Raw genomic sequence first — 43303 nt, 5'->3', positions numbered from 1 at the left:
GGCGCCACCTTCGCCTGGTCGTCGCAGGAAAGCCTCCGCTCCGAGGTGCTGAGCTGGTACGTGGACTACTTCCAGCCGCACGCGATCCAGCGGCTGACCCGGCTGGCCGCCGAGGCGGCCCGCCGCCCGACCACCACGACCCTCTGCGCAGACGCGTTCAGCTACCGGCTGACCGTTGGCACGATCGAGACCGGGTACGTCGACTGCCCGACCGACACCGCCCCGCCGCCGGCCACCCAGGCGCTGGTGGAGCTGCTGCTGCGCGCCACCGGCTGACCGCCCGGCGCTCAGACCAGGTAGTCCGGTGGCAGGCCCGTACCACGCAACTCCGGCGGCAGGTGTGCCACGTCGTTGAAGGCGACCAGGTTCGGCGGTGCGGCCGGGCCGTACCGGAGAACGGTCAGTCCCGCGTTGTGGTGATTCAAACCCAGCCACCGTCGCTCCGGCGCGTCCAGAGCGTGCCGGACCAGCCAGGCGATCAGGAAACTGTGCGTCACGACCAGCTCACGGACCGGCCCGGCGCCACCCGCACCCTCGGCGCCATCGACCACCGGGCCGGTGAACCGCCGTACCGCCGCCGCCGTCACCCGCGGCCCGTCGACCCGTTCGGCCGCCGAGGCCCCGGCCAGGAAGCTGGCGTACGCCGGCGGCAGGTCCGCAGGATCCGTGTCGTGTGGGAGGTGGTCGCCGGCCAGCTCGGTCTCGTACACCGGAACCCCGGGCAGCGACGCGACGACCAGCTCGGCGGTCTCCGCGGCCCGGCGCAGCGGCCCGTGGTGCACGGCGGCGAACGGCCGGCCCCGCAGCCGCTCACCGAGCAGCCGGGCCTGCCGCCGGCCCCGCTCCGACAGGCCGGCCTCCGGCGACTCGGTCGTCGCGTCCTCCTGCTCGCCGTGCCGGGCGAGGTACAGCAGCCGGGTGATCATGTCCTTAACCTCAACACAGCGGGAGGCGCGGGATCCACCCCGCGCCTCCCGCTTTGCCGGCAACCGGCCGTCGCCACCAGGCCGAGGTACGGCCTCAGGCCCGGGGGAACATCTGGCCGATGCGGATCCGGTTGCCGAACGGATCCCGGATGCCGAAGTCGATCCCGTACGGGCGCTCGGTCGGCTCGTCGGTGATGTCGACCCCCTTGGCCACCAGTTCCTCGTGCGTCTTGTGGGCGTCGTCGGTGGTCATGAAGAGCGCGCCGCCCAGCGCCCCCTTGGTGAGCAGTTCCCGGACCTGCGCGGCGGTGGCCGGGTCCATCGCCGGCGGGCCCGGCTTCTCCAGCAGGATTTCGCGCTCCGGGTCGCCCGGCAGGTTCACCGTCAGCCAACGCATGAAGCCGAGGTCCTGGTCGGTGTTGAGCTCCATGCCGAGCTTGCCCACGTAGAAGTCGAGCGCCTCGTCCTGGTCGAGGACGTAGATCTGGGAGCGGCTGATCGCGTTCATCGTCATGGGAACCACGCTAGACGCAGGCCCTGACCTGCTGCTTATCCAAAACTGCTGGGTCGGGTCCAGGCCTTGGCGAAGCAGGACGGCACGTCGACCGGCGCCGTGCGGCGGCGGCGGAAATCCGAGGGTGACGCCCCGACGATCTGCCGGAAGGTCCGGCTGAACGTGCCGAGGCTGCCGAAGCCGACGGCGTAGCAGATGTCGGTCACGTCGCGGTCGGTCTCCACCAGCAGCGCCATCGCCCGCTCGACCCGCCGCCGTTGCAGGTAGCGGTGCGGGGTCTCACCGAAGGTCGCCCGGAAGGTCCGGATGAAGTGCGCCTCGGAGACGTGCGCGATCCGGGCCAGCGCGGGGATGTCCAGCGGTTGGGCGTACGACCGGTCCATCGCGTCCCGGGCACGCAGCATCGCCCGGTTCGACTCCTCCACCGCGCGACTCATCGGCTCTCGTGCACACCCTCTGGTTGGACGACATCGTCGCGGGCTGACCGCCCGCTTCATGCTGAAGCCCAGCATACGGCCGGTGCCGGCGGCCGCTTCGGCACGCTGGACGCCACCGCCGTAACCGCACCTGCGGGATGCCGGTGGTGGACGACGCGAATCCGCCGTCGGCTGGCCTACGCTGAGGGCCGCGACTATCCACAGAGAGAGGTGGCTCCGTTGGCCGAGTCGGTCCATCTCACGCGGTGGTCCGGGCAGGGCAGGACCCGTTCGCGATGATCGTCGAGACCGACTGCCCGTTCTGTGAAATCGTTCGGCGCGACACCTCGGGCACCCGGGAGGTCTATCGTGACGGGCGCGTGGTCGCATTCTTTCCCCTGAATCCGGCAACCCTGGGCCACATCCTCGTGGTGCCGCTCGACCATATCCCTGACATCTGGTCATTGGACGAAGAAACCGCCGCCCACCTGGCGCGAGTCACGTTGCGGCTCTCGCGTGCGGTGAAGTGCGCGACCGACCCGGAGGGATTGAACATAATCCAGTCGAACGGTGCGGTCGCCACTCAGACCGTGCCCCATCTGCACACCCACATCGTCCCCCGCTGGTCCGGCGACGAGATGGGCCGCATCTGGCCTGCAGAAACCAGTTATTCGGAGTCGCAGAAGGATGACGTCTGGAAGCGGCTCCGGCACGAGTGTCGGAAGGTTGGTGGGGAGTGATGCAGCCGGCGGACGTGCTGGTCGTTGATCCCGAGGATCGCCGAAAGCACCTGGACTACATCCAGGCCGTGGTCACGCGAATGTCCTCCGCCTCCTCCGCCGCCAAAGGCTGGCTGCTCCCCGTGGTGACCGCCACGTACGGGTACGCGTTGACGCAGGACGCCAACCTGGTCGCCGCGCTGGGGGTCGCAGCCGCGCTCCTGTTCGGTTTCCTCGACGCGAACTATCTGCGACAGGAGAAGGCTTACCGGCGACTCTACGATGCGGTGGCGCGCGGGACCCGGAAGGTGCCGCTGTTCTCGCTCGACCCCTCGGACGCCGACGACCCCATTCCTTTCGCAGCCACCCGCAGACAAAAGATTCGACGGCGCCTCGGCCGCTGGTTTCCGGACGCCACCGTCTGGCTCTCGTGGTCGGTCGCACCGTTCTACGGCGCCCTCGTCGCCATCGGTTGCTCCATCGCCTTGTTCGCTTGACGACGATGCGGGCGGGCGGCACCGGCCCGACTGCCGCAGGGGCTGTCGCGGCCGGGCCGCAACTGGACCCGCAGGGGCGACCAGCGGGTTAGGGCCGCAGCTCGACCCCCGGGCAGCCATCGTGCCGGCACCGGGCCGCCGGTGGTCACGTCGGTTCGACGGGTAGCCACAGCTCGCAGGTGGCGGTGCTGAAGTCCTCCGCGCGTTCGAGGATCGCAACCATCGAGGGACCCGGCCGCAGACGCCACGGGTTGGAGGGGAACCACTCGGTCGCGGTCGCGGCCCAGGTGCTCTGCAGGGCCTGCGGATGAGGTCCGGCGGTACGGAAGATCGCCCACATGCCGGCCGGCACCTCGATGGCGTCGAGGTCGTCGGGGACCGGCGTGTCCCGGGACACCGCGACCCCGTGCAGGTAGGTCAGTTCACTGCCCTCGGTGCTGTCGGGGTCGAGGTCGTCGGAGACCTGGAGCAGCCCCCCGGGGTCGGTGTCGCTGAGGGCCTTCAGCCGGAGATGCTCCTGCGGCGGCAGCGCGGTGATGTGCTGCTGGATGTGCGGGTTGATGCCCTGGTGAATGAGCGGAACCCGGGCTGCGTGTCCGACGAGTCGGAACGCGGGACGGTCCACGATGCGGGTGTCCATGGGGATGCTCCCTTCGACGGTCAGGCGGAACTTGAGTTGTGGTTGTGTGCGAAGGGGCCCTCCGTCGCGGCGAACGTCAGCGGGGTTGGCACCGTGGACCGCCCGGAACGCGCGTCCGAACGCCTCGGTCGAGCCGTATCCGTGCCGGACGGCGATGCTCAGAAGATCGTCCTCGCCCCGAACAACGTCGGCAGCGGCGACGGTCATGCGGCGTCGGCGGACGTACTCCGACAACGGCATGCCCGCCAACGACGAGAACATCCGGCGCAGGTGGTACTCGGTCGTGCCGAGCGCCCTCGCCAGTCCGTTGACGTCGAACTCCTCGGTGAGGTGCTTCTCGACCAGGTCGACAAGCCGGTTGAGTGCCGCGATCACTGGGCCTCCCTTCGACGTCAAGCCTGGCCGAAGGACCCCCGACCGCGCCCGACCGTAGAGGCCCGATCCGATCATGTGCCGGTGACCCTGCCGGCACACTCTGTCGTGCAAACAACCGCCAGCCCTGACCCGTGCGGCCGGGCGACGTCCACGGCCTTGATCGACAAGAGATCGCGGAAGTCGGGGCATCCCCGCTAGGCGGATGCCCCGACATCCCGGAACCCGAGTCCGTCAGGCGGTGGGTACCTCGTCGTCGGGGGTCGTCAGGACGACCCGCCGCCGGCGGCTGACGAGGAAGAGTGCGGCGCCGAGCACCATGACGCCCGCACCGACGCCACCGAGGAGACCGGCCTGGACGCCGGTCACCGGCAGCCCGCCGCCCGTGCCGCCGGGCTGGTCGCCACCCGGCGCCTCGCCGCCTGCCGACCCCTCGCTGCCTGTCGCCGCGGCACCGACGTGGACCTTGAACTGGTCGGTGTTGTCGGTGACGTTCGCGTCCTTGACGTCCTTGACGTCCTTGACGGACAGGGTCTTCAGGCCCTTCGGCAGCTCGGCGGTCGCGCTGCGGGCCAAAACGGCCTGGCTGACCTCGTCCTCGGCCTTGAGGGCGTACCCAGAGAGCACCCCGCCATCGAGTACGACCGGGCCGGGAGCGTCCTTCGCCACCGTCACCGGGAAGACGATGCCGACGACCGAGATGATGTCATCGCTCTCACTGGTGTCCCGGTCGATCGGCACCAGGGTGATGTCCTCGTAGGCGCAGGTGGCCGTCCGGTTGTCCGCGCCGTAGGTGCATCCCCGCTCCGCCTCCCCGAAGGTGACGTACCGCGGTAGCGCGACCGAGACCTTGAGGCCCTCGGCGATGGTGTCCCCGATGTTCCCGACGGCACCCAGGACGAAGCTGCTGCCGCCCGGCGCCACCGGCTCGTCGGTCGGCTCTCCGTCGTCGGCCACCTGGAACACGTCCTCGGCCAGGGTGACCAGATCGACGCCCTTGGCGGGTACGTCGACCTTGACGGTCGCCGTGTTGTTGCCCGGGTTGGGGTCGGTGTCCGAGACGGCGGCAACGGTGAACGAGCCCGCCTCGCCCTTCGCGCCGGGCACGGGTACCAGCTCGAAGGAGTTGTGCTGCCAGTAGCTGTGACCGACAGAGAGTCCGCCCTCCTGGCACGTCAGCTTGTCGTCGGTCCGCGTGCAGCCGAGCAAGGTCGGCGACTCGACCTTGACCATGCTGTCGTCCAGGCCGCTGAAGTCGTACTCCAGGCTCCAGATTGCGCCGTCCGGCCCCTTGTTGACCACCGTCATGGTGAAGTCCTTGGGCGAACTTCCGGCAACGAAGGTGGTGGCCGAGACGCTGACCTCCAGGTCGCCGCCGCCGTCCGCCGCGTAGGCCTGGCCGCCCGTGGCGAGCAGGGCGGCGGATGCGACCAGTCCGAGTGCGCCCGCGCCGACCAGCCCCAGTGCACGCCGCGCGTACACGTTCATGTTTCCCCCGAAAGAATGACGCGAAATGTGGCACCACACGTTAGCGATCATGAGCAGGCGTTCGCCAGGCATGCGGCATGAACAGTAGGAGGCGCGGCCCTGCCACTCTCGTGGCGCAATGTAGCGCCGCACTTTTCAGTACGCCGACCGCGCCGACGTTGTCCGCGGTCGTCTCTGCCACCACGGCCCGCATGCCGGCCTGGGCCGCGGCGTTCAGCAACTCGCGCAGAGCACTCGCGCCGATCCCCTGCCCGCGCGCCGAGCCACATCCCGGCACCCCGACGTCAAGATCATGCTCAAGGTCTACGCTCACGCCAACCTCGACGCGATGCGTCAGGCGCTCGGCAAGCTCGACGGGAAGCTCTCGTGAGTCCCGTTGCTGTCAACCGGTCGACCCACGGCGGTGCCGGTCGGGAAAAGCCTGGTGGAATTGGAGCCCCCGGCCGGGATCGAACCGGCGACATCTCGCTTACAAGGCGAGTGCTCTGGCCAGCTGAGCTACAGGGGCGCGTGCGTCGAGGTCAGCATAGCGACTGACATCTGGATATCCCGCTGGCGAGGGCTCCCGAGCACGGGAAACGTCAGCAACCCGACCTTCGTACGCCCCCGCACGGGCACCCACCGCGTCAATTGATGTCTGCCCGTGCCCGAGTGACCGGAATGCGTAGGCCGTGGGCCACTTCCCGTGCACCCTCGCCTTGGCAGCGCGGGGAAACCCGTTTACGGTGCAGTGACACGGACGACAGGCCCGGCCGCCCCGCGACCGGCCCGCCGTCCGTTGACCGGCACGGACACCGTGCCGGTCGCTCCTTCACTCGGATCGTCCGGCACGTTCCTGCCGGTGAAAGGAAGCGCTTCACCATGGCTACGGTCACCTATTCCAAGGCGTCCCGGATCTACCCGGGCACCGAGCGTCCCGCCGTCAACGAGCTGGACCTCGAAATCGGCGACGGCGAGTTCCTCGTCCTGGTCGGCCCCTCCGGTTGCGGCAAGTCCACCAGCCTGCGGATGCTCGCCGGGCTGGAGGACGTCGACGCCGGCTCGATCTACATCGACCAGCGTGACGTGACCCACCTGCCCCCCAAGGCCCGCGACATCGCGATGGTCTTCCAGAACTACGCGCTCTACCCGCACATGACGGTGTACGAGAACATGGCGTTCGCCCTCAAGCTGCGTAAGACCTCCAAGTCGGAGATCGACCGGCGGGTCAAGGAGGCGGCCGGTCTGCTGCAGCTGGAGGAGTACCTCAGCCGCAAGCCGAAGGCGCTCTCCGGTGGTCAGCGTCAGCGTGTCGCGATGGGCCGGGCGATCGTCCGCGAACCGCAGGTCTTCCTCATGGACGAGCCGCTGTCGAACCTCGACGCCAAGCTCCGCGTGCAGACCCGTACCCAGATCGCGTCGCTCCAGGCCAAGCTGGGCGTCACCACGGTCTACGTCACGCACGACCAGGTCGAGGCCATGACCATGGGTCACCGGGTCGCGGTACTGCTCGACGGCGTCCTCCAGCAGGTGGACACCCCGCGGGCGCTCTACGACACCCCGGCCAACGTCTTCGTCGCCGGCTTCATGGGCTCCCCCGCCATGAACATCAAGACCGTGCCGCTGAACGAGAAGGGCGCCGAGTTCGCCGAGCTGCAGATCCCGCTCACCCGCGAGCAGGTTGAGGCCGCCCGCGCCGAGGGCGGCGACGGCAAGGTGACCGTGGGCTTCCGCCCGGAGGACTGCGACCTGGTCAGCCCGACCGAGGGCGGCATGCCCGTCGTCGTCGAGCTGGTCGAGGACCTCGGCTCGGACGCCAACGTCTACGGCCACGCCGCGCTGGGTGGCAACTCGGAGCGCTTCGTCGTCCGCACCGACCGGCGCACGATGCCGAACATGGGTGACACCGTGTTCGTCAAGCCGCGCACCGGCCGCAGCCACGTCTTCCACGCCACCACCGGCAGCCGGATCTGACGTAACGCCCGTACCGACAGGGGCGGTCCGCTTCGGCGGGCCGCCCCTGTCGCATGTCCGGACGCGGCCGGACACGTCGAGGCCCCATCCCCCGCGGTGGCGGGGAACGGGGCCTCGACGATGCCTGTCTACTGCTCGGCGGAGCGCCGGCGGGCGACCTCGGCCAGGGTGACCGCTGCGGCCACGCTGGCGTTGAGCGACTCGACCTCGGAGATCATCGGGATGCTGACGGTCAGGTCACAGGTCTCCCCGACCAGCCGGGACAACCCGCGCCCCTCGGAGCCGACCACGACCACCAGCGGACCGACGGCGGCCTCCAGGTCGTAGAGGTCGGTGTCACCGTCGGCGTCCAGACCGACGACCGTGAAGCCGGCGTCGCGGCACGCCTTCAGCGATCGGGTCAGGTTGGTGACCTGCGCCACCGGCACCCGCGCGGCCGCGCCGGCACTGGTCCGCCAGGCGGTCGCCGTGATGCCGGCGGCCCGCCGCTCGGGTACGAAGACGCCCTGCGCGCCGAACGCGGCAGCCGAGCGGATCACCGCGCCCAGGTTGCGCGGGTCGGTGACGCCGTCCAGCGCGACCAGCAGCGGGGCCTGCTGCTCCAGGGCCGCGGCCACCAGGTCCTCGAACGGCTGGTACGCGAATGGCGGCACCTGCAGCCCGACGCCCTGGTGCAGGACCCCACCGGTCATCCGGTCCAGCTCCGCCCGGCTGATCTCCAGGTTGGCGATGCCCCGGTCGGCGGCGGTCCGGATGATCTCGTTGATCCGGTCGTCCATGTCGATGCCCTGCGCGGTGTAGAGCGCCGTCGCCGGCACCTGGGCGCGCAGCGCCTCCAGCACCGGGTTGCGCCCGACCAGCAGCTCCGGGCTGTCCTTGGCCGGGTTGGACTTGCGCCCCGGGGTGACCCGCGGGCCGGACCGACCGGCGGGCTTGCCGCCTCGGCCGCCGGCGCCGCCCCGATTGGCCGGAACTCCCCGGCCGCCGCCTTTGCCCCAGGTGGTGTCCTTGCTGCCGGGCTGGCCGATCTTCGGGGCGCGCCCCTCCTCGGCCGCCGCCCGGCGCTCCTTGTCCTGCTTCCAGGCGGTGCGCTGAGGCAGCTTCTCGGTGCCCGAGTAGCCCTTGTGCCACGGCCGCTCGTCGGCGGGCAGGGTGCGCCCGCGCCCGGCCAGGGAATCCTTGTTCTTGCCGCCGGAGCCCTTCGGGGCACCCGCCTTCGGCGTCAGTCGCCGGCCACGGCGCTGTGAGTTGCCGGCCATCAGTCCTGCTCTCCAATAGTCCAACGGGGCCCCTGGGGGGTGTCCTCGACCACCACGCCGGCCAGCTTGAGCTGGTCGCGTACCGCGTCGGCGGCAGTCCAGTCCTTGCGGCCCCGGGCCTGTGCGCGCTGCTCCAGGGCCAGCGCGATCAGGGAGTCCACCACGGCACGCAGATCATCCGAGCGGCCGTCACCGGTCCAGGCCGGGTCGAGGGGGTCGATCCCGAGGATATCCAGCATCGCCCGCACCGCGGCCAGGGTGGTGCGGACGGTCACATCGTCGCCGGTGCTCAGCGCGGTGTTTCCGTCCCGGATCTGTTGTTGCAGCACCGCCAGCGCGGCGGAGGTGTTGAGGTCGTCGTCCATGGCCGCGACGAAGCCGCTCGGCAGCTCGCCGAGCTGCCCGACGCCAACGCGCTCGGCGGCCCGCTGCACGAAACCCTCGATCCGGCGGTACGCGGTGGCCGCGTCGCGCAGCGAGTCCTCCGAGTAGTCGATCACGGAGCGGTAGTGCGCGGCGGCGTAGTAGTAGCGCAGCTCGACGGGTCGCACCCCGAGCGAGTCCACGTACGCGAGGCCCAGCGCGTTTCCGGCGGACTTGCCCATCTTGGCCCCGCCGATGCTGAGCAGCCCGTGGTGCACCCAGTAGCGGGCGAACGGCAGCCCGGCCGCGTTGGACTGGGCGATCTCGTTCTCGTGGTGCGGGAAGGTCAGGTCGAGCCCGCCGCCGTGGATGTCGAACTCCGGGCCCAGGTATCGCCAGCACATCGCCGAGCACTCGATGTGCCAGCCCGGGCGGCCCAGCCCCCACGGCGACGGCCAGTAGGCGTCCGCCGGCTCCTCGGGCTTGGCGCCCTTCCAGAGCGCGAAGTCGCGCGGGTCCCGCTTGCCCCGGTCGGGGGCGTCCCCGGCCGACTGCATCGCGTCCGGGGACTGACCCGACAGCGATCCGTACGCCGGCCAGGAGGTCACGTCGAAGTAGACGTCGCCGGAGCCGTCGGTGGCCGGGTAGGCGTGCCCGTCGGCGATCAACTTGGTGATCAGCTCGTGCATCTCGGGGATGTGCCCGGTGGCGCGCGGCTCGTAGGTGGGTGCCAGCACGTTCAACGCCCGGTACGACTCGGCGAGGATCAGCTCGTTGGCGTACGCGATGGACCAGAACGGCCGGCCCTGCTCCCCCGCCTTGACCAGGATCTTGTCGTCGATGTCGGTCACGTTGCGGATGAAGGTGACCTCGTAACCCGCGGCCAGCAGCCAGCGGCGCAACACGTCGTAGTTGACGCCGGAGCGAAGGTGACCGATGTGCGGCGGGGCCTGCAGGGTGAGACCACACAGGTAGACCCCCACCTTGCCGGCTTCCCGCGGGACGAAGTCCCGCACCGATCGGGTGGCGGTGTCATACAGGCGTAGCGTCACCGCACAAGGGTAGCCGTCCGTGCCTGTCCGGGTCCGCCGGTGCCGGGTCGTACGCTGCCAGGCGTGGATGCGACCGCACGCCCCGGTGAGCCGCCGACCGGCCCCGGCGCCCGCGCCGGCCGCGCCGACGCGGTCGGCGGGCGGGCCGGGGAGACGGCACAGACCCTGGACCGGGGGTTACGACTGCTGCACCTGGTCGCCGAAGCGCCGGGTGGGCTGACCGTCACCGAGGTGGCGAACCAGCTCGGCATCGGGCGAGCGGCCGTCTACCGGCTGGTCGGCCCGTTGACCGGGCACGGGATGCTGCGCCGCGACGGCGACGGCCGGCTCCGCCTCGGCGCGGGAGTGCTGCACCTGGCCCGGCGCGCCCAGCCGCTGCTCGCCGAGGGAGCGCTGCCCGCCCTGCGCCGGCTCGCCGAGCAGGCCGGCGCCACCGCGCACCTGACCGTGGTCGAGGGTGGCGAGGGCGTCGCCCTGGCCGTGGTCGAGCCGAGCTGGACGTCGTTCCACGTCGCGTATCGGACCGGGGCGCGGCATCCGCTGGACCGGGGCGCGGCGGGCCGGGCCATCCTGGCCGGCCGAGCCGGGACCGCGGGACCGGTGAGCAGCAGCGGGGAGTTGCAGTCCGGGGCGTACGGGGTGGCGGCGCCGGTGCTCGGCGTACCCGGACTGGAGGCGAGTGTCGGCGTGGTCGCGCTGGCCCCCCTGGACGTCGACACGGTCGGCACCCAGGTCCTGGCCGCCGCCACGGCCGTCGCCACCGCCCTCCGCTGACCGCCGCCACGACTTGATCGACTCGGGTTCACGGACATCGTGGTGTCCGGGTGGCTGCGACAGCCCGACTTCAAGGAACACAAGTCGATCACCACCGGCGCCATAGCAAGATCGGTGAGTCGATCCGCAGTTGTCCACAGGGACCGATCGGGCGTCCGGTCGGGGTTGTCCACAGGGGTTTCGGGGTCCACTCGGCGGTCGGCACGCTGCCTGGCATGCCGCCACGTCCGCACCGCCCCGACACCCTGGCCTGGCAGGTCTTCCGCGGCTCCGACGCGATCCGGGACGGCCTGCTCACCGAGCACCAACTGCGCAGCAGCGCCTGGGTGCGGCTGCGCCACGACGTCTACGCCGACGCACGCCTCGACCGGGACCACGCCCTCGCGTGCCGCGCGGCCCTCCTCCGGCTACCACCCGGGGTCGCGGTCGGAGGCCCGTCCGCCGCATACCTGCACGGCGTCGAACACGCCGCCACCTTCACCGACGACGTGCACGTCCTCGTACCCAGACCGCTGCGGATCGGCCCCCAGCGGGGCCTGCGCGTGCATGCGAACGCCATCACCCCGCCCCTCGACGTCCGCCCGCGAGAGCAGGCCGCGGCGCCCGCGCAGACAGGACGTCCGCGGGGACCAGGAGACCCACCGTCGGCAGGGCTCTCACCGGCGGCAGGGCTTTCACCGGCGGCAGGCCGTCCACCGGGAGCAGGACGTCCACCGGGCGTCGGGCTGTCGCCACGCCCGACACGGCAACGTCCGGTGGCGGTCAGACCTGGCAGCACCACAGCGGCCCGACTGGTTAGCACCACAGCGGCCGGACACGGCAGCACCGCGGCGGCCGGGCACAGCAGCACCGCGGCGGCCAGACCCGGCAGCACCGCCGCGGCCAGACCCGGCAGCACCGCCGCGGCCAGACCCGGCACCACCGCGGCGGCCAGACCCGGCACCACCGCGGCGGCCAGACCCGGCACCACCGCGGCGGCCAGACCCGGCGACAGACGGGGGGCGGGCGACCTGCTGGGACCGGCCTGGGACCCGGGCGGCCCGATCCCGCGTTCCGACCCCGGGCGGGCTGCCTGGGAGACGGCTGTCTGGCTCGATCCGATCCGCGCGGTCACCATCGTCGACGCGCTGCTCGGGCTGGGGCTGACCAACCGCGACACGCTGGTCGACGTGGCCGCTCGCAACGGGAACCTGCCCGGTGGGCGACGGGCACTGTGGCTCTTCGAGCTGGCGGACGGCGGGGCACAATCTCCGCCGGAGTCACAGCTGCGCGTCCGGCTGGTGCTCGGCGGGCTGCCGCGACCGGTCGTTCAGCACCCGGTCCAGCTGCCCAACGGTGTCGTCCTGCATCCCGACCTGGCGTGGCCGGAGTACCGGGTGGCGGTCGAGTACGACGGGCAGTGGCACGCCGACGCTGACCAACTGCACCGCGACCGCCGTCGGCTGAACCTGCTCGTCGGCACCGGGTGGTTGGTGCTGCACGTGACCAGCCGACGCCTGCATGCCGAGTTCCCAGCGGTGCTCCGGGAGGTGCGCGGCGCGCTGACCGATCGCGGATGGCGCAGGTGACGCTCCTACCTGAACGCGGCCGAGGGTCGGTACGGGCGTGGCGGCCGCCGCGACCCGAGGCGACAAGGTCCACTCGGGTTCCTGGAAATCGTGCGGTCCGCCCGCCGATGACACCCCGCCTTCAAGGAACGCGAGTCGATCAATCGGCGCCGCCGCGCCCTGCGCCGCCGGACCCTGGAAACGTCGGCGGGGCCCGGCCGACCAGAGTCGACCGGGCCCCACCTGATCACGTTACGGTCGGGCGTTCGGCTTGAGCGGGGTCTTCACCGCCGCGTAGGCGTCGACGATCCCGTAGCCGTAGAAGCCGTTGAAGTTGACCCCACCGGCGCAGTAGGCGTCGTAGGTCTCGTCCCGGCCCTCATTGCGATACTGCTGCAGCCGCGGCTGCGGGCAGGCGTGCTCGGCCGCCGTGCGGTAGAGGTGCTGCTCGACCAGGTCCGGCGACATGCCGAAGCCACCCCGGCGCTCCGCCTTGCCGTACCGGCTGACGATCAGCGCGGCGACGCCGGCGGCGTGCGGGGACGCCATCGAGGTGCCCTGGAGGTAGGTGTAGTAGCCACACTCACCGTTGGCCTTGCACTGCTTGAAGACCAGCGTGGCGACCCGCGGGTCGATGTTGCCGTTCTCGTCCACCCGCGGATCCGGGATGGTGGGGGAGATCGGCTCCTCCTGGAGGACCTTCAGCGGGTAGGTGGAGAGGATCCGGTTCCCCGGGCTGTTGTACGTCGGGGTTCCGAAACCGTCCCGGGCGAAGCCACCCGGCGCGGCGACCGAAGTCTGCTCGGTGCCGTAGTTGGAGAAGTCCGCCTTCTTGCCGGACGGGCCGACCGCCGACACGCCGATCACGTGCGGGCCTTCGGTGGGCAGGTCCCAGCAGCTCTCGTTGTCGATCGGGCGCGGGTACGGGGCGGCGCCGTAGTCCGGGCTGGAGATGTCGGTGCGCGGCGCGCCGAGGTCCTCGTTGTTGTTGCCGAGCGCGCCGACCAGGGTGACGCCCTTGTTGTGGGCGAAGACCAGTGCCCGCTTCATCGCCTTGATGATGGCCCGCTGCTCGGCCTGGCTCGCGGGGGAGTCGGCCGGGTTGGCGGTGCAGTTGTAGAGCCACGGGTCGACGTAGAACGACATGTTGACCACGTCGATCCCGGACCGGCCGGCGTAGATCAGGGCGTTGACCACCGGGTTCAGGAAGAAGTAGCCGGAGTCCTGGCCACCCTTCAGCTCCACCAGCGAGACCTTCGGGGCGACGCCGGAGAGGCCGAAGCCGTTGGCGGCGGCGCCGATCGTGCCCGCCACGTGGGTGCCGTGCCCGCCGTCGTCGGTGCCCACCGCGTCGAGGCAGCTCGGCACCTCGCAGGGACCGTCCACGTCGGTCAGGTCCGGCGCGAAGTTGCGCGACAGCGCCCAGTTGAAGTTCGGCGCGATGTCGGGGTTGCTGGCGTCGACGCCGGTGTCCAGCACGCCGACGGTCACCCGACGGTCACCCGGCTCGACCTTGCGGGCCTCGTCGGCCCGGATCATCTCCAGGCCCCAGAGCTTCTCGTCGAGCGGGTCCATCTTGGCGCCCTTTTTGGCGGCGCCGGCGGCGGCCGCCGTGGGCGGCACCTGCTCCTGCTCGACCCGGTCCAGCTTCGGCTTGCGGCCGATGGCCTTTTGCTGGGCGGCGCCGATCAGCGTCGGGGCGGCCGTCGCCCTGGCCGCGAAGTCGGCCCGGTCGCTGGTCACCTGGAACATGCCGACCTCGTCGGACCGGGACACCACCGTGCCGCCGGCCGCGCGGATCGCCGCGACCGCCGTGTCGGCGGCGACGCCGTCCTCGGCGACGACCGTGAAGGTCTGCGAACTGGTCGGCGCGGCGTTGGCGGGTACACCCAACCCCGTCGCCGTGAGTGCCAGCACTGTCGCGGTCGCGACGGCACCGGCGGTGAAGCGCTTGCTCACCACATCGGATCCTCTCGTTGAGGGACGTGGCAGCCATCACACAACACCTGCCAGGTTTATGCCAGACGAACGTCCGTTATAGCGGTGAATCTCTCGTTCATCCATCCAGGTCGACGTGCGAAGCACCCAGGTCGGGGCGCACCCTGGGTAGATCGGCCCGCACCGGCGTCCGGTCGGACGACGCCACGGGGTCTCATCGGCCGTCGACCGCCAGCACGGCCTCCGGCGAGACGGGCGTCGGTTCCGCTGCCGGCCCGCGCAGTTCGTCGAGGCGTACCAGGGCCACCCCGGCGACGATCAGCCCGCCACCGAACAGCTGCCAGGCGGTGGGCAGCTCGTTCAGGAGAAGCCAGGCGATCAGCACCGCGAAGAGCACCTCGGTCAGCCCGACGAACGACGAGAGCCGGGGGCCGAGGATGCGGGTGCCGGCGATCCCGGCCAGGTACGCGATCACGGCGGCCACCAGGGAGAGCCCGGCGATGGGCAGCAGCCAGCTGGTGCGCTGCCCGGCGAAGGTGACCTCGCCGAAGGTGGCACGCAGCGGCAGCAGGCCGGTCAGCCCGATGAGGAGCAGCACGGCGGCGCCGACGGCCATTCCACCGCTGGCCATGGCGACCGAGGGCAGCCGGGGGTCGACCCGACCGGCGAGCACGAAGTAGCCGGCCAGGCCGAACGCGGCGCCCAGCCCCCAGAGCACGCCCACCGGGTGGAAGCCGGCGGTGCCGGTGAGGTCCAGTACGAACGCCAGACCGGCCAGGGCGGCCGCCGAACCGGCCACGGTGAGCGGGCGCGGCTGCTGCCCGTGCCGCAGCCACATCCAGAGCACGACGAGGATGATGCCCAGGTATTCCAGCAGCAGCGCGACGCCGACGGGCAGGTAGCGCACGGCGTTGAAGAAGCAGACCTGGGCCAGCGCCACGCCGAGCAGCCCGAACATCCCGATCGCCGTGACGTTCCGCCGCAGCACGTCCCACCTGCCCCGCAGCGACAGCAGCGCGGGGAGGGCCAGCACCAGGGCGGCCACGCCGACGCGGGCGATCACGGCCGACTCGGCGGACCAGCCGGCCTCGATGAGCGACCGCGCGAAGGTGCCCGAGGTCGCGAAGGTGACCGCGGAGAGCAGCGCCAACGCGGCGCCGGCGGCGGGTCGTGACTGCATCGTGCACTCCTCGGAACGGGCGATGGTGTCATGGGCAAACTATCCTTGTGCCCATGACGCTAGGCGGCCCCTGTGACAGGAGTCAAGTTGCTGTTCGCTCATGACACCGAATGTTCCCTGATCGCCGCTGCCGCGCTGGTCAACACCGCGGGCCGGGACGGCGAGCTGCTGCCCGACATCGCCGCGCTGGACGCGTTCTTCACCCGGCACTCGTACAGCGGGCGGCACGAGCACACCGACGCCGAGCTGCGCGCTGTCCGGGAACTGCGGCCCCGGCTGCGCCGCATCTGGCACGCCGAGCCGGCCGAGATCGTCGCCGTGGTCAACGGTCTGCTGCTGGAGCACCGGGCACTGCCGCAGTTGATCGAGCACGACGACGAGCCGTACCACCTGCATGCCGTGCCCCGCGACGCGCCGCTGGCCACCCGCATCGCCGTGGAGGCGGCGATGGCGATCGCCGACCTGGTTCGCGCCGGTGAGCTGAGCCGGCTGCGGATCTGCGAGTACCCCGACTGCGACAACGTGGTCGTGGACCTGTCCCGCAACCGGTCGCGTCGGTTCTGCGAGGCCGGCTGCGGCAACCGCGCCGCGGTGACCGCCTACCGCGCCCGCAGGGCCGCCGGCCGCTCCTGAGCGGTCTCCGCCCACTCCTCGGCCCGCAGCTCGTACTCCACCTCACCGTGCTCGGTGCCCGGAATCGGGTCGTCCCACTGGAGGTGGAAGGTGCGCACGTAGCGCAACCCGGCCTTCGTCATCACCCGTCGGGAGCGGTCATTGACCGTCATCGTCTCGGCCCAGACCCGGCGTACGCCGACGACGTCGAAGGCGTACCGGACCAGCGCCCGGGACCCCTCGGTGGCCAGGCCGCGCCCCCAGGCCGAGCGGCGCAGCCGGTAGCCCAGCTCGGCCTCGGTGCCGTCCTCGGACGGATCGAGCGCGAACCAGCCCAGGAACGCGCCGCTCTCCCGGTCCAGCGCCGCCCAGCGCCCCAGCCCGGGATGCCGGTCGTACCGGGCCAGCTGCTTCGGCAGGTGCACGTCACGGACCGCGGCCAGCGGGGTGGCGACGCCGCCGGTGAGGAAGCGCATCACCTCGGGGTCGCTGTCCAGCTCGACCAGCGCGTCCACATCACCCATGGTCAGCCGCCGCAACCGAAGTCGGTCGGTCGCCGGAGGCAGGCCCGCGTCGTCTCCACCCATGGCTGGATCATCCCGTCCGCCCCGCGACACCGTCGAGCTGTTTTGTCGCGGCGGCCGGGAGTCAGGGGTGGGTCATCCGAAGCAGGTCGAGCACCTCGTCGAGCTGCGTCTCGCTGAGCTTGCCGGAGTCCACGTGCCCCCGGGAGATCACCACCTCGCGGATCGAGGTCTGCTTGGCCAGCGCCTCCTTGGCGATGGACGCGGCCTCGTCGTACCCGAGGTAACGGTTGAGCGGGGTGACGATCGACGGCGAGCCCTCGGCGTACGCCAGGCAGACCTCGGCGTCCGCGACCAGGCCGACCACCAGGCGGTCGGCGAACAGTCGGCTCGCCGCGGACAGCAACCGGATCGACTCCAGCAGGTTGCGGCCCATCACCGGGAGCATCACGTTCAGCTCGAAGTCGCCCTGCGAGCCGGCGAAGCCGACCGTCGCGTCGTTGCCGATCACCTGGGCGCAGACCTGCCGCATCGCCTCGGCGACCACCGGGTTGACCTTGCCCGGCATGATCGACGAGCCGGGCTGGAGATCAGGGATGCGCAGCTCGCGCAGGCCCGCCCGGGGGCCGGAGCCCATCCACCGGATGTCGTTGGCAATCTTGTAGAGGCCCACCGCGACGGTGCGCAGCTGGCCCGAGGTCTCCACGAGCGCGTCCCGGGCGCCCTGCGCCTCGAAGTGGTTGCGCGCCTCGGCCAGCGGCAACCCGGTCGACTCGCGCAGTTTGCGAATGACGGCGGCGGCGAAGCCGAGCGGGGTGTTGATGCCGGTGCCCACGGCGGTGCCGCCCAGCGGCAGCTCGGCCAGCCGGGGCAGCGCCGACTCCAGCCGGTCGATGCCGTAGCGGACCTGGGCGGCGTACCCGCCGAACTCCTGCCCGAGGGTGACCGGCGTGGCGTCCATCAGGTGGGTCCGGCCGGCCTTGACCACCGTCTCGAACTCCGCCGACTTGGCCTCCAACGCCTCCGCGAGCTGAGCCAGCGACGGCAGCAGGTCCTCCACGATGAACTGCGTGGCGGCCAGGTGGATCGAGGATGGAAAGACGTCGTTGCTCGACTGGGAGGCGTTGACGTGGTCGTTCGGGTGCACGTCCTGACCCAGCTCCCGGCTGGCCAGGGTGGCGATGACCTCGTTGGCGTTCATGTTGGACGACGTGCCGGAGCCGGTCTGGAACACGTCGACCGGGAACTGGTCGTCGTACCCGCCGGCGGCCACGTGCGCGGCGGCGGCGCCGATCGCCGCGGCCACGTTCACGTCGATCACCCCCAGCTCGCCGTTGACCTCGGCCGCCGCACCCTTGATCTGGGCGAGCGCCTTGATCTGGGCCGGCTCGATGCCCCGGCCGGAGATAGGGAAGTTCTGCACCGCACGCTGCGTCTGCGCCCGCCACAACGCCTCGGCGGGCACCTCCACCTCGCCCATCGAGTCGCGTTCGATCCGGTAACCCGTCGCCTCTGGAGTCGTCACGCGTACCATCCTGCCGCGCCCGTCGCCGACTCGCAGATGAACCCTCAGCCCAACTCGGTCAGCAGCCGCTCCACCCCGTGCTGGTCCGGCGACTCGATCTGTCGGAACAGGGGCAGGGCCCGGATCAGATGCGCGCGGGCCGCCGCCGGGTCGGTGTCCCGCAGGCAGCGGGCGATGCCCTCCAGCGCGCGGGCCTGCTCGTAGCGGACACTCAACCGGGTCGCGTCGGCGAGCACCCGGCGATGCAGGTCGAGCGCGCTGGCGACGTCCCCCTGGTCGCGGATCGCCCGGGCCAGCAGGTTGCGCGAGGCGCACTGCCCCACCCGGTCGCCCACCTCCATCATCGCCACCAGGGCGTCCCGGTGCAGGGCGGCGGCGCGCTCCGGCCGCCCGGCGGCGCGCTCCATCACACCGATCTCGTTGAGCACCTCCCCCTCGCCGAATCGGTTGCCCCACTGGCGCTTGAGGTGCAACGCGACCCGCAGGATGCGGCGGGCCGGGCCCAGGTCACCCATCCGGTGCCGGAGCATCCCGAGATGCCCGATCGCGTTCGTGGTCTGCCGCATGTCCTTCGTCTGGCGGGCCAGCATGAGGTGCTGCCGGGCGGTACGCAGCGCCTCGTCGTACCGGCCCCAGCCGATCAGCGCGAAGCACAGGTTGTTCTGCAGGTTGGTCAGTTCGTGTGCGTCACCCAGCCCGGTGACCATGCTCAACGCCTCGTCGAACCTCGCCTTGCCCTGCCGGAAGTCACCGTTCGCGGCGTACGAGATTCCGAGGTTCCACAGCGTGCTGAGCACGTCACCCCGCAGGCCGAGCCGGCGGCGCAGGTCGAGCGCCACCTCCATCGAGCTGATCGCCTCGGGGAAGCGGGCCAGCCGGAAGTACGCCGAGGAGAGGTAGTTCAGCATCACGGCGATCGCGGCCTGGTCGCCGAGCCGCTCGGCGACCCGAAGCCCGATCGTGTGGGTTTCGATCAGCTCGTCGAGGTGCCCGCTGTCGAAGTTGAACCGCCAGCAGGCCCGCGCCAACTGCCAGCACTGGGTCGGAAAGCCCTCCTCCTCGGCCAGCCGGACCAGGGCGGTGAGCGCGGGCAGGTTCTCCTCGAACCACGCCGGCCCCTCGGATGCCGGGCCGGCCACGAGATCGGGCCGGGTGGGCGTGCTGACCGGAATGGTGCGGCGACTGCCCGCGGCCTCGATCGCCCGGGCGATCACCACCGCGACGGACAGGTGATGGTCCAGCAACCGCTCAAGGGCGGCACGACGTTCGTTTCGCCGCTCCCGAGCGTCCAGCAGCAGCCGGGCGTACTCCCGGAGCAGATCGTGCAACCGGTACCGACCCGGCTGCACCTCTTCCGCCAGGTGGGCGTCGACCAGCTCGTCCAGCAGGTCCTGAGTGTCGGCCCGGGGCAGCTCCGCCAGGGCGGCGGCCACTTCGCTGTCCAGCCGCCCGCCGGGGTACAGGCCGAGCAGCCGGAACAGCCGTTGCGCCGGCGGAGAGACCTGCGCGTACGACAGTGCGAACGCCTGCCCCACCGAGCGCTGCCCGGCGGCCAGCTCGGCCAGCGGACCCGCCCCGGTGACCAGCCGCTCGGCGAGGTCGGCCACCCGCCAGTGCGGTCGGTGCGCCAGCCGGGCGCCGGCCAACCGGATGGCGAGCGGCAGGTGGCCGCAGCGACGCGCCACCTCAGCGGCCGCCTCCGGTTCGGCGGCGACTCGTTCCGCGCCGGCCACCCGCCCGAGCAGCTCGACCGCCTCGTCCGCGTCGAGCACGGGTAGCGACGACGGTCGTCCCTCGTCCACCCCAACCAGCCGGCGGCGGCTGGTGATCAGGACCAGGCAGTGTGAGCCGTTGGGCAGCAGCGGCGCCACCTGGTCGGCGGTGGCGGCATTGTCCAACACCACCAGAGCCCGCCGGCCGGCCAACTCGGTCCGCCAGAGCGCCAGCCGGTCGTCCGCGTCCACCGGCATCCGCTCCGCCGGCACGCCGAGCTGGCGCAGCAGGGCGGCCACGGCGGTGGCCGGCGTCAACGGGCTGCGCTCACTGTGCCCGTGCAGGTCGACGAAGAGCTGGGCGTCCGGGTAGCGGTCGGCGAGCGCGGTGGCGACGTGCACGGCGAGGGTGGTCTTGCCGCTGCCGGCCATTCCGTCGATCAGCTGGATCCGGGTGCCGTCCTCCTCGATCTCCTTGACCAGGCGGGCCACCGTCTGCTGTCGGCCGGTGAAATCACCGATGGCCCGGGGTAGCGACCGGACCGGGGAGACCGGACGGAGTTCCCGGCCGGCCAGGGCCAGGTCGCCGGCGAGCACCCGCTGGTGCAGTTCCTGCAACTCGGCGCCCGGTTCGATGCCCAGCTCGTCGGCGTAGATCCGCCGGCCCTCCCGGTAGACCGCGAGCGCGTCGGCCTGCCGGCCGACCGAGGACAGGGCGAGCATCAGTTGGCCGCGCAGGCGCTCCCGCAGCGGGTGCTGGTCGACACTGTCGGTCAACTCCTCAAGCAGCTCCGTGGCCTGCCCGAGGCGCAGCTGGACGTCGACGCACTCCTCCAGGGCGGTGAGGCGCTGCTCGTCGAGCGCCTGGGCGCGGCGGCGGACGCTGCGGCTCGGGATGCCACCGAGGGCCGGCCCACGCCAGAGCGCCAGAGCGGCCCGGAACCGGTCACGCGCGTCGGCCAACCGGCCGGAGGCCACTGCGGCCCGGGCCGCCTCCACACCTCGGGCGAAGACCTCCGCGTCCAGTTCGGTCGGCCCGGTGCGGACGCCGTACCCCACGGGGTCGGTGACGATGGTCTCCGGTGCCAGCCCGAGTTCGGCGAACCGTCGCCGCAACCGCGACACGCACGTCTGCAACTGCGCGCGGGCGGTGGCCGGCGGGCGCTCCTCCCAGATCGCGTCGACCAACTCCTCGACCGGCACCAGCCGGCCGGACCGCAGCAGCAGCATGGCGAGCACGATCCGGTCGCGACCGGCGGTGACGGTGGACTCGCCACCGCCGACCCGCAGAGGCCCCAGAACCCCGAACCGCATCCGCTCTCCCGCATCCATGGTGCAACTTCCAGCAGAGTAGCCCGGCGGTCACGGATCGCCGCGATCCGTCGATAGTGATCTGAGAGCGGATCGACAGCGGCACGCCGAAGACTCGCCCCGGGTTGTCGGTGACGGCATCCGACGGGGGCGGTGCGCCCGTTCCCACCCCAGCGGGGGCGGGCGCACCGATGTCGGTGGAGCACGGACGACAGAAGGGGGCGCCGGGCTGATCAGCCCGGCGCCCCTTTCGCCTGCCCGCGGGTCAGCGCCGGCCGACGGTGAGCACCGGCTTGGTGACCTCGGCGAAGAAGTCGTTGCCCTTGTCGTCGACCACGATGAAGGCGGGGAAGTCCTCCACCTCGATCTTCCAGACCGCCTCCATGCCCAGCTCCGGATACTCCAGGACCTCGACGTGCTTGATGCAGTCCTGGGCCAGGCGGGCCGCGGGGCCGCCGATCGAGCCGAGGTAGAAGCCGCCGTGCTGCTGGCAGGAGCGGGTCACCTGACCCGACCGGTTGCCCTTGGCCAGCATCACCTGCGAGCCGCCGGCGGCCTGGAACTTCTCCACATAGGCGTCCATCCGGCCGGCGGTGGTCGGCCCGAACGAGCCGGAGGCGTAACCCTCGGGCGTCTTGGCCGGGCCGGCGTAGTAGACCGCGTGGTCGCGGAGGTACTGCGGCATCGGCTCGCCGGCGTCCAACCGCTCGGCGATCTTGGCGTGCGCGATGTCACGGGCCACCACCAGCGGGCCGGACAGCGACAGCCGGGTCTTCACCGGGTACTTGGACAGCTCGGCGCGGATCTCGTCCATCGGCCGGTTCAGGTCGACTCGGACGACCGTCTCGGTGTCGAGCGCGTCGTCGGTGACGTCCGGCAGGAAGCGCGCCGGGTCGGTCTCCAGCCGCTCCAGCCAGACACCCGACGGGGTGATCTTGGCGACCGCCTGCCGGTCCGCCGAGCAGGAGACCGCGATCGCCACCGGGCAGGAGGCGCCGTGCCGGGGCAGCCGGACCACCCGCACGTCGTGGCAGAAGTACCGGCCGCCGAACTGCGCGCCGATGCCGAAGTTGCGGGTCAGCTCCAGCACCTCCGCCTCCAGCTCCAGGTCGCGGAAGCCGTGGGCGCTCATCGAGCCGGCGGTGGGCAGCGCGTCCAGGTACTTGGCGCTGGCGTACTTCGCCGTCTTCAGGGCGTACTCGGCGGAGGTGCCGCCGATGACGATGGCCAGGTGGTACGGCGGGCAGGCGGCGGTGCCGATCAGCCGCAGCTTCTCCTCCAGGAACTGCATCATCCGCGTCGGGTTGAGCAGCGCCTTCGTCTCCTGGTAGAGGTACGACTTGTTGGCCGAGCCACCGCCCTTGGCCATGAACAGGAACTTGTACGCGTCGGGGTGCCCGTCCGGGTCCTCGGCGTACAGCTCGACCTGGGCCGGCAGGTTGCTGCCGGTGTTCCGCTCGTCCCACATGGTCAGCGGGGCGAGCTGGGAGTAGCGGAGGTTGAGCTTCGTGTACGCCTGGTAGACACCCCGGGAGATGGCCTCGGCGTCGGCCCCGTCGGTCAGGACGTGCCGACCCCGCTTGCCCATCACGATGGCGGTGCCGGTGTCCTGGCACATCGGCAGGACCCCACCGGCGGCGATGTTGGCGTTGCGCAGCAGGTCCAGCGCCACGAACCGGTCGTTCGGCGAGGCGGCCGGGTCGTCGATGATCGCCCGGAGCTGAGCCAGGTGCGCCGGGCGCAGGAAGTGCGCGATGTCGTGCATCGCCTCGGCGGTCAGCGCGGTGAGCGCGGCCGGCTCCACGGTGAGGAACCGGCGGCCCCCCGGGCCGTGTACGACGTCCACGCCCTCGTCGGTGACCAGGCGGTAGTCGGTCTGGTCGGGGCCGGTCGGCAGCAGGGGGGCGTACGAGAATGCGGCGGCACTGCTCATGAGCGGCAAGCCTAGGGCAGACCGGTCGATCATTCGCACCCGCCGGGCTGCTCCTGGGACGCCGCTCTCATTCACCGGGCCCGCCGCGCTCCCGCCTCGCCCCGGTCACCGTCACGGAAGGCCCAGGCAGGCCGTGCCGGCGCGCGCTCAGCCGTCCTTGCCACCGGCCGGGTCGGGGCAGAGTTCCCGCTTGGGCCCGCAGTTGTCGTCGTCTCCGGAGTTGGGGTCGTCGCCACCCGGGCCGGGGTTGCCGCCGTTGCCGGGCGGTGGGGCGGGGCCGCCGCCGGTCGCGCCGAAGCGGACGTACCCGATCTCCCGCCCCTCGCCGACGATCATGCCCTGGGGCCCGACCGCGAGGGCGTTCGCAGGGGTTCGCAGGACGGCCAGCTCCCGGCCGCTCCGCGGGTCCACCGCGACCAACCGGGACGGCTTCTCGTCTCCGATCACCGCCGCGTACGGGGTGAGGGCGGCGCCGGCCTTGCCGCTGGCGGGTCGGGTCCACAGGACCCGGTCGGTGCCGAGTTCGCGGGCCACCACCGAGCGCTTGTCGGCGGCCCGGAACAGGGCGTACCGGTCGTCGACCGCGATCAGCTTGGTACCCGGTTCGCCGACCCAGAGCAGCCGCCCGTCGTACCCGTCGATGACCGCCTCGCGGCCGTCCGGGCCGACCCCGATCAGGACGTTCCGCGCGCCCTGCGGGTCCTCGCGCTGGGCGCAGCCGGCACTGTCGGCGGTCCGCAGGTTGACGCCGGCCCGCTGCCACGCCTCCTGCCCGGTCGCCGGGTCCCGAGCGGAGATGGCGAAGTAGCAGCTGCCGTCCTGGGAGCGGGCGGCGATCCGCAGCATCCGTCCGCCCACCACGGAGATCCGCTCGTCCCGACCGGGCTCGACGTTCTGCAGGACCCGGCCGGTCGCGGTGTCGACCACGTGCACGCGACCGTCGACGGGGAAACCGAGCAGCGGTGGCACCGACTCCGACCCGGCCACCCGGTCGTCGATCCGGGTTGCGGTGAGCCGGCGGGTGCCACGCAGACCCGGGTTGTCGGCGAGCAGCCCACTGCTCACCCCGGGCAGGAAGGCCGTCCACAGTGGTGCGGTACCGCGCGGATCCCAGGCGCTCAGGGTGCAGTCGGTGGCATCCGTGCAGTGGGCGTCCAGCAGCAGGTTGCGGTACGTCCAGACGGCCACCGCGTCGTCGTCGCGCCGCCGGGTCACTCCGGTGGCGGGGTCGAGCAGCTCGTACCCCTTGACCAGGAGCTTGCCGACGGCGACCACCGGGTCCCGGTCGCCGCCGGCGACCGCGGACCAGTCCGCCTTGCGCTCCCAGAGCTGCGTGCCGGTGGCGAGGCTGCGGGCCTCGACCCGGGTGCGCTGCTCGACCACCACCGTGTCCCCGGCGATGGTCACGCTGCGCGGGGTGCCGCCGACCCGCACCTGCCAGACCACGTCCGGCTCGGAGATGGGTTCACTGCGGTCCACCCAGTCCCACAGGCCCGGAAAGGGGTTCCACACGCCGGTGGCGGCGAGGGCGACGACCACGGCGAGGCCGAGCAGCAGCCCGCCGCGCACGCTCCCCTTCGCCACACCGCACACGGTAGCCACGATCACGGATCTTCCGTACGCCCGCGCCGCCGTGTCGCCGCGCTTTCTGGGGCCGGAGGTGTTAACAGGGCAGCCCGTCCTCCACCGGAGGCGTCAGGAAGGCGGCCTTCCTTCGGTCCGGACGGCGCTGCGTACCAGCGGAAGCGTGCGATAGGGAATCTGCTCGGCCAAGGCGATGATCGTCGACGCCCGCGTGATACCGGCGGAGGAGACGATCTGGTCGATGACCCGCTGGAGGTCCGTGTTGGAGCGGGCCACGATCCGGCAGAGCAGGTCGCTGGAGCCGGTGATGGTGTGCGCCTCCAGCACCTCGGGGATGGCGGCCAGGTGGGCGGTCACCGGATCGTGGCCGTGCCGCTGACTGATCTCCAGGGTGACGAAGCTGGTCACGCCGAACCCGATCGCGGCCGGTGCGATCTCCGGGCCGAATCCGCGGATGACACCCCGGTCGACCAGCTTGTCCAGCCGGGCCTGCACGGTGCCCCGGGCCACCCCGAGCCGCCGGGAGCACTCCAGCACGCCGATCCGCGGCTCCTCGGCGAGCAGTTCGATCAAGCGCACGTCGAGCGCATCGAGCTGTACAGCCTGCTCACCCTTCATGGGTTCAGACCATACCGAATGTGCAACCTGACCAGCGTTTACTCCGACAGTTGCCCAGCCGGGGCCGACACAGCGATCCTCGCCACAGGAACCAACCACGGCGGCCCACGAGGCCGGCCGGTACGCGAGGGAGGCCACCATGACCCAGGCGATCGACCGACCCCAGTCGACCGAGGACGTCGACGTCGACCGGCTCGTCGGCGCCGTCGACCACGACATCAGCCACGACCCCTTCCCGGTGAAGGGTCTCGACCACGTGCACTTCCTGGTCGGCAACGCCAAGCAGGCCGCGCACTACTACTCCACCGCGTTCGGCATGACCTGCGTGGCGTACCGCGGCCCCGAGCAGGGCTACCGCGACCACGCCCAGTACGTGCTGACCAGCGGCTCGGCCCGGTTCGTGCTGACCGGCGCGGTGCGCCCGGACGCGGACGGCGCCGAGCACGTGGCCCGGCACAGCGACGGGGTGAGCGACATCGCCCTGGAGGTGCCGGACGTGGACAGCGCGTACGCGCACGCCATCGCCCAGGGCGCCACCAGCGTGGTGGAGCCGCACGAGGTGACCGACGAGCACGGCACGGTCCGGATGGCAGCCATCGCCGCGTACGGCGACACCCGGCACACCCTGGTCGACCGGTCCCGCTACACCGGCCCGTTCCTGCCCGGCTTCGTGGCCCGCGGCCCGATCGTGGACCGGCAGCCGATGATCGACGCCGGCATCCAGCCGAAGCGCTTCTTCCAGGCCGTCGACCACGTGGTCGGCAACGTGGAGCTGGGCCGGATGGACGAGTGGGTCGAGTTCTACAAGCGGGTGATGGGCTTCTCCAACATGGCGGAGTTCATCGGCGACGACATCGCCACCGACTACTCGGCGCTGATGAGCAAGGTCGTGGCGAACGGCACCCGCAAGGTGAAGTTCCCGCTCAACGAGCCGGCGGTCGCCCGCAAGAAGTCGCAGATCGACGAGTACCTGGAGTTCTACCAGGGCCCGGGCGCCCAGCACATCGCGGTCGCCACCAACGACATCCTGGCCAGCGTCGACGCGATGCGGGCCGCCGGGGTGGAGTTCCTGGACACCCCGGACTCGTACTACGAGGACCCGGAGCTGCGCGCCCGGATCGGCAACGTGCGGGTCCCGATCGAGGAGCTGAAGGCCCGGCGGATCCTGGTCGACCGGGACGAGGACGGCTACCTGCTGCAGATCTTCACGAAGCCGGTGCAGGACCGCCCGACCGTCTTCTTCGAGCTGATCGAGCGGCACGGCTCGCTCGGCTTCGGCAAGGGCAACTTCAAGGCGCTCTTCCAGGCCATCGAGCGGGAGCAGGAAGCCCGCGGCAACCTGTAACACTTGCGAGCGTGACGCAGCCTCCGTCGTACCCCACGCCGCCGGTCGGTGGGCCTCCGCCCGCCGCCGGCGGCGTCGCGCCGCCGCCCGGACCACACCCGCAGGGGTACGCGGTGCCGCCGCAGTACGCCCCACCAGGCTGGACGCCGCCGGGGTACGCCGGACCACCCCGTCCGCTGCCCCCGACGCTGAGCCCGGGTGGTCAGCCGCTGGCCAGCTTCAGCGACCGGGTGCTGGCCTGGCTGATCGACACCGCGCTGGCCAGCGCCGTCTCGCTGGCGCTCTTCATGCCGGTCTTCCTCGTCCTCTGGGCGCGGATGCTCACCGAGATGACCCGGACCAACCCGGACGGGACCCTCGTCGAACCCGACCCGGGCGCCCTCTTCCTCTCCTTCTTCCTGCCGATCCTGCTGCTCCAGCTCGGGCTGCTCGTCCTCATGCTCGGCCTCTACTGGCTCTACCACGTGGAGTACCTCAAGCGCGGCGGTCAGACGCTCGGCAAGAAGGCGATGAAGCTGCGCGTGGTGCCGCTCGACCCGACTCGCACGCTGGACCGGCGGATGGCCGGCCGGCGGTGGCTGGTGCAGTACCTGGCGGCCTCGCTGGTCCCCGGGGTCAGCTACCTCGACGGGTTCTGGCAGCTCTGGGACAAGCCCTGGCAGCAGTGCCTCCACGACAAGTTCGCCGACACGGTCGTCGTTAAGGTGTCCTCGTGACCGAGCACAGCGAGCGAACCAGCAGGCCCGACAGCGTGGCACCGCGCGCCGGCGCGCCGCGGAGCGGAGCGGCGGCGTGAGCGTTCAGCCTGGCTGGTACGTCGACCCCGCCGACCCGGAGACCCGGCGCTACTGGGACGGCGAGGGCTGGCTCGGCGCGCCCATCCCCGTCGACGAGACTCCGCCGGACGGCCCACCACCGGTCGAGCCGCCGCCCGTCCCGGTCACCCCGGCCGCGCCCGCAACGCCGGCCGCCGTCGGCCCGGTGACCGCCGCGCCAGGCTGGCCGCCGCACCCCGGTCCGGGCGCCCAGCCGGGGCACGGCCCACAGCAGGGGTACGGCCCCCAACCTGGGCAGGGCCCACAGCAGGGTCACGCCCCGGGCTGGGGACCGCAGGCGACACCCCCCGGCTTGGGACCGCAGGCGGGTCCACCCGGCTGGGCACCGCAGGGCGCACCGCCCGGCTGGGCTCCGCAGGGTGTGCCGCCCGGCTGGCCAGGAGGGCCGCCCGAGCCGCGCCCGCACGGCCTGGCGTTGGCGGGCTTCGGTCAGCGGTTCACCGCCCGACTGATCGACTTCGGCCTCGTCTTCGCGCTGAACGCTCTGGTCAACGGCTGGTTCGTCTGGCGGTGGATCCAGGAGTGGACGCCGTACTGGCGGGAGTTCTTCCAGCGGGCGGCGCGGGGCGACACCTCCGCCGAGGGGCTGCCGGTTCCCGGCGAGCAGGCTGGGCTTCTCCTGGTGGTGATCCTGGTGATCGCCACCGCGCTCTGGCTGGCGTACGAGGTGCCGGCCATGGCCGCCGGTGGGCAGACATTCGGCAAGCGGGTGATGCGGATCCGTGCCGTGCCGCTCGCCGCCGACCAGCCGCTGGGCTTCGGCAAGGCGCTGAGCCGGTGGACCACGCTGGGCATGCCCACGCTGCTCTGGTACTGCGCCGGCCTCGGCCTGGTGTTGCAACTGGTCGACGCCCTCTCCCCCCTCTTCGACCACCCGCTTCGTCAGGCGCTGCACGACAAGCGCGCCCAGACGGTGGTCGTCCAGGTCCCCCGCACCACCGCTTCCGCCACCCCGAACGACCGCGATCACCCCTCGGGAGAAACCCCATGACCGACTCCGGACGTCACCAGCCGGCGCTGCGGCTGACCCGCGCCGACCTCGACGCGCTGCCCAGCTACGTACCGGGGCGCAGCCCCGCCGACCTGGCACGGGAGCTGGGTCTGCCGGAGGCGATCAAGCTGGCCAGCAACGAGGTGCCGTACGGGCCGCTGCCCGGCGTGGTGGAGGCGGTCACCGAGGCGCTGGCCGCCTCGCACCGCTACCCCGACATGGGCGTGGTCGCGCTGCGTGACGAGCTGGCCCAGCGGTACGGGGTGGACGCCGACCGGATCGCCACCGGCTGCGGGTCGGTGGCGCTCGCCGAGCACCTGGTGCGAGCCACCTGCCTGCCGGGCGACGAGCTGCTCTACTCGTGGCGGTCGTTCGAGGCGTACCCGATCATCGCGGCGACCAGCGGCGCGACCAGCGTGCGGGTGCCCAACGACACCGGGCACGGGCACGACCTGACGGCGATGGCCGCGGCGGTGACCGACCGGACCCGGATGATCCTGGTCTGCAACCCGAACAACCCCACCGGCACGGCGGTACGCCGGGCCGAGCTGGACCGGTTCCTCGACGCGGTGCCGGACGACGTGCTGGTGGTCATCGACGAGGCGTACCGGGAGTTCGTCACCGACCCGGAGGTGCCGGACGGCCTCGACTACCTGGACCGGCCGAACGTGGCGGTGCTGCGCACCCTGTCCAAGGCGTGGGGTCTGGCCGGGCTGCGGGTGGGCTGGCTGGTCGCCCAGCCGGTGGTGGCCGCGGCGATCCGCAAGGTGGTGACCCCGTTCTCCACCAGCACGGCCGCCCAGGCCGGGGCGCTGGCGGCGCTGGCCCAGGCCGCGGAGATGGAACGCCGTTGCGCTTTGGTCGTCGCCGAGCGGGACCGGGTCACCGAGGCGCTGCGGAAGTTCGTGCCGGACGTCCCGACCAGCCAGGCCAACTTCGTCTGGCTGCCGCTGGGCGACCGGGCGGTGGCGTTCGGCAAGGCGTGCGAGGCGCGCGGGGTGATCGTCCGGCCGTTCGCCGGGGACGGGGTGCGCGTCACGATCGGCACTCCGGCCGAGAACGACGCGTTCCTGGCCGCCGCGGAGGCGGCGCTGGTCTGACCGGTCCCGGCTCCGCAGGCGGGCCGGCGGGCTCCGGAACGGGTTCCGGCCGGGCGGTGGAGCTCGTCGGCGGCCGCGCGTCAGGCCGGTCGCCGACGGCGGACGACCAACCAGCCGAGGATCAGCAGGGTCGCGCCCAGCCCGGCGAGCAACGGGACCGACCCGTTGAAGCCGGTGACCGGCAACTGGCCACCGTGGCTGGGCGTCGGCGTGGGCGGGGTCGGTGTGGTGGTCGGGGAGGCCGGCACAACCTCGAAGGTGACCCCGGTGCCTCCCGGCGGCTCGGCCCGCACGGCTGCGGACGCGATGGTCGGCGCCGTCGTGGGTGCGGGCGGCATCGCCAGCCCGAGGCCTGCGGTGAATGCGAGCACACCGCCGGCGAACCAGCCTGCTGCCGTGTCGCCCATCATCGCCGCCCCTTTCAGCGCAACCTGAACCGTGAAAAATGTACCTTTTTCAGTCAGACGACGTGAATGGTTCTAGCGGTCGGGGCTCAGTGCGCCCCGATCAGGTGGCGGCCAGGACCAGCGCCTCGGCGGTGAGGTAGTACCGCTGGTCGTCCCCGTCCGGGTCGACCGGCTCGCGGAGCCGTTCCACCGCGACGTAACCGTCCGACGCGGCCACCGCCCCGGGCGCCCAGCCGGTCCCGTCCCGGCCGACGTTGAGCGAGAAACGCGAGAGTTGCGTACCGGTCACCGGGTCGAGCGTCACCAGGTCGTTCGCGTCGGTCAACAGGTGCACCCGGCCCGGTTGAACGGCGAGCACCCGGGCCGGTCCCATCCCGCCGACCCGCCACAGCTCGGCACCGGACCGGGCCGACCGGCCGACGGCCACCCCGTCGAGCACGGTGATCGCCTGGTCGCCGGCCAGCGTGCTGCCGGACGCGTCCAGCGCGGGTGCGGCGGTCGGCTCGCCGGCACCCAGCAGCCAACCCCGGCCACCCGCGTCACCCGGCCCGGAGGTCCGCAGGCCCGGGCAGTCCGACCAGCCGGTACGGCAACCGAGCGGGGTCGCCACCAACTCGTCCGGGCCACTCGGCGGCCGCCAGCGTTCGCGCACCACGCCGGTCGCCGCGTCCCGGAACTCGACCGTGGCCGGCCCGGCGCAGTTGTCCACGCCGATCAGCTGCCCGCCGGAGGTGGTGCCGACGTCGCTGCGGCAGTCGCCGGGCAGGTCGACCCGCCACAACTCCCGGCCCCCGGCCAGCTCCACTCCACGCGCCTGGGTGTCACCGGTGACCACCAGCACCGTCCGGCCGTCCGTCAGGTCGGTGAGGTAGAGCCCAGACGGATCCCAGACGGTGGCCGCCCCGGTACGCCGGACCACCGTCCCGTCGTCGGCGGGCACCGGGCCGTCGGCACGCCAGAGCACCCGCCCGGTCGACGCGTCGAGCGCGACCAGGCGCCCGTCCGACCACCGGCTGACCACGGTCCTGCCGCTCGCCACCACCCCGGTCAGCTCCGCCGGCCAGCGCCGGTACGACCAGTACGGGCTGGTGCGGTGCCGCCCGTCGACCGGCCGGTCGGCGTAGACCTGCCGGTGCGCGGCGTACACCCGCAGACGGGAGTCCACGATCAACGGGGCGACCGGCAGTCGACCGACCACGCCGACGGCCGGCTGCGCGGCGGCCGGGTACGTACCCCGGGCCTCCGTGCTCACCTCGGCCGGCGCGAGCACCCGGTGGACGATGACCGCGACCGCCACGATGGCGAGCAGCGCCGCGACCGCCACCACGAGCCGTCGCCGGCCCCTCGGGAACCCCATGCCGCACCTCCGCCCGGCACCCTACCCAGCGGAACCCGCCGGACCCTGGTCAGGTCACGCCGTCGCGGGTGGGGACTTCGGTGGTCAGGCTGCCTCGACGGAGCCGGTCGCGCCGGCCGCGTGGGCCGCGAAGGTCAGGTCGGCGAGATCACGCCGGAGCGCCACCTCGACCGCCCGGGCGGCGAGCCCGCCGAGCAGCAGCGCCACCACCCGGCCGTACGGGGCGGTCGGCACCGCCTCCTGGGTGACGGTGACCGCCGTGCAGCCACGACGACGACGCCGGACCGGCCGCAGGCTCCAGGTGATCCGGTAGTCCACACCGGCGCCGGAGGAACAGAGCACCAGCCGATGGGGGGCGCGCGCCTCCACCACCAGGAACTCCTCGATCAGCGTGCCGCCGCCCGGCTGGGTGCGCGTCTCACGCCACGCGGTGCCGGGCCCGAACGGCCCCGGGGTGAGCAGCTCGACCGGGCCGGCGGCGCTGAGCCGGGCCGCACGGCCGGGCAGGTCGGTCAGTGGACGCCAGACGTCGACGGCGTGCGCCTCGATGAACCCGGTAACCGCCACCGTCGACATGCCACCCTCCCGTGTCCTCGACGGTACGCGGGGTGAGGGCCGGACGGGGCCTCCGGGACGGAATTTCCACCGCCCGGAGACCACGTTGTCCGTTTCGCCCGGCCGCTCGGGTGCTGGTCAGCGACCGGTCCGGCGGTCAGCGATCGAAACGACCGGCCCGGATCGCGCCGATGAACGCCGTCCATCCCGGCGGGCTGACGGCCAGTGTGGGGCCGGCCTGGTCCTTGGAGTCGCGGACCGCGACCAGACCGAGGACGTCGACCAGGTTGTCCGCCACCTCCACGCAGAGCCCCTGGTCGTTGGAACGGCTGCTGGTACGCCATACCGCGCCCGCGAAATCGTGCATCGTCTTACCTCCGTGTGCGATGAGGTGCCCCACCGCTGGCAGCCGGGCGCGGCCCGGCCCGTGCCGCGAGGCGGGGCGATGGAATCCGCGACGATCAACGGGGGAACCCCGATCGGTGATCGCACAGCCGGTGCGATCACCAGTCCCATCGACGAGACGGTCCGTCCGACGGGCTCACCCGCAGCCTGGAACGACCGCCGGACCGGGTCCGTCGGTCGTTTCAGGGGCGACTCGGGTCAGCGGGCCGGACGGACCGTCCCGGTGATCTCGCCGAGGGCCACGGTGGTGCCGTCCGGGCCGGGCGCGGTGGCGGTGATGGTCACCGTGTCGCCGTCGGCGAGGAAGGTGCGGCTCTCGTCGCCGAGCTTCACCGGCTCCGCTCCGCCCCAGGTCAGCTCCAGGAACGAGCCGACCTGCGAACGGTCCGGGCCGGAGACGGTGCCCGAGGCGTACAGGTCGCCGGTGCGCAGGGACGCGCCGTTGACGGTGAGGTGCGCCAACTGCTGGGCCGGCGTCCAGTACATGGTCGCGAACGGCGGCTCGCTGACCCGTTCGCCGTTCCACTCGACGGCCAGCCGGAGGTCCAGCCCCAGATGCGGTACGTCCCGCAGGTAGTCGACGACCGGCGGGTCCTGATCCGGGGCCGGCACGAAGGCGTCGGCGAGCGCGTCGAGCGGCGTCACCCAGGCCGAGATCGAGGTGGCGAACGACTTGCCCAGGAACGGCCCGAGCGGCTGGTACTCCCACGCCTGGATGTCCCGCGCGGACCAGTCGTTGACCAGCACCACCCCGAACACGTGGTCGGCGAAGTCGTCGACGGACACCCGGGCGCCCAGCGGGCTGGGCACGCCGACCACGAAGCCGACCTCGGCCTCGATGTCGAGGCGTACGGACGGGCCGGTGACCGGGCCCTCGGCGGACGCGCGCTGGCCGGACGGGCGGACCACCGGCGTCCCGGAGACCACCACCGTGCCGGCCCGCCCGTGGTAGCCGATCGGCAGGTGCTTCCAGTTGGGCAGCAACGCCGGCTGGCCCGGTCGGAAGATCTGCCCGACGTTCGACGCGTGGTGCTCGGAGGAGTAGAAGTCGACGTAGTCGGCAACCTCGACCGGGAGCAGCAACTCCACCTCGTCCAGCGGCACCAGCAGGGGTTCCACCGCGGCCCGGTGCGCCGGGTCGGTCAGCAGCTCGACGATCCGCTGCCGCACCGCCGTCCACTGCGGACGGCCCAGGGCCATGAAGTCGTTGAGGGTGGGCCGGCACAGCGCGCCGGCGGCGAGCACCAGCTCGGCGGCCTCGGCGGCGGCCAGATCGAGCACCCACGACCCGATCCGCACGCCGATCCGCGGCCGACCCCCGTCCTGCCGGAACACCCCGTACGGCAGGTTCGTCACCCCGTACGGCGAACCGTCGGCGCCGGTCACCCAGGTCATGCGTCGTAGCCCCCGTTCACCAGCCCCAGCCGGATCAGATCGGTCAGTGGTTCCAGGATGCTGCACGAGCCGAAGCCGACCCAGAGCGGGCGGGGCGCGTCCAGCCGGCCGGTCGTACGCTCCAGCAGCGGACGCGGATCGGCGACGGTGAGCAGCTCGGCGACGGCGCCCACGCCGTCGCCCTCGGCGGCCGCCAACGCCGCGGCCAGCACATTGGCGTAGCCGTGGTGGGTGAACCCGGTCTCCGGGTCGAGGTGCCGGACCGCCTGGTGCAGCCCCGCGGTCAGCTTGAACGGCAGGTCGCGGTCCCGGCAGGCGCAGATCACCGCGGCCAGCTCGGCCGGGGTGGGGAAGAGCTCGCCGGCCAGCCCGCCGGTGCGGAACTTGGCCGCGACCGGCACCCCGGCGGCACGGGCGGCGGCGAGCGCGTCCAGCGCGCCCATCAGCCCGAAGGTCAGCGGCAGCTCGGCGTAGACGGCCTCGACGTCGGGCAGGGAGTCGTTCATCCGCAGCAGCTCGGCGATGCCGGGCAGCGGGTCCTCGCCCCGCCGGGCGACCGCCACCTCGACCTGCCGGGCGGTGACGCCGTCCGGCGCCAGGAACGACAGCGCGAAGGGCAGGCCCCCGATCCCGGTGTCACCGATCACGCCGACCACCAGGCCCTCGGCCGGGTCGACGAGACCACTCAGCTCGCCTGCGGCGACGGTCGAGGCGGGGACCAGCAGCGGGCCGACCAGGTCGGCGTACCAGGCGGTGCGGTGCCGGCGGTGGGCGGCCAGGGCGTCGGGCAGCGCGGCGCTGCCCGGGGGGAAGACGGCGGCGTCATCCACCAGGCCGTCGAGGAGTGCGGGCACCTGCGTTGACACGGAACAAGAATGTACGGGACGCTACAAGGAACGGACAACAGCGTCCGATTATCGGACGCCCCCGGCCGGTGAACGGGACATATCGGGAGGCGAGATGCCGTACTACCGCAGCGTCGGCGAGGTGCCGCGCAAGCGCCACACCCAGTTCCGTCAGCCCGACGGCAGCCTCTACGCCGAGGAGCTGATGGGCCAGGAGGGCTTCTCCTCCGACTCGTCCCTGCTCTACCACCGGCACGCGCCGACCGCGATCCTGGCCGCCGACGAGTTCACCCCGCCCGCGTTCACCCGGGCGCCGAACCTGCCGCTCAAGCCCCGCCACCTGCGCACCCACAAGCTCGACGCCGGCGGCGCCGACCCGGTCCTCGGCCGGCAGTACCTGCTCGCCAACGACGACGTGCGCATCGGGTACGTGCTCGCCGACCGTCCCTCGCCACTGTTCCGCGACGCCACCGGCGACCACTGCCTCTACGTCGAGTCGGGGGCACTACGGGTCGAGTCCCCGTTCGGCGTGCTGGAGGCGGTGGCCGGCGACTACGTCATCATCCCCACCTCGACCATCCACCGGCTGGTGCCCGCCGGTGAGCAGCCCGTCCGACTGCTCACCGTCGAGGCGGCCGGGCACATCGGCCCGCCCAAGCGCTACCTGTCCGTACGCGGCCAGTTCCTGGAGCACTCGCCGTACTGCGAGCGCGACGTCCGCGGCCCGGACGCCCCGCTGCTCGTCGACGGCGAGGAGGCGGAGGTGCTGGTACGGCACCGGCGCGGCTGGACCCGCTACGTCTACGCCCACCACCCGTTCGACGTGGTCGGCTGGGACGGGCACCTCTACCCGTGGGCGTTCTCCATCCACGACTTCGAGCCGATCACCGGCCGGATCCACCAGCCCCCGCCGGTGCACCAGACCTTCCAGGGCCCCAACTTCGTCATCTGCTCGTTCGTGCCCCGCAAGGTCGACTACCACCCGGACTCGATCCCGGTGCCGTACAACCACCACAACGTCGACTCCGACGAGATGCTCTTCTACACCGGCGGCAACTACGAGGCCCGGCGTGGCTCCGGCATCGAGCAGGGCTCGATCTCGCTGCACCCGTCCGGCTTCACCCACGGCCCTCAGCCGGGTGCCGCCGAGCGTTCCATCGGCGCGGACTACTTCGACGAACTGGCCGTCATGGTCGACACCTTCCGCCCGCTGGACCTCTGCGACGCGGCCCGCACCTGTGAGGACGACGGTTACGCCTGGACCTGGGCGCGTCGCGTCTAGTCGCGCGTCAGCGCACGGCGGTGCGGGTGAAGACGGCGAATTCGGCGACCGCGGTGGCGGCGATGGCCAGCACCAGCGGCCACGGCGAGCCGACCACCGCGTACACCAGGAGCAACACCGGCGCGGCGGCCACCGCGTAGATCGCCAGGGCCAGGCTCCGGTCCGAGCGCACCAGGTCGGGCAGGATGGTCCGGGTCAGCCCCGGCAACCGGGCCCCGAGCTGCCAGACCACGATCCCGCCGGTGAGCGCGGCGAGCACCGCCAGGAAGCGGGAGAACCCGTCGTTCGCCGAGGCGGCGAACGTCACCACCACCGCGGCCACCAGCGACCAGCCCGCGCCGTAGAGCACCAGACGGTGCAGGCCGTAGGCGATGGTCCGCCCGGAGTCCATCCGGCTCGGGCTGATCGTGGCCGCCTCGGCGAGGTGTTCCAGCGCCTCGGACCAGCGGCGCTGCTCCAGCCGGATGACACCCACGTCGTGCCGGACGTCGGCGAGGCGCGGGTCGAGTCGCAGCGCCTCGCGGTAGGCCCGCTCGGCCAGGTCGAACAGCTCCAGCCGGGCCGCGACCAGGCCGAGCACCAGGTGCGCCTGCGGCTCCTCCTGGGCCAACTCGACGCCGCGCCAGGCCGCGTTCAGGGCCGGTTGGCCGTTGCGCGAATCGGCCAGCAGCGCCGCCGCGCTGCGCTGGGCGTACGGGTCGGCCGGGCCGAGCGCGAGGAGCCGGTCGGCGGTGGCGGCCGACTCGGAGTAACGCTCCAGGTCGGCCAGCGCCATGCCCCGGACGACCAGCGGCGGGAGTGCCTCCGGTGCGGCGGCCAACGCCGTGTCGGCTGCGGTGAGCGCCTCGACCGGCCGGCCGGCGGCCAGGTGCACCCGGGCCAGCATGGTGAGCGCTTCCAGGTCGTCGGGCTTCAGCGCGAGCCCGTAGGTCAGCTCCCCGGCCGCCTCGTCGTGACGACCGAGTTCGGCGAGAAGTTGGGCGCGCTCGAGGTAGCCGTCGGCGGCGGAACGGTCGGAGGCGGGGTCGCTGGTCATCGCGGCGAGCCTAGGTGGCCGGCGCGTCGTACACCAGGGCCACCGCGATACCGGCAAGCCCTTCCTCACGGCCGGTGAACCCGAGCCCGTCGGTGGTCGCGGCGGAGACGGTGACCGGGGCGCCGACGGCAGCGGAGAGCACCTGCTGCGCCTCCGCACGGCGCCGGCCGATCTTGGGTCGGTTGCCGACGACCTGCACGGACACGTTCCCGATCTCCAGGCCGGCGGCCCGCACCCGGCGGGCCGTCTCGGTCAGCAGGGTCACCCCGGACGCGCCGGCCCACTCCGGCTGGCCCACCCCGAAGGCGGCGCCGAGATCACCGAGACCGGCGGCGGAGAGCAGCGCGTTGCAGGCGGCGTGCGCGGCCACGTCCGCATCCGAATGCCCGGCGAGGCCGTCCTGGTCGGGCCAGAGCAGGCCGGCCACCCAGCAGGGTCGGCCGGGCTCGAAGGCGTGCACGTCCGTGCCGACGGCCACCCGGGGAACGATCATGATCTGAGGGTACGCGTCAACCGGCGGCGGCCAGCAGATGCTCCGCCAACGCCAGGTCGAACGGGCGGGTGATCTTCAGCGCGTACTCCGAACCGGGTACGCAGCTCACCGCGATGCCCTGCTTCTCGACCAGCCCGGCGTCATCGGTGAGCGAGTCGCCGGCCGCGGCGTGCGCGGCGGTGAGCACGGACCGGCGGAAGCCCTGCGGTGTCTGCACCGCGCGCAGGGCGGACCGGTCCACGGTGCCGAGCACCACCTCGCCGGCGCCGACCTCCTTGATCGTGTCGACGACCGGCAGCACCGGGATGACCGCGTCCCGCCCGTCGCGGACAGCCGCCGCGACGGACTCCACCAGCTCCGGCGGCGTCAGCGCACGGGCGGCGTCGTGCACCAGGATGATCGTCGGACCGGCGGGCACCGCGGCCAGCGCGGCCGCCACCGACGCCTGCCGCTCCGCGCCGCCCGGCACCACGGTCACCGGGGCGACCGGTGCGAGCAACTCGCGGACGGCCGTCACCTCGGCGGCCGGGGCGGCCACCACGATCGTGTGCACCGAGGGTGCGGCGGCCAGCCGCCGCACGGCGTGCACCAGCAGCGGCTCCCCGGCGAGCAGGCGCAGCGCCTTGGGTCGGCCCGGGCCGAGCCGTACGCCGGCACCCGCCGCAGGCACGAGGACCGCGACGTCACCGCGCGGATTCAGCTGCGCGGTCACGTCGCGGTCCTCGGTGGTTTCTTCGCTACGAATCGGGTACGACGATGCTGTGCGGACTAGGCCTCGGTGAGCACCTTGTCGAGCAGCGTCTCCGCCTCGTCCTTGGTGCTCTTCTCCGCCAGCGCGACCTCGCCGACGAGGATGTCGCGGGCCTTGGCGAGCATCCGCTTCTCGCCCGCGGAAAGGCCCCGCTCCCGCTCCCGACGCCACAGGTCACGCACGACCTCGGCGACCTTCAGCGGGTTACCGGAGGCCAGCTTTTCCAGGTTGGCCTTGTAACGCCGCGACCAGTTGGTCGGCTCCTCGGTGTGCGGAGCCCGGAGAACGTCGAAGACCTTGCCGAGGCCCTCTTCGCCGACCACCTCACGCACGCCCACGATCTCGGCGTTCTCGGCCGGCACCCGGACCGTCAGGTCACCCTGCGCGACCCTCAGGACGAGGTACTGCTTAGGCTCGCCCTTGATGACCCGAGTCTCGATTGCCTCGATGAGTGCGGCCCCGTGGTGGGGGTAAACAACGGTCTCGCCGACACTGAAAACCATAGGTTCGAAACCCCTTTCGCTGTGTCTAGGGTAACACGGTCAGGCACCGATGTCTCACCGATGTCCTGACCGTTGGCGCAGCTCAGGGGCCCTGTGAGAGGTCTTTCTTCAGCTTGACAGGCGGTCAAACCGATGGTTCGAACACGCTCCGTAACGCACAGATGACTTCCCGGTGCGGGTGAACAGAACGTCGAGATCAAGGGCTATGCGCTCACCTCATGGTATCCCGCCGGGCGGGACCTCGCCCAGGTGTAGCGGGAGGCGCCCCTCGTGCGGGACGCTGAAGGCAGCACCGCACTCCGCTCTCGAGACGCTGCCAGGGGGTCCGATGGGCAAGCCGGACGCAGACGGCCAGGGGCTGCCCGACCTGCCGCCCGAGTGGGGTCGTGTGGTCGTCCCCGACGACGCCTCCGCACTCGCCACCGAGGCCGCCCAGATCCGCCGCGAGCTGCGTCGGGTCCCCGGTCGACCGGCCGGCCACCGGGCCCTGGCCCTGCCGCTGCTGGTCCTGCTGGTGGCGGTGCTCACCACGCTGGCCGGCCTGCTCGCCGTCACCTGGCCACGCGCCAACCGCGGCGCCGACCGCCCGACCCCGGCTCCCTACTCGCCGCCCGCGACCCTCGCCGGGCGGGCGCTGCCCGCACTGGACCTGGTCGACGCCGGCCAGTCCCCGGTGCCGCTGCGCGGCCTGCTGCCGGCCATGATCATCCTCGTCGACGGCTGCCCGTGCCCGGACCGGGTGGCCGAGGCGGTGGCGGCGGCGCCCGCCGGAGTGGCCGTGGTCACCGTCGCCGGAGGGCGGACGGTGAGCGCCCCGCCGTCGGCCGAGCGGAACGTCCGCGCGCTGGCCGACCCCGCCGGCGGGCTGCGCTCGTTCCTGGGCCAACCGGCCCGCACCGGCACCGCGACCGCACTGCTGGTCGACCGCGCCGGCGTGGTGACCCGGGTGCTGCCCGAGTTGGGGCCGGTCGACGCGTACCGGCAGGACCTGAGCGCCCTGGCCGCCTGACCGGCCGGGCCGCCTGGCCGGGCAGCGCCGGACCGGCCCGGCCGCCTAGCCGGGTGGTGCCGGACCGGCCCGGCCGCCTAGCCGGGCAGCGCGACGAGTTGCACCTCGACGTCGATGGGCTGGTCGCCCACGGCCGACAGCGACACCCGGAACGGCCCACCACCGGGCAGCACCTCGGCGGTGGTGATCGAGCCGTCGCAGTCGATGCGCGGCGGGCCGGCGATCTCGGCCCCGGTGCTCGTCACCGCCATCGTGCCGGGCCTGGTGCACCGATACTGGAGCAGGTAGCGGGAGCCGTCGTCGTTGGACTGCCGGATCACCCCCTGACCAGGGGCGAGTTCCCTCTGCTCCCGCCAGATCGTCTCGCTGAACCGGGGCAGCCCGCCCGCAGCGTCCCCCTGGTAGAAGAACTCGCCCGGAGGGCCTTCGATGTCGACGACCATGCCCGTCTCCGGGTCGACCCGCACCGCGGAACTCTCCCCCGCGCGGACGATCTCACCCGATCCGGTGTCCAGTTGCACCGTGCGCCGCACATCAGGCGTGCCGTCCGGCCCGCCGTCGTCGACCCGGGCCGTCGGGGTGGGGACCGGCTGGGCCGTCACGGCGGGGGCGGCAGCTCGCCACCACCAGCCGCCGACGGCCAGGGCGGCCAGGGCCACCCCGACCAGCGCAGCCGACCGCAGCCGGTCGTCCGGCGCAGCATCCATGCGACGAGCGTACCGGCCGGGTCGCGCGGCGATCAGCCCTGTCGATCGAGCAGCACGGCGTACAGGGTGAGGCCGGGACCGAACGCCAGCATGACGATCCGCCGGGGCGCCTCCACCGCGCGACTCAGCCGGTCCAGGATCAGCAGCACCGTCGGCGAGGAGCAGTTGCCGTGCTCGTCGAGCGTCGCCCGGGACGCCGCCAGCGCCTGCGGAGGGAGAGCCAGCTCCCGCTCGACCACGTTGAGGATCCGCGGCCCGCCCGGGTGCACGGCCCAACCGTCCACCTCGGAGGCGGTGGCGCCGTGCCGGGCGAGCAGGTCGTCGACCAGCCCACGGACGTGCCTGGACAGCACCTGCGGGACCTTCGGCGACAACCCCATCCGGAAGCCGGCATCGGTGACGTCCCAGGTCATGTGGTCGGCGGTGGAGGTGTCGGTGATCGAGGTGACCTCACGCATGGCGTACCCCGGGCCACCCGGCACCACCACGGCGGCGACCGCGGCATCCGAGAAGAGCGCGTGCGAGACGATCTGCTGGGTGTCCAGCCGGGCGCGCACCGCCGGCAGGCCGGCCAGGTTGCGGGCGTTGAGGTGCTCGGCCGCCGCGTCGATCGAGGCGCGGGCCACCCCCACGTAGACCGCCGCGTAGCTGGCCACCAACCAGTGCGGCATCAGCTGGGCGACCACCAGGGCCAACCCCTCCACCCCGCCCAGCAGCCGGTCGGCCGGCACGGTGACGTCCAGGTGCAGGTCGTGCGAGGAGGTGGCACGCATGCCGAGCGCGTCCCAGGTTGGCTCGACGGTCAACCCGTCACCGGCCGGCACCAGGAACTGGGAGACCACCGACTGGTCGGCGGTGCTGCGGGCGGCCACCAGGTAACCGTCGGCGTGCCCGGCGCCGGAGCAGAACGTCTTGCTCCCCTTGAGGTGCCAGCCCGCGTCGGTCGCCTCGTAGACCGTGCTCAGCTGAGAGAGTCGGGCGCCGGCGCCGCGCTCACTCATCGCCACCGCGTACCAGGAGCCCTGCGCCGCGGCGGTGAGCAGCCGGTCCCGAGCGGCCAGCGCCTCGTCCGGCACGCCCAGCGCCTCGGCCAGTTCCTCGGTGACCGCGCCCAACGCGCCGGTCACCGAGGCGTGCATGTTGAACACCAGGGCGGTCGCGCCGTTGCCTCGGGCAAGTTCGGTTGCCACCGCGGCGTACTCGGCGAAGCTGGCCCCCAGGCCACCCAGCGACCGGGGCACCATCAACCCGAACAGGCCGGCCTCCCGCAGGTCACGGAAGTCCTCGACCGGAAAGGAGCCGTCCCGGTCATGCTCCGCCGCCCGCGCGGCGAACCGCGGCGCCAACCGGCGGGCCGCCTCCAGCGCGTGCACCGTCATATTGCCCCCTTCTCGGCGTCCCTTACCCCCGCCACGGCCGGACTATCCGTTTCGGACTCCCCGGCCCTGGTACAACACAGCGGTCGACCGGGTCGGCACGATGCGCGGCGCACGGCCGGCGGGCGCCGCGCCGGGCGTCCGGGCCGCGCGGGCACGTCGCAACAGCCAGGTGACCAGGCCACCGACCTGCGGTCGGATGCCACGCAGCCGCAACTCGACGCCGTGCCGGGAGCACTCGGCCACCAACTCCCGGGCGTCCACGAACAACCGTGGATCGTGAATGCCACGCGGCACGGTCGGCAGTCGCTCGGCGATCCGCACCGCGACCAGCCGGGCCAGCGCGGTGTCGTTCAGGGTGTCCAGCACCAGCAGGCCGCCCGGACGCAGCAGCCGGCACGCCTCCGCCACCGCGCGCGGCCACGCCGGCACATGTTCCAGCAGCTCACCCGCTGAAACCACGTCGGCGCAGCCGTCGGGCAGCGGGACCGCGGTGGCGTCACCCTGGATGACGCGGACCCCGTGCCCAGCGGCCTGGACCAACGCCGAGCGGGTCAGGTCGACCCCGACGTGCCGGTATCCCTTTCCGGCCAGGTGCGGCGCGAGCAGCCCGGCGCCGCAGCCCAGGTCGACCAGGAGCGCGTCGGGGCGGGAAGCCGGCGGCACCAGCGCCGCGCGGGCCTCGGCGAGCCAGTGCAACATCGCGAACGCGCCATCCGGCCGCCACCACTCGTCGGCCAGATCGTCGTACTGGCGCGGATCGTTGCGCGGCAGCACCCGGGGGCCGGTGGACGCCGCGGCCGCAGCCACGTCTCGCATGGTTCCGAGCGTGGCACGACTGCTCGGTAACGACCAGACTTCCCTTATGTCGTCGAGGGTGTTAGGGCTGGTCAGGGCGAGCCATCCGGAACCGGCCGCAGCGGTGACCACAGTGGCGGGTCTGCTGGCCTGGGGAGTGGGGCACCGGCCGGCCGGAGTCGCGTCCGTGGTGCTCGCGGTGCTGGCCAGCCAACTCGCCGTGGGCTGGACCAACGACGCGCTGGACGCCGAGCGGGATGCCACGGTGGGGCGTACCGACAAGCCGGTCGCCGCGGGCGCGGTCGGCCGCCGCACCACGGCCTGGGCCGCGGCGGCGGCCGCGGTGGCCTGCCCGCTGCTGGCGCTCACCACGAACCCCACGGCGGCGTTCTGGCTGACCGTCGCCCTGGTCTCCGCGCTGCTCTACGACTGGCCGCTCAAGGCCACCGTGTTCTCGGTGCTGCCGTACGCGATCTCCTTCGGTGCGCTACCCGCCTTCGTGGTGCTGGGGCTGCCCGGCGAGCCGACCCCGCCGGCCTGGCTGCTGACGGCGGCCGCCTGCCTGGGCGCCGGGGCGCACTTCGCCAACGTCCTGCCCGACCTCGCCGACGACGCCCGCACCGGCGTGCGGGGCCTGCCGCACCGGCTGGGCCGT

General features: G+C 72.5%; 41 protein-coding genes, 1 tRNA gene and 2 pseudogenes. 14 read left to right on the top strand and 30 right to left on the bottom strand.

What is annotated here, in order from left to right:
* Positions 1-276 (top strand): annotated as a pseudogene (locus EAD98_RS30995) (hypothetical protein); the annotation flags it as partial.
* An 11-nt stretch (positions 277-287) separates the two neighbouring features.
* Here the strand turns inward: EAD98_RS30995 and EAD98_RS20695 are convergent.
* From EAD98_RS20695 to EAD98_RS20685, 3 genes are all read right to left on the bottom strand, one after another.
* On the bottom strand, positions 288-926 hold the full coding sequence (locus tag EAD98_RS20695) for a histidine phosphatase family protein (RefSeq protein ID WP_121655698.1): 639 nt from the start codon (positions 924-926) through the stop codon (positions 288-290).
* Between the two features lie 94 nt (positions 927-1020).
* Entirely contained in the window at positions 1021-1440 is a 420-nt protein-coding gene (locus EAD98_RS20690; protein ID WP_121655697.1) for a VOC family protein, read from the bottom strand.
* Between the two features lie 35 nt (positions 1441-1475).
* On the bottom strand, positions 1476-1877 hold the full coding sequence (locus tag EAD98_RS20685; RefSeq protein ID WP_121655696.1) for a helix-turn-helix domain-containing protein: 402 nt from the start codon (positions 1875-1877) through the stop codon (positions 1476-1478).
* Positions 1878-2152: 275 nt separating this feature from the next.
* Here EAD98_RS20685 and EAD98_RS20680 point away from each other — a divergent pair, with 275 nt between their 5' ends.
* A complete protein-coding gene (locus EAD98_RS20680) occupies positions 2153-2596 on the top strand; it encodes an HIT family protein (protein ID WP_121655703.1) in 444 nt (147 codons plus the stop codon).
* Entirely contained in the window at positions 2596-3072 is a 477-nt protein-coding gene (locus tag EAD98_RS20675) for a hypothetical protein (protein ID WP_121655695.1), read from the top strand. Before EAD98_RS20680 ends, EAD98_RS20675 begins: the two co-directional genes overlap by 1 nt.
* 145 nt (positions 3073-3217) lie before the next feature.
* Here the strand turns inward: EAD98_RS20675 and EAD98_RS20670 are convergent, their stop codons facing one another.
* The 4 genes and pseudogenes from EAD98_RS20670 to EAD98_RS20655 all read right to left on the bottom strand — a co-directional run bounded on the left by EAD98_RS20670 (position 3218) and on the right by EAD98_RS20655 (position 6080).
* Positions 3218-4087, bottom strand: coding sequence for an AraC family transcriptional regulator (locus tag EAD98_RS20670; protein WP_121655694.1), 870 nt, complete (start codon positions 4085-4087; stop codon positions 3218-3220).
* Positions 4088-4318: 231 nt separating this feature from the next.
* Entirely contained in the window at positions 4319-5572 is a 1254-nt protein-coding gene (locus tag EAD98_RS20665; protein WP_121655693.1) for a hypothetical protein, read from the bottom strand.
* A gap of 47 nt (positions 5573-5619) precedes the next feature.
* A pseudogene (locus EAD98_RS20660) lies at positions 5620-5834 on the bottom strand (GNAT family N-acetyltransferase); the annotation flags it as partial.
* A gap of 169 nt (positions 5835-6003) precedes the next feature.
* Positions 6004-6080 (bottom strand) — tRNA-Thr (locus EAD98_RS20655).
* 353 nt (positions 6081-6433) lie between these two features.
* Here EAD98_RS20655 and EAD98_RS20650 point away from each other — a divergent pair.
* Positions 6434-7525, top strand: coding sequence for an ABC transporter ATP-binding protein (locus tag EAD98_RS20650; protein WP_121655692.1), 1092 nt, complete (start codon positions 6434-6436; stop codon positions 7523-7525).
* A gap of 128 nt (positions 7526-7653) precedes the next feature.
* Here the strand turns inward: EAD98_RS20650 and rlmB are convergent, their stop codons facing one another.
* Both rlmB and cysS read right to left on the bottom strand, forming a co-directional pair.
* Positions 7654-8784, bottom strand: a complete 1131-nt coding sequence (gene rlmB, locus EAD98_RS20645) for a 23S rRNA (guanosine(2251)-2'-O)-methyltransferase RlmB (RefSeq protein WP_121655691.1) — start codon at positions 8782-8784, stop codon at positions 7654-7656.
* Positions 8784-10199, bottom strand: coding sequence for a cysteine--tRNA ligase (cysS, locus tag EAD98_RS20640; RefSeq protein WP_121655690.1), 1416 nt, complete (start codon positions 10197-10199; stop codon positions 8784-8786). Before cysS ends, rlmB begins: the two co-directional genes overlap by 1 nt.
* 165 nt (positions 10200-10364) lie before the next feature.
* Here cysS and EAD98_RS20635 point away from each other — a divergent pair, with 165 nt between their 5' ends.
* A complete protein-coding gene (locus tag EAD98_RS20635) occupies positions 10365-10973 on the top strand; it encodes an IclR family transcriptional regulator (protein ID WP_121655702.1) in 609 nt (202 codons plus the stop codon).
* Between the two features lie 215 nt (positions 10974-11188).
* A complete protein-coding gene (locus EAD98_RS20630; protein ID WP_121655689.1) occupies positions 11189-12541 on the top strand; it encodes a hypothetical protein in 1353 nt (450 codons plus the stop codon).
* 231 nt (positions 12542-12772) lie between these two features.
* Here EAD98_RS20630 and EAD98_RS20625 read toward each other — a convergent pair whose 3' ends face one another.
* Positions 12773-14479 carry a S8 family serine peptidase gene (locus EAD98_RS20625; RefSeq protein WP_121655701.1) on the bottom strand — a complete coding sequence of 569 codons (1707 nt, stop codon included), beginning with the start codon at positions 14477-14479 and terminating at the stop codon, positions 12773-12775.
* A gap of 193 nt (positions 14480-14672) precedes the next feature.
* The gene (locus tag EAD98_RS20620) at positions 14673-15638 is read right to left on the bottom strand and encodes a DMT family transporter (RefSeq protein WP_121655688.1); all 966 of its coding nucleotides are present in this window, start codon (positions 15636-15638) and stop codon (positions 14673-14675) included.
* 87 nt (positions 15639-15725) lie between these two features.
* Between EAD98_RS20620 and EAD98_RS20615 the strand changes: the two genes are divergently transcribed.
* On the top strand, positions 15726-16271 hold the full coding sequence (locus EAD98_RS20615) for a CGNR zinc finger domain-containing protein (protein ID WP_121655687.1): 546 nt from the start codon (positions 15726-15728) through the stop codon (positions 16269-16271).
* On the opposite strand, the gene EAD98_RS20610 is transcribed toward EAD98_RS20615, so the two are convergent.
* From EAD98_RS20610 to EAD98_RS20585, 6 genes are all read right to left on the bottom strand, one after another.
* Positions 16238-16837: a GNAT family N-acetyltransferase gene (locus EAD98_RS20610; RefSeq protein ID WP_121655686.1), complete on the bottom strand. Its 600-nt coding sequence runs from the start codon at positions 16835-16837 to the stop codon at positions 16238-16240. The two genes, EAD98_RS20615 and EAD98_RS20610, sit on opposite strands and share 34 nt — an antisense overlap.
* A 61-nt stretch (positions 16838-16898) precedes the next feature.
* Positions 16899-18308, bottom strand: a complete 1410-nt coding sequence (locus tag EAD98_RS20605) for an aspartate ammonia-lyase (protein ID WP_199723480.1) — start codon at positions 18306-18308, stop codon at positions 16899-16901.
* A gap of 35 nt (positions 18309-18343) precedes the next feature.
* The gene (locus EAD98_RS20600) at positions 18344-21325 is read right to left on the bottom strand and encodes an AfsR/SARP family transcriptional regulator (RefSeq protein ID WP_121655684.1); all 2982 of its coding nucleotides are present in this window, start codon (positions 21323-21325) and stop codon (positions 18344-18346) included.
* A 262-nt stretch (positions 21326-21587) separates the two neighbouring features.
* Entirely contained in the window at positions 21588-23255 is a 1668-nt protein-coding gene (locus EAD98_RS20595) for a fumarate hydratase (protein ID WP_121655683.1), read from the bottom strand.
* Between the two features lie 147 nt (positions 23256-23402).
* Positions 23403-24839, bottom strand: coding sequence for a PQQ-binding-like beta-propeller repeat protein (locus EAD98_RS20590; protein ID WP_233583907.1), 1437 nt, complete (start codon positions 24837-24839; stop codon positions 23403-23405).
* 111 nt (positions 24840-24950) lie between these two features.
* Positions 24951-25457: an Lrp/AsnC family transcriptional regulator gene (locus EAD98_RS20585; RefSeq protein WP_121655682.1), complete on the bottom strand. Its 507-nt coding sequence runs from the start codon at positions 25455-25457 to the stop codon at positions 24951-24953.
* Between the two features lie 139 nt (positions 25458-25596).
* Between EAD98_RS20585 and hppD the strand changes: the two genes are divergently transcribed.
* The 4 genes from hppD to hisC all read left to right on the top strand — a co-directional run bounded on the left by hppD (position 25597) and on the right by hisC (position 29729).
* Positions 25597-26802: a 4-hydroxyphenylpyruvate dioxygenase gene (gene hppD, locus EAD98_RS20580; protein WP_121655681.1), complete on the top strand. Its 1206-nt coding sequence runs from the start codon at positions 25597-25599 to the stop codon at positions 26800-26802.
* A gap of 11 nt (positions 26803-26813) precedes the next feature.
* Positions 26814-27518 carry an RDD family protein gene (locus tag EAD98_RS20575; protein ID WP_121655680.1) on the top strand — a complete coding sequence of 235 codons (705 nt, stop codon included), beginning with the start codon at positions 26814-26816 and terminating at the stop codon, positions 27516-27518.
* Positions 27519-27594: 76 nt separating this feature from the next.
* Positions 27595-28629, top strand: coding sequence for an RDD family protein (locus tag EAD98_RS20570; RefSeq protein WP_121655679.1), 1035 nt, complete (start codon positions 27595-27597; stop codon positions 28627-28629).
* Complete coding sequence (hisC, locus tag EAD98_RS20565; protein ID WP_121655678.1) at positions 28626-29729, top strand: histidinol-phosphate transaminase; 1104 nt, start codon at positions 28626-28628, stop codon at positions 29727-29729. Before EAD98_RS20570 ends, hisC begins: the two co-directional genes overlap by 4 nt.
* An 80-nt stretch (positions 29730-29809) precedes the next feature.
* Here hisC and EAD98_RS20560 read toward each other — a convergent pair whose 3' ends face one another.
* The 6 genes from EAD98_RS20560 to EAD98_RS20535 form a co-directional block, all read right to left on the bottom strand.
* Complete coding sequence (locus EAD98_RS20560; protein ID WP_121655677.1) at positions 29810-30139, bottom strand: LPXTG cell wall anchor domain-containing protein; 330 nt, start codon at positions 30137-30139, stop codon at positions 29810-29812.
* 97 nt (positions 30140-30236) lie between these two features.
* The gene (locus EAD98_RS20555) at positions 30237-31493 is read right to left on the bottom strand and encodes a PQQ-binding-like beta-propeller repeat protein (protein WP_121655676.1); all 1257 of its coding nucleotides are present in this window, start codon (positions 31491-31493) and stop codon (positions 30237-30239) included.
* A gap of 84 nt (positions 31494-31577) precedes the next feature.
* Positions 31578-32069 (bottom strand): SRPBCC family protein, encoded by a 492-nt coding sequence (locus EAD98_RS20550; RefSeq protein WP_121655675.1) that lies wholly within the window; start codon positions 32067-32069, stop codon positions 31578-31580.
* A gap of 136 nt (positions 32070-32205) precedes the next feature.
* Positions 32206-32415, bottom strand: coding sequence for a DUF397 domain-containing protein (locus EAD98_RS20545; protein ID WP_121655674.1), 210 nt, complete (start codon positions 32413-32415; stop codon positions 32206-32208).
* 236 nt (positions 32416-32651) lie between these two features.
* The gene (gene fahA, locus EAD98_RS20540; RefSeq protein WP_121655673.1) at positions 32652-33848 is read right to left on the bottom strand and encodes a fumarylacetoacetase; all 1197 of its coding nucleotides are present in this window, start codon (positions 33846-33848) and stop codon (positions 32652-32654) included.
* A complete protein-coding gene (locus EAD98_RS20535; RefSeq protein ID WP_121655672.1) occupies positions 33845-34714 on the bottom strand; it encodes a hypothetical protein in 870 nt (289 codons plus the stop codon). The genes fahA and EAD98_RS20535 overlap by 4 nt, the downstream gene beginning before the upstream one ends.
* Positions 34715-34808: 94 nt before the next feature.
* Here EAD98_RS20535 and EAD98_RS20530 point away from each other — a divergent pair, with 94 nt between their 5' ends.
* A complete protein-coding gene (locus EAD98_RS20530) occupies positions 34809-35975 on the top strand; it encodes a homogentisate 1,2-dioxygenase (protein ID WP_121655671.1) in 1167 nt (388 codons plus the stop codon).
* 7 nt (positions 35976-35982) lie between these two features.
* On the opposite strand, the gene EAD98_RS20525 is transcribed toward EAD98_RS20530, so the two are convergent.
* From EAD98_RS20525 to EAD98_RS20510, 4 genes are read right to left on the bottom strand one after another with little or no spacing between them, the layout of a single operon-like run.
* Positions 35983-37011 (bottom strand): lipopolysaccharide assembly protein LapB, encoded by a 1029-nt coding sequence (locus tag EAD98_RS20525; protein ID WP_121655670.1) that lies wholly within the window; start codon positions 37009-37011, stop codon positions 35983-35985.
* 10 nt (positions 37012-37021) lie between these two features.
* Positions 37022-37507 (bottom strand): 2-C-methyl-D-erythritol 2,4-cyclodiphosphate synthase, encoded by a 486-nt coding sequence (ispF, locus tag EAD98_RS20520; RefSeq protein WP_121655669.1) that lies wholly within the window; start codon positions 37505-37507, stop codon positions 37022-37024.
* Between the two features lie 13 nt (positions 37508-37520).
* Complete coding sequence (gene ispD / locus EAD98_RS20515) at positions 37521-38216, bottom strand: 2-C-methyl-D-erythritol 4-phosphate cytidylyltransferase (RefSeq protein WP_121655668.1); 696 nt, start codon at positions 38214-38216, stop codon at positions 37521-37523.
* A gap of 56 nt (positions 38217-38272) precedes the next feature.
* A complete protein-coding gene (locus tag EAD98_RS20510) occupies positions 38273-38758 on the bottom strand; it encodes a CarD family transcriptional regulator (protein ID WP_007073334.1) in 486 nt (161 codons plus the stop codon).
* Between the two features lie 328 nt (positions 38759-39086).
* On the opposite strand from EAD98_RS20510, the gene EAD98_RS20505 reads away from it, so the two are divergent.
* Positions 39087-39767 (top strand): hypothetical protein, encoded by a 681-nt coding sequence (locus tag EAD98_RS20505; RefSeq protein ID WP_121655667.1) that lies wholly within the window; start codon positions 39087-39089, stop codon positions 39765-39767.
* A 77-nt stretch (positions 39768-39844) separates the two neighbouring features.
* Here the strand turns inward: EAD98_RS20505 and EAD98_RS20500 are convergent, their stop codons facing one another.
* From EAD98_RS20500 to EAD98_RS20490, 3 genes are read right to left on the bottom strand one after another with little or no spacing between them, the layout of a single operon-like run.
* On the bottom strand, positions 39845-40474 hold the full coding sequence (locus tag EAD98_RS20500) for a hypothetical protein (protein WP_121655666.1): 630 nt from the start codon (positions 40472-40474) through the stop codon (positions 39845-39847).
* Positions 40475-40506: 32 nt separating this feature from the next.
* Entirely contained in the window at positions 40507-41853 is a 1347-nt protein-coding gene (locus EAD98_RS20495; protein ID WP_121655665.1) for an acyl-CoA dehydrogenase family protein, read from the bottom strand.
* Between the two features lie 42 nt (positions 41854-41895).
* Positions 41896-42669, bottom strand: coding sequence for a methyltransferase domain-containing protein (locus EAD98_RS20490; RefSeq protein WP_121655664.1), 774 nt, complete (start codon positions 42667-42669; stop codon positions 41896-41898).
* Between EAD98_RS20490 and EAD98_RS20485 the strand changes: the two genes are divergently transcribed.
* The coding region (locus EAD98_RS20485) for a UbiA family prenyltransferase (protein ID WP_233583906.1) at positions 42668-43303 on the top strand (636 nt) is incomplete at its 3' end. The genes EAD98_RS20490 and EAD98_RS20485 overlap by 2 nt on opposite strands.

The organism is Micromonospora sp. CV4 (assembly GCF_003667455.1).
Classification (GTDB): Bacteria; Actinomycetota; Actinomycetes; order Mycobacteriales; family Micromonosporaceae; genus Micromonospora.
This window is presented reverse-complemented; position numbering and strand designations above follow the sequence as displayed.

Bases quoted from the DNA above. Each gene is read 5' to 3' on its own strand.
- fahA (WP_121655673.1), bottom strand. From the start codon at position 33,848: ATGACCTGGGTGACCGGCGCCGACGGTTCGCCGTACGGGGTGACGAAC.
- EAD98_RS20495 (WP_121655665.1), bottom strand. From the start codon at position 41,853: ATGACGGTGCACGCGCTGGAGGCGGCCCGCCGGTTGGCGCCGCGGTTC.
- hisC (WP_121655678.1), top strand. From the start codon at position 28,626: ATGACCGACTCCGGACGTCACCAGCCGGCGCTGCGGCTGACCCGCGCC.
- EAD98_RS20650 (WP_121655692.1), top strand. From the start codon at position 6,434: ATGGCTACGGTCACCTATTCCAAGGCGTCCCGGATCTACCCGGGCACC.
- EAD98_RS20675 (WP_121655695.1), top strand. From the start codon at position 2,596: ATGCAGCCGGCGGACGTGCTGGTCGTTGATCCCGAGGATCGCCGAAAG.
- EAD98_RS20695 (WP_121655698.1), bottom strand. From the start codon at position 926: ATGATCACCCGGCTGCTGTACCTCGCCCGGCACGGCGAGCAGGAGGAC.
- EAD98_RS20690 (WP_121655697.1), bottom strand. From the start codon at position 1,440: ATGACGATGAACGCGATCAGCCGCTCCCAGATCTACGTCCTCGACCAG.
- EAD98_RS20685 (WP_121655696.1), bottom strand. From the start codon at position 1,877: ATGAGTCGCGCGGTGGAGGAGTCGAACCGGGCGATGCTGCGTGCCCGG.
- EAD98_RS20610 (WP_121655686.1), bottom strand. From the start codon at position 16,837: ATGGGTGGAGACGACGCGGGCCTGCCTCCGGCGACCGACCGACTTCGG.
- EAD98_RS20605 (WP_199723480.1), bottom strand. From the start codon at position 18,308: ATGGTACGCGTGACGACTCCAGAGGCGACGGGTTACCGGATCGAACGC.
- EAD98_RS20555 (WP_121655676.1), bottom strand. From the start codon at position 31,493: ATGGGGTTCCCGAGGGGCCGGCGACGGCTCGTGGTGGCGGTCGCGGCG.
- EAD98_RS20500 (WP_121655666.1), bottom strand. From the start codon at position 40,474: ATGGATGCTGCGCCGGACGACCGGCTGCGGTCGGCTGCGCTGGTCGGG.
- EAD98_RS20525 (WP_121655670.1), bottom strand. From the start codon at position 37,011: ATGACCAGCGACCCCGCCTCCGACCGTTCCGCCGCCGACGGCTACCTC.
- EAD98_RS20680 (WP_121655703.1), top strand. From the start codon at position 2,153: ATGATCGTCGAGACCGACTGCCCGTTCTGTGAAATCGTTCGGCGCGAC.
- EAD98_RS20545 (WP_121655674.1), bottom strand. From the start codon at position 32,415: ATGCACGATTTCGCGGGCGCGGTATGGCGTACCAGCAGCCGTTCCAAC.
- EAD98_RS20665 (WP_121655693.1), bottom strand. From the start codon at position 5,572: ATGAACGTGTACGCGCGGCGTGCACTGGGGCTGGTCGGCGCGGGCGCA.
- EAD98_RS20530 (WP_121655671.1), top strand. From the start codon at position 34,809: ATGCCGTACTACCGCAGCGTCGGCGAGGTGCCGCGCAAGCGCCACACC.
- EAD98_RS20505 (WP_121655667.1), top strand. From the start codon at position 39,087: ATGGGCAAGCCGGACGCAGACGGCCAGGGGCTGCCCGACCTGCCGCCC.
- EAD98_RS20490 (WP_121655664.1), bottom strand. From the start codon at position 42,669: ATGCGAGACGTGGCTGCGGCCGCGGCGTCCACCGGCCCCCGGGTGCTG.
- EAD98_RS20560 (WP_121655677.1), bottom strand. From the start codon at position 30,139: ATGATGGGCGACACGGCAGCAGGCTGGTTCGCCGGCGGTGTGCTCGCA.
- EAD98_RS20595 (WP_121655683.1), bottom strand. From the start codon at position 23,255: ATGAGCAGTGCCGCCGCATTCTCGTACGCCCCCCTGCTGCCGACCGGC.
- EAD98_RS20510 (WP_007073334.1), bottom strand. From the start codon at position 38,758: ATGGTTTTCAGTGTCGGCGAGACCGTTGTTTACCCCCACCACGGGGCC.
- hppD (WP_121655681.1), top strand. From the start codon at position 25,597: ATGACCCAGGCGATCGACCGACCCCAGTCGACCGAGGACGTCGACGTC.
- EAD98_RS20600 (WP_121655684.1), bottom strand. From the start codon at position 21,325: ATGCGGTTCGGGGTTCTGGGGCCTCTGCGGGTCGGCGGTGGCGAGTCC.
- EAD98_RS20550 (WP_121655675.1), bottom strand. From the start codon at position 32,069: ATGTCGACGGTGGCGGTTACCGGGTTCATCGAGGCGCACGCCGTCGAC.
- EAD98_RS20630 (WP_121655689.1), top strand. From the start codon at position 11,189: ATGCCGCCACGTCCGCACCGCCCCGACACCCTGGCCTGGCAGGTCTTC.
- rlmB (WP_121655691.1), bottom strand. From the start codon at position 8,784: ATGGCCGGCAACTCACAGCGCCGTGGCCGGCGACTGACGCCGAAGGCG.
- EAD98_RS20620 (WP_121655688.1), bottom strand. From the start codon at position 15,638: ATGCAGTCACGACCCGCCGCCGGCGCCGCGTTGGCGCTGCTCTCCGCG.
- EAD98_RS20585 (WP_121655682.1), bottom strand. From the start codon at position 25,457: ATGAAGGGTGAGCAGGCTGTACAGCTCGATGCGCTCGACGTGCGCTTG.